Source organism: Geodermatophilus saharensis, from assembly GCF_900188205.1.
Lineage (GTDB): Bacteria > Actinomycetota > Actinomycetes > Mycobacteriales > Geodermatophilaceae > Geodermatophilus > Geodermatophilus saharensis.
The window spans coordinates 1-56,702 of record NZ_FZOH01000010.1 but is presented as its reverse complement, the minus strand read 5'-3'; the positions used below and the strand labels follow the sequence as shown (position 1 = coordinate 56,702).

54 protein-coding genes and 1 rRNA gene (1 of these 55 running past the window's edge) are annotated in these 56,702 nt (G+C 76.7%); 35 read left to right on the top strand and 20 right to left on the bottom strand.

Going from position 1 to position 56,702, the window contains the following annotated elements; all coding sequences use genetic code 11:
- A protein-coding gene (locus tag CHC04_RS20425) for an FAD-binding oxidoreductase (protein WP_089405799.1) crosses the window boundary here: on the bottom strand, positions 1-1,104 show its 5' portion. It extends 312 nt beyond the left edge of the window; only the first 1,104 of its 1,416 coding nucleotides appear in the window; the start codon lies at positions 1,102-1,104; its stop codon lies off the left edge, out of view.
- A 188-nt stretch (positions 1,105-1,292) separates the two neighbouring features.
- On the opposite strand from CHC04_RS20425, the gene CHC04_RS20420 reads away from it, so the two are divergent.
- A complete protein-coding gene (locus CHC04_RS20420) occupies positions 1,293-4,730 on the top strand; it encodes an ATP-binding protein (RefSeq protein WP_141233864.1) in 3,438 nt (1,145 codons plus the stop codon).
- Here CHC04_RS20420 and CHC04_RS20415 read toward each other — a convergent pair.
- The gene (locus CHC04_RS20415; RefSeq protein ID WP_089405797.1) at positions 4,727-5,494 is read right to left on the bottom strand and encodes a glucose 1-dehydrogenase; all 768 of its coding nucleotides are present in this window, start codon (positions 5,492-5,494) and stop codon (positions 4,727-4,729) included. The genes CHC04_RS20420 and CHC04_RS20415 overlap by 4 nt on opposite strands.
- Positions 5,495-5,574: 80 nt before the next feature.
- On the opposite strand from CHC04_RS20415, the gene CHC04_RS20410 reads away from it, so the two are divergent.
- From CHC04_RS20410 to CHC04_RS20400, 3 genes are all read left to right on the top strand, one after another.
- Positions 5,575-6,816 carry an arginine deiminase gene (locus CHC04_RS20410; RefSeq protein ID WP_245817550.1) on the top strand — a complete coding sequence of 414 codons (1,242 nt, stop codon included), beginning with the start codon at positions 5,575-5,577 and terminating at the stop codon, positions 6,814-6,816.
- Between the two features lie 67 nt (positions 6,817-6,883).
- Positions 6,884-8,371 carry an MFS transporter gene (locus tag CHC04_RS20405; protein WP_089405795.1) on the top strand — a complete coding sequence of 496 codons (1,488 nt, stop codon included), beginning with the start codon at positions 6,884-6,886 and terminating at the stop codon, positions 8,369-8,371.
- Complete coding sequence (locus tag CHC04_RS20400) at positions 8,368-9,804, top strand: M20/M25/M40 family metallo-hydrolase (protein ID WP_217897478.1); 1,437 nt, start codon at positions 8,368-8,370, stop codon at positions 9,802-9,804. The genes CHC04_RS20405 and CHC04_RS20400 overlap by 4 nt, the downstream gene beginning before the upstream one ends.
- Positions 9,805-9,810: 6 nt before the next feature.
- On the opposite strand, the gene CHC04_RS20395 is transcribed toward CHC04_RS20400, so the two are convergent.
- Together CHC04_RS20395 and CHC04_RS20390 are read right to left on the bottom strand one after the other, a co-directional pair.
- Positions 9,811-10,446: a hypothetical protein gene (locus tag CHC04_RS20395; RefSeq protein ID WP_089405794.1), complete on the bottom strand. Its 636-nt coding sequence runs from the start codon at positions 10,444-10,446 to the stop codon at positions 9,811-9,813.
- 123 nt (positions 10,447-10,569) lie between these two features.
- Positions 10,570-11,505 carry a DUF5926 family protein gene (locus tag CHC04_RS20390; protein ID WP_089405793.1) on the bottom strand — a complete coding sequence of 312 codons (936 nt, stop codon included), beginning with the start codon at positions 11,503-11,505 and terminating at the stop codon, positions 10,570-10,572.
- Between the two features lie 53 nt (positions 11,506-11,558).
- On the opposite strand from CHC04_RS20390, the gene CHC04_RS20385 reads away from it, so the two are divergent.
- The 6 genes from CHC04_RS20385 to CHC04_RS20360 all read left to right on the top strand — a co-directional run bounded on the left by CHC04_RS20385 (position 11,559) and on the right by CHC04_RS20360 (position 19,400).
- Complete coding sequence (locus CHC04_RS20385) at positions 11,559-12,755, top strand: cytochrome P450 (protein WP_089405792.1); 1,197 nt, start codon at positions 11,559-11,561, stop codon at positions 12,753-12,755.
- A complete protein-coding gene (locus CHC04_RS20380) occupies positions 12,755-13,405 on the top strand; it encodes a DNA alkylation repair protein (RefSeq protein WP_217897477.1) in 651 nt (216 codons plus the stop codon). Before CHC04_RS20385 ends, CHC04_RS20380 begins: the two co-directional genes overlap by 1 nt.
- Complete coding sequence (locus tag CHC04_RS20375) at positions 13,402-14,688, top strand: SigE family RNA polymerase sigma factor (protein ID WP_089405791.1); 1,287 nt, start codon at positions 13,402-13,404, stop codon at positions 14,686-14,688. Before CHC04_RS20380 ends, CHC04_RS20375 begins: the two co-directional genes overlap by 4 nt.
- Positions 14,689-14,737: 49 nt before the next feature.
- Positions 14,738-16,354, top strand: a complete 1,617-nt coding sequence (locus CHC04_RS20370; protein ID WP_089405790.1) for a long-chain fatty acid--CoA ligase — start codon at positions 14,738-14,740, stop codon at positions 16,352-16,354.
- A gap of 89 nt (positions 16,355-16,443) precedes the next feature.
- Positions 16,444-18,060 carry a long-chain fatty acid--CoA ligase gene (locus CHC04_RS20365; RefSeq protein WP_089405789.1) on the top strand — a complete coding sequence of 539 codons (1,617 nt, stop codon included), beginning with the start codon at positions 16,444-16,446 and terminating at the stop codon, positions 18,058-18,060.
- A gap of 113 nt (positions 18,061-18,173) precedes the next feature.
- On the top strand, positions 18,174-19,400 hold the full coding sequence (locus tag CHC04_RS20360) for a glycoside hydrolase family 6 protein (protein ID WP_217897476.1): 1,227 nt from the start codon (positions 18,174-18,176) through the stop codon (positions 19,398-19,400).
- A 3-nt stretch (positions 19,401-19,403) separates the two neighbouring features.
- On the opposite strand, the gene CHC04_RS20355 is transcribed toward CHC04_RS20360, so the two are convergent.
- Positions 19,404-19,733 carry a rhodanese-like domain-containing protein gene (locus tag CHC04_RS20355; RefSeq protein ID WP_089405926.1) on the bottom strand — a complete coding sequence of 110 codons (330 nt, stop codon included), beginning with the start codon at positions 19,731-19,733 and terminating at the stop codon, positions 19,404-19,406.
- A 69-nt stretch (positions 19,734-19,802) separates the two neighbouring features.
- On the opposite strand from CHC04_RS20355, the gene CHC04_RS20350 reads away from it, so the two are divergent.
- Both CHC04_RS20350 and CHC04_RS20345 read left to right on the top strand, forming a co-directional pair.
- Complete coding sequence (locus CHC04_RS20350; RefSeq protein WP_089405788.1) at positions 19,803-20,318, top strand: PH domain-containing protein; 516 nt, start codon at positions 19,803-19,805, stop codon at positions 20,316-20,318.
- Positions 20,315-21,850: a PH domain-containing protein gene (locus CHC04_RS20345; RefSeq protein WP_245817548.1), complete on the top strand. Its 1,536-nt coding sequence runs from the start codon at positions 20,315-20,317 to the stop codon at positions 21,848-21,850. The genes CHC04_RS20350 and CHC04_RS20345 overlap by 4 nt, the downstream gene beginning before the upstream one ends.
- A gap of 110 nt (positions 21,851-21,960) precedes the next feature.
- Here CHC04_RS20345 and CHC04_RS20340 read toward each other — a convergent pair whose 3' ends face one another.
- Positions 21,961-22,650 carry a response regulator gene (locus tag CHC04_RS20340; RefSeq protein WP_245817545.1) on the bottom strand — a complete coding sequence of 230 codons (690 nt, stop codon included), beginning with the start codon at positions 22,648-22,650 and terminating at the stop codon, positions 21,961-21,963.
- A 59-nt stretch (positions 22,651-22,709) separates the two neighbouring features.
- Here CHC04_RS20340 and CHC04_RS20335 point away from each other — a divergent pair, with 59 nt between their 5' ends.
- From CHC04_RS20335 to CHC04_RS20325, 3 genes are all read left to right on the top strand, one after another.
- Positions 22,710-23,450: a sensor histidine kinase gene (locus tag CHC04_RS20335; protein WP_089405787.1), complete on the top strand. Its 741-nt coding sequence runs from the start codon at positions 22,710-22,712 to the stop codon at positions 23,448-23,450.
- Positions 23,451-23,725: 275 nt separating this feature from the next.
- Positions 23,726-24,586, top strand: a complete 861-nt coding sequence (locus CHC04_RS20330; RefSeq protein WP_089405786.1) for a manganese catalase — start codon at positions 23,726-23,728, stop codon at positions 24,584-24,586.
- Positions 24,587-24,696: 110 nt separating this feature from the next.
- Positions 24,697-24,954, top strand: coding sequence for a hypothetical protein (locus CHC04_RS20325; RefSeq protein ID WP_089405785.1), 258 nt, complete (start codon positions 24,697-24,699; stop codon positions 24,952-24,954).
- Between the two features lie 286 nt (positions 24,955-25,240).
- Here the strand turns inward: CHC04_RS20325 and CHC04_RS20320 are convergent, their stop codons facing one another.
- Positions 25,241-26,887, bottom strand: coding sequence for a solute symporter family protein (locus CHC04_RS20320; RefSeq protein ID WP_176450115.1), 1,647 nt, complete (start codon positions 26,885-26,887; stop codon positions 25,241-25,243).
- Positions 26,880-27,266, bottom strand: a complete 387-nt coding sequence (locus CHC04_RS20315) for a DUF485 domain-containing protein (RefSeq protein ID WP_089405784.1) — start codon at positions 27,264-27,266, stop codon at positions 26,880-26,882. Before CHC04_RS20315 ends, CHC04_RS20320 begins: the two co-directional genes overlap by 8 nt.
- 153 nt (positions 27,267-27,419) lie before the next feature.
- On the opposite strand from CHC04_RS20315, the gene CHC04_RS20310 reads away from it, so the two are divergent.
- Positions 27,420-28,073 carry a hypothetical protein gene (locus CHC04_RS20310; RefSeq protein ID WP_089405783.1) on the top strand — a complete coding sequence of 218 codons (654 nt, stop codon included), beginning with the start codon at positions 27,420-27,422 and terminating at the stop codon, positions 28,071-28,073.
- Positions 28,074-28,140: 67 nt separating this feature from the next.
- Here CHC04_RS20310 and CHC04_RS20305 read toward each other — a convergent pair whose 3' ends face one another.
- Positions 28,141-28,701 carry a MarR family winged helix-turn-helix transcriptional regulator gene (locus CHC04_RS20305; protein ID WP_176450114.1) on the bottom strand — a complete coding sequence of 187 codons (561 nt, stop codon included), beginning with the start codon at positions 28,699-28,701 and terminating at the stop codon, positions 28,141-28,143.
- Between the two features lie 98 nt (positions 28,702-28,799).
- Here CHC04_RS20305 and CHC04_RS20300 point away from each other — a divergent pair, with 98 nt between their 5' ends.
- Both CHC04_RS20300 and CHC04_RS20295 read left to right on the top strand, forming a co-directional pair.
- Positions 28,800-29,342, top strand: a complete 543-nt coding sequence (locus CHC04_RS20300; protein ID WP_089405781.1) for a copper chaperone PCu(A)C domain-containing protein — start codon at positions 28,800-28,802, stop codon at positions 29,340-29,342.
- Between the two features lie 58 nt (positions 29,343-29,400).
- On the top strand, positions 29,401-30,621 hold the full coding sequence (locus CHC04_RS20295) for an MBL fold metallo-hydrolase (RefSeq protein ID WP_245817543.1): 1,221 nt from the start codon (positions 29,401-29,403) through the stop codon (positions 30,619-30,621).
- A gap of 6 nt (positions 30,622-30,627) precedes the next feature.
- Here the strand turns inward: CHC04_RS20295 and CHC04_RS20290 are convergent, their stop codons facing one another.
- Both CHC04_RS20290 and CHC04_RS20285 read right to left on the bottom strand, forming a co-directional pair.
- Complete coding sequence (locus CHC04_RS20290; RefSeq protein WP_089405779.1) at positions 30,628-31,482, bottom strand: Fpg/Nei family DNA glycosylase; 855 nt, start codon at positions 31,480-31,482, stop codon at positions 30,628-30,630.
- A gap of 75 nt (positions 31,483-31,557) precedes the next feature.
- A complete protein-coding gene (locus CHC04_RS20285) occupies positions 31,558-33,069 on the bottom strand; it encodes an NAD-dependent malic enzyme (RefSeq protein ID WP_089405778.1) in 1,512 nt (503 codons plus the stop codon).
- Between the two features lie 92 nt (positions 33,070-33,161).
- Between CHC04_RS20285 and CHC04_RS20280 the strand changes: the two genes are divergently transcribed.
- Both CHC04_RS20280 and CHC04_RS20275 read left to right on the top strand, forming a co-directional pair.
- Positions 33,162-33,506: a PadR family transcriptional regulator gene (locus CHC04_RS20280; RefSeq protein ID WP_089405777.1), complete on the top strand. Its 345-nt coding sequence runs from the start codon at positions 33,162-33,164 to the stop codon at positions 33,504-33,506.
- Complete coding sequence (locus CHC04_RS20275; protein ID WP_089405776.1) at positions 33,503-34,006, top strand: HAAS signaling domain-containing protein; 504 nt, start codon at positions 33,503-33,505, stop codon at positions 34,004-34,006. The genes CHC04_RS20280 and CHC04_RS20275 overlap by 4 nt, the downstream gene beginning before the upstream one ends.
- Here the strand turns inward: CHC04_RS20275 and CHC04_RS20270 are convergent.
- The gene (locus CHC04_RS20270) at positions 33,905-34,417 is read right to left on the bottom strand and encodes a hypothetical protein (RefSeq protein ID WP_089405775.1); all 513 of its coding nucleotides are present in this window, start codon (positions 34,415-34,417) and stop codon (positions 33,905-33,907) included. The two genes, CHC04_RS20275 and CHC04_RS20270, sit on opposite strands and share 102 nt — an antisense overlap.
- A 132-nt stretch (positions 34,418-34,549) precedes the next feature.
- On the opposite strand from CHC04_RS20270, the gene CHC04_RS20265 reads away from it, so the two are divergent.
- Positions 34,550-35,440: a CPBP family intramembrane glutamic endopeptidase gene (locus CHC04_RS20265; RefSeq protein ID WP_089405774.1), complete on the top strand. Its 891-nt coding sequence runs from the start codon at positions 34,550-34,552 to the stop codon at positions 35,438-35,440.
- A 38-nt stretch (positions 35,441-35,478) separates the two neighbouring features.
- Complete coding sequence (locus CHC04_RS20260; protein ID WP_176450113.1) at positions 35,479-38,676, top strand: ATP-binding protein; 3,198 nt, start codon at positions 35,479-35,481, stop codon at positions 38,674-38,676.
- Between the two features lie 40 nt (positions 38,677-38,716).
- Here the strand turns inward: CHC04_RS20260 and CHC04_RS20255 are convergent, their stop codons facing one another.
- Positions 38,717-39,142 carry an SRPBCC domain-containing protein gene (locus CHC04_RS20255; protein WP_089405772.1) on the bottom strand — a complete coding sequence of 142 codons (426 nt, stop codon included), beginning with the start codon at positions 39,140-39,142 and terminating at the stop codon, positions 38,717-38,719.
- A 34-nt stretch (positions 39,143-39,176) separates the two neighbouring features.
- On the bottom strand, positions 39,177-39,638 hold the full coding sequence (locus tag CHC04_RS20250; protein WP_089405771.1) for a DUF309 domain-containing protein: 462 nt from the start codon (positions 39,636-39,638) through the stop codon (positions 39,177-39,179).
- A 246-nt stretch (positions 39,639-39,884) separates the two neighbouring features.
- Between CHC04_RS20250 and CHC04_RS20245 the strand changes: the two genes are divergently transcribed.
- The 5 genes from CHC04_RS20245 (at position 39,885) to egtE (ending at position 43,981) form a co-directional block, all read left to right on the top strand.
- On the top strand, positions 39,885-40,700 hold the full coding sequence (locus CHC04_RS20245; protein ID WP_089405770.1) for a DUF4397 domain-containing protein: 816 nt from the start codon (positions 39,885-39,887) through the stop codon (positions 40,698-40,700).
- A gap of 13 nt (positions 40,701-40,713) precedes the next feature.
- On the top strand, positions 40,714-41,373 hold the full coding sequence (locus CHC04_RS20240) for a class F sortase (RefSeq protein ID WP_089405922.1): 660 nt from the start codon (positions 40,714-40,716) through the stop codon (positions 41,371-41,373).
- A 101-nt stretch (positions 41,374-41,474) separates the two neighbouring features.
- Entirely contained in the window at positions 41,475-42,071 is a 597-nt protein-coding gene (locus CHC04_RS20235) for an RNA polymerase sigma factor (RefSeq protein ID WP_089405769.1), read from the top strand.
- Positions 42,052-42,840: an anti-sigma factor gene (locus CHC04_RS20230; RefSeq protein ID WP_089405768.1), complete on the top strand. Its 789-nt coding sequence runs from the start codon at positions 42,052-42,054 to the stop codon at positions 42,838-42,840. The genes CHC04_RS20235 and CHC04_RS20230 overlap by 20 nt, the downstream gene beginning before the upstream one ends.
- 10 nt (positions 42,841-42,850) lie before the next feature.
- Complete coding sequence (egtE, locus tag CHC04_RS20225; protein WP_217897473.1) at positions 42,851-43,981, top strand: ergothioneine biosynthesis PLP-dependent enzyme EgtE; 1,131 nt, start codon at positions 42,851-42,853, stop codon at positions 43,979-43,981.
- Positions 43,982-44,054: 73 nt separating this feature from the next.
- On the opposite strand, the gene CHC04_RS20220 is transcribed toward egtE, so the two are convergent.
- On the bottom strand, positions 44,055-44,405 hold the full coding sequence (locus tag CHC04_RS20220) for a darcynin family protein (protein ID WP_089405767.1): 351 nt from the start codon (positions 44,403-44,405) through the stop codon (positions 44,055-44,057).
- A 69-nt stretch (positions 44,406-44,474) separates the two neighbouring features.
- Here CHC04_RS20220 and CHC04_RS20215 point away from each other — a divergent pair, with 69 nt between their 5' ends.
- Positions 44,475-45,110 (top strand): TetR/AcrR family transcriptional regulator, encoded by a 636-nt coding sequence (locus CHC04_RS20215; protein ID WP_089405766.1) that lies wholly within the window; start codon positions 44,475-44,477, stop codon positions 45,108-45,110.
- A gap of 40 nt (positions 45,111-45,150) precedes the next feature.
- Here CHC04_RS20215 and CHC04_RS20210 read toward each other — a convergent pair whose 3' ends face one another.
- Positions 45,151-46,524 carry an 8-oxoguanine deaminase gene (locus tag CHC04_RS20210; protein WP_217897472.1) on the bottom strand — a complete coding sequence of 458 codons (1,374 nt, stop codon included), beginning with the start codon at positions 46,522-46,524 and terminating at the stop codon, positions 45,151-45,153.
- 88 nt (positions 46,525-46,612) lie between these two features.
- Here CHC04_RS20210 and CHC04_RS20205 point away from each other — a divergent pair, with 88 nt between their 5' ends.
- Genes CHC04_RS20205 through pucD form a run of 3 tightly spaced genes read left to right on the top strand, consistent with a single transcriptional unit; the run spans position 46,613 to position 50,333 of the window.
- Positions 46,613-47,488 carry an FAD binding domain-containing protein gene (locus CHC04_RS20205; protein WP_089405764.1) on the top strand — a complete coding sequence of 292 codons (876 nt, stop codon included), beginning with the start codon at positions 46,613-46,615 and terminating at the stop codon, positions 47,486-47,488.
- Positions 47,479-47,967 carry a (2Fe-2S)-binding protein gene (locus tag CHC04_RS20200; RefSeq protein ID WP_089405763.1) on the top strand — a complete coding sequence of 163 codons (489 nt, stop codon included), beginning with the start codon at positions 47,479-47,481 and terminating at the stop codon, positions 47,965-47,967. The genes CHC04_RS20205 and CHC04_RS20200 overlap by 10 nt, the downstream gene beginning before the upstream one ends.
- The gene (pucD, locus tag CHC04_RS20195) at positions 47,964-50,333 is read left to right on the top strand and encodes a xanthine dehydrogenase subunit D (RefSeq protein ID WP_089405762.1); all 2,370 of its coding nucleotides are present in this window, start codon (positions 47,964-47,966) and stop codon (positions 50,331-50,333) included. The genes CHC04_RS20200 and pucD overlap by 4 nt, the downstream gene beginning before the upstream one ends.
- A gap of 55 nt (positions 50,334-50,388) precedes the next feature.
- Here pucD and alc read toward each other — a convergent pair whose 3' ends face one another.
- Positions 50,389-51,384 carry an allantoicase gene (gene alc / locus CHC04_RS20190; protein ID WP_089405761.1) on the bottom strand — a complete coding sequence of 332 codons (996 nt, stop codon included), beginning with the start codon at positions 51,382-51,384 and terminating at the stop codon, positions 50,389-50,391.
- A gap of 85 nt (positions 51,385-51,469) precedes the next feature.
- On the opposite strand from alc, the gene CHC04_RS24635 reads away from it, so the two are divergent.
- Positions 51,470-51,628 (top strand): hypothetical protein, encoded by a 159-nt coding sequence (locus CHC04_RS24635; protein WP_217897471.1) that lies wholly within the window; start codon positions 51,470-51,472, stop codon positions 51,626-51,628.
- An 80-nt stretch (positions 51,629-51,708) separates the two neighbouring features.
- Here CHC04_RS24635 and allB read toward each other — a convergent pair whose 3' ends face one another.
- Together allB and CHC04_RS20180 are read right to left on the bottom strand one after the other, a co-directional pair.
- The gene (gene allB, locus CHC04_RS20185) at positions 51,709-53,016 is read right to left on the bottom strand and encodes an allantoinase AllB (protein WP_089405760.1); all 1,308 of its coding nucleotides are present in this window, start codon (positions 53,014-53,016) and stop codon (positions 51,709-51,711) included.
- On the bottom strand, positions 53,013-54,146 hold the full coding sequence (locus tag CHC04_RS20180; protein ID WP_089405759.1) for an epoxide hydrolase family protein: 1,134 nt from the start codon (positions 54,144-54,146) through the stop codon (positions 53,013-53,015). Before CHC04_RS20180 ends, allB begins: the two co-directional genes overlap by 4 nt.
- 91 nt (positions 54,147-54,237) lie before the next feature.
- On the opposite strand from CHC04_RS20180, the gene CHC04_RS20175 reads away from it, so the two are divergent.
- From CHC04_RS20175 to CHC04_RS20165, 3 genes are read left to right on the top strand one after another with little or no spacing between them, the layout of a single operon-like run.
- The gene (locus tag CHC04_RS20175) at positions 54,238-54,600 is read left to right on the top strand and encodes a GntR family transcriptional regulator (RefSeq protein ID WP_089405758.1); all 363 of its coding nucleotides are present in this window, start codon (positions 54,238-54,240) and stop codon (positions 54,598-54,600) included.
- Positions 54,597-55,523: an ABC transporter ATP-binding protein gene (locus CHC04_RS20170; RefSeq protein ID WP_245817541.1), complete on the top strand. Its 927-nt coding sequence runs from the start codon at positions 54,597-54,599 to the stop codon at positions 55,521-55,523. Before CHC04_RS20175 ends, CHC04_RS20170 begins: the two co-directional genes overlap by 4 nt.
- A complete protein-coding gene (locus CHC04_RS20165; RefSeq protein ID WP_089405757.1) occupies positions 55,520-56,218 on the top strand; it encodes a hypothetical protein in 699 nt (232 codons plus the stop codon). The genes CHC04_RS20170 and CHC04_RS20165 overlap by 4 nt, the downstream gene beginning before the upstream one ends.
- Before the next feature lie 210 nt (positions 56,219-56,428).
- Here the strand turns inward: CHC04_RS20165 and rrf are convergent.
- A 5S ribosomal RNA gene (gene rrf, locus CHC04_RS20160) occupies positions 56,429-56,545 on the bottom strand.
- Between the last annotated feature and the right edge of the window lie 157 nt (positions 56,546-56,702).

Sequence of the window (56,702 nt, the reverse complement as noted above, 5' to 3'; positions counted from 1 at the left end):
CGCCCCGCCGAGCTGGCGGACCTCCACCATCACCAGCGGCACCTGCACCTCCGGGCCGGCGACGGCGAGCAGCGCGTCGACGGTCTCCTCGGTCAGCTCGGCGAGCAGCGCCCCCTTCTCCCAGGCGGGCATCGGCTCGGTCGGGTCCATGTGGACGGCGTCGAGCGCGGTGGGCGGCATCGGCCCGACCCCGCCGAGCAGCACCTCACCGGCGCCCGTCATCGGCGCCAGCAGCGCGGCGGCGGCCTCGGGGTCGTCCCCCGCGTAGAGGAAGCGCAGGTGCACCACGGTCTGCCCGCGCAGCGGCGGGGGCAGCTCCTCCAGCGGCGGCATCCGCAGGACGGCGACCGACGAGCTGGCCTCCTCCGGCAGCGTCGGCGCCCACGCGCGGTAGGCGTGCAGCACCGCGGCCGCGTCGCGCCCGGCGAAGAAGTAGCCGCCGCCGACGAGCGCGGGCACGGAGAAGAGGCGGAACTCCAGGGCGGTGACCACGCCGAAGCTGCCCTTGCCGCCGCGGACGGCCCAGAACAGCTCGGGGTCGGACCCGGCGGTGACGGTGCGCAGCTCGCCGTCGGCGGTGACGATCTCGACGGCGAGCACGGAGTCGGCGGCGAAGCCGAACCGGCGGCCGAGCGGGCCGACGCCTCCGCCGAGGGTGTAGCCGACCACTCCGACGTCGGACGACGAGCCGCACAGCCCGACCAGCCCGTGCTCGGCGGCGGCCGCGAGCACCGTCGCCCACTTGACGCCGGCCTCGACGCGGGCGGTGCGGGCTCCCGGGTCGATCCGCACGCCCTGCATCCGGGACGTGGTCACCAGCACCGCGCCGTCGGCGTTGCGCACCGGGCCGTGGCCGGTGGCCTGCACGGCGACCGGCAGGCCGTGGGCGGTGGCGAAGCGGACGGCGGCGACGACGTCGGCGGCGCAGACCGCGCCGACCGCGACGGCGGGCGTGTGCGTGACCGCGGTGTTCCAGGTGGCGACCTCGGCGGCCAGGCCGGCGTCGCCCGCGGCGAGGACGGGGCCGCGGACCTCCAGGCGCAGGTCGTCGACGTCGAGGTCGGAGGGGACGGGGAGGGCGGGGGCGGCCTCGGTCAGGGTCATGGCGGGCTTCCTCGGGCTTCCTCGGGCGGTGGGGTGGACGGCGGTGGTCCGGATCGGCGACGACCCTCGCGACGCGGTCTTGCCTGCCACTTGGAGAGGACTTGCACGTCTCGCATCCGCGGCCGATCCCGGTGTCCCGCGCGCGACCCCCTCCCGTTTCCGCCCCGGACCTGCGAAGATCCCGCCTCGTGCGGTACCGCGTCCTCGGACCCCTCGAGGTCACGGGCCCCGACGGCCGGCCGGTCGACGTCGGCGGCGCCAAGCCCCGCGCCCTGCTGGCCCTGCTGCTCGCCGAGGCCGGCCGCGTGGTCGCCGTCGACCGCATCGTCGAGACGCTGTGGGGCGACGAGCCGCCGCCCACCGTCACCGGCACCCTGCAGGCCTACGTCTCCCACCTGCGGCGGGTGCTCGAGCCCCAGCGCGGGCCGCGCGAGCCGGCGACGGTGCTGCTCACCCGGGCACCGGGGTACCGCATCGCCGTCGACGCCGACGACCTCGACAGCCTGCGCTTCGCCCGGCTGGTGGAGGAGGGCGACCGCGCCGCCGACACCGACCCCGACGCCGCTGTCGCCGCACTCGACCGGGCACTGGAGCTGTGGCGGGGCGAGCCGCTGCCCGAGCTCGGCGACGGTCCGGGCGCCGCCGACCGGCACCGGCTGACCGAGCTGCACGTGCGGGCCCGCGAGCGCCGCTGCGACGCGCTGCTGGCCGCCGGGCGGGCCGACGCCGCGGTGAGCGACCTGCAGCGCCTGGTCGCCGAGCACCCGCTGCGCGAGCGGCTGTGGGCCCGGCTGGTGACCGCCCTGTACTCCGCCGACCGGCAGGCCGACGCCCTCGACGCGCTGCGCCGCTGCACCGAGCTGCTGCGCGAGGAGCTGGGCATCGACCCCGGTCCCGAGCTGCGCGAGCTGGAGCGGCGGGTCCTCCGCCAGGACCCGGCGCTGGCCCGCCGCCCGCCACGCCCGGCGCTGACGGTCGTGCCGCCCCCGCCGGCGGCACCGGCGCCCCTGGCCGCGCCCGCCGACGACACGCTGGTCGGCCGGCGCGACGAGCTGGCCCGCCTGCAGGCGGTCGCCGAGGGGGTGGCCGCCGGCAGGCCGGCCGTCGTCGTGCTCGGCGGGGAGGCCGGCATCGGCAAGACCCGGCTGGCCGAGGCGGTCGCCGCGATGAGCCGGGCCGCCGGGTGGGCGGTGGCCGAGAGCCGCTGCGCCGACGACGCCGGCGCTCCGCCGCTGTGGCCGTGGACGCAGGTGTTCGAGCAGCTGGGCCAGGAGCCGCCGGCCCCGGTCGCCGAGGACGGCGAGACCGACGCCGACGCCGCGCGCTTCCGGCTGTTCCAGGACGTGCGCTCGCGGCTGGTGGCCGCCGCCGGGTCCCGGCCGGTGCTGGTCGTGCTCGACGACCTGCAGGGCGCCGACGAGACCTCCGTGCAGCTGCTCGGCCTGCTGGCCCGCCACCTGCCGCGGGTGCCGCTGCTGGTGGTGGTCACCGTCCGCAGCGTCGGGGAGGACCTGCCCGAGGCCGTGGGCGACTGCCTGGCGCGGCTGACCCGCGAGCCGGCCGCCGTCACCCTCGCCCTGGACGGCCTGACGCCCGACGACGTCGGCTCGCTGCTGGCCGCGCAGCTCGGACGGGGCGGGGACCCGGCGCTGGCCGCCACGGTGCACGACCGCACGGCGGGCAACCCGTTCTTCGTCGTCGAGCTGACCCGCTGGATGCGCGGTGCCCGCCACCTGCGGCTGGACCGGGTGCCGGTGCCGCCGTCGGTGGTCGAGGTGCTGCGCACCCGCCTGGCCCGGCTGCCCGAGGGCGCCCGCCCGGTGCTGGAGCTGGCCGCCGTCGCCGGCCGGGAGGTCACCCTCGACCTGCTGCGCAGCGCCGGGGAGCCGGCCGAGGCCGTGCTGGCGGCGCTGGACGCCGCGGCCGCGGCCGGCCTGGTGGGCGAGGGCTCGGCGCCGTGGAGCTGGCGGTTCACCCACGCCCTGGTGCAGGAGGTGCTCGCCGAGGACCTGCCGGCGCTGCGCCGCGCGCAGCTGCACGCCCGGCTCGGCGCCGCGCTGGAGCAGCGGGTGACCGGCGGCCGCGCCGACGACGCGCTCGTCGAGCGGCTGGCGCACCACTTCGTCGAGGCGGCCCCGATCTCCGGGCCCGGACCCGGGCTGCGGTGGTCGACCGCGGCCGCGGAGGTGGCCCGCGCCCGGCTGGCCGACGGCGAGGCGGCCCTGCACACCCGGCGCGCGCTGCGGCTGCTCGACCCGACCGCGCCCGACGCCACCCGCACCCGGCACGACCTGCTCACCGCGCTCGGCAACGACCTGCTGCGCAGCGGGCAGCGCACCGAGGCGCACGAGGTGGTCGGCGAGGCGCTCGCGCTGGCCCGCGAGCTCGGCGACCGGCGCTGCATGCTCGAGTCGGCCGCGGTCTGGGGGTCGGTGACCCTGTGGAACTGGCGGCCGCACGGCGTCGTCGACACCGAGATGGTGGCGCTGCTGGAGGACCTGCTCGAGCACCGCGACGACATCGCACCGGACGCCACGGAGGCCGAGCGCGACCGGCTGACTGCGCGGCTGCTCGGCACCCTCGGCGTCGAGCTGGCCTTCAGCGAGGACCTGCAGCGCGGCGTCCGGTACGCCGAGCGGGCGGTGGCGCTGGCCCGCGGCGCCGGCGACCCCGAGCTGCTGGGCCGGGTGCTCAACAACTACTCGCTGGCGGTGTGGGGGCGGCCGGGCGCGGCGGAGCTGCGGCTGGCCGCCACCGACGAGGCGCTGGCGCTGGCCGGCCGCGGGCTGCCGCGGCGCACCGAGTTCTACGCGCGGCTGCACCGCGCCGCGATCCGGCTGCACCTCACCGACCGGGCCGGCTTCGAGGCCGACCTGGAGGCCGGGCGGCGGCTGGCGTTCTCGCTGTCGGGCCCCGAGGTGCGCCCGCACGTGCTGTGGCAGCAGGCCGGCGCCGCCTGGCTCGCCGGTGACGCCGCCCGCGCCGAGGAGCTGACCACCGAGGCCCACGAGCTGTACCGCCGGGTGACGCCGCACTCGCGGCACGCCTACGCCGCCCACCAGTTCGCGCTGCGCCGCGGCGACGGCCGGCTGCCCGCGGCGATCGACCTGCTCGTCGAGACCGGCGACGAGGGCAACCCGCTGCTGCAGCTGATGGCGGTGCTGGCCGCCGCGGAGTCCGGCGACCTGGCCGAGGCCCGGCGGCTGCGCGCCCGCTGGGGGCGCACCCAGATCCGCGACTGGGCCAGCGACGTCGCGGTGCTGTTGCAGGCCGAGACCGCGCTGCACCTCGGTGACGAGCCCGAGATCACCATGGCCACCGTCGCGCTGCTGCCCTTCCGCGGCCGCCAGGCGGTGCTGGGGACGCCGGCGTTCAGCCTGGGCGCCTATGACGAGCTGCTGGGCCGCATCGCCGAGCAGACCGGGGACACCGTGGCCGCCCGCGACTGGTGGGCCGGCGCCCGCGAGCAGGGCCGCAAGGTCGGCTCCCCGCACCAGGTGGCGCTGGCCGAGTCGCACCTGGCCCGCGTCCCGGCCGAGGAGGCCCGCCGGCCCCGCCGTCGCCGGTCCGCGCCGCCCGCGCCGCGGCCGGCCGCGCAGCCCCCGGTCCAGGAACGCCCTGCCTAGAGCGTGGTGGCGCGGCCGCCGTCCACGGGGATGACCGCGCCGGTGACGTAGGCACCGGCGCGGCTGGACAGGTAGACGACGACGCCGGCCATGTCGTCGGGGCGGCCGATGCGGCCCAGCGGCGAGCTGGCGGCGATCTCGTCGCCGCGGGCGGCGAGCGTGGCGGCCATCATCTTCGACTCGAAGGGCCCCGGCGCGACGGCGTTCACCGTGATCCGGCGCGGCCCGAGCTCCTTGGCCAGGTGGCGGGTGAGCTGGTGCAGCGCGGCCTTGCTCGACGAGTAGGAGTAGGTCGGCAGCTGCGGCACGTGCAGGCCGTCGATGCTGCCGACGTTGACCACCCGCGCCGGGTCGTCGTCGGTGGCGGCGGCCGCCAGCAGCGGGACCATCGCGCGGGTCAGGAAGAACGGCGCCTTCACGTTGAGGTCGAGGACCTTGTCCCAGGCCGAGGCGGGGAAGGTCTCGAACGGCTCGCCCCAGGTGGCGCCGGCGTTGTTCACCAGCACGTGCACCCGCTCCTCGCGCCGGGCGACCTCCTCGGCCAGCCGGAGGCACTCGGCCTCGGTGCTCACGTCGGCGGGGATCGACTCGACCCGGCCGTGCGGCGACAGCTCCGCCACCGCCTGCTCACCGGCCTCGGGCTTGCGGGACGAGACGTACACCGACGCCCCGGCCTGCAGCAGGCCGCGGGCCATCATCAGGCCGATGCCGCGGCTGCCGCCGGTGACGACGGCGACCTTCCCGGTCAGGTCGAACAGGTCCACGGGAGCCTCCGGGTGTCGTCCGCCCCGATCGGAGGACCCCGTCCGGCGGCGGCCGGGCCACTGTGCCAGCCTCTGTCCCCGTGAACGTCACGGCCCCCACGTCCCTGGGCGTGACCAGCGAGGTCGGCCCGCTGAGGACGGTGGTCCTGCACCGTCCCGGCGCCGAGCTGCGCCGGCTCACCCCGCGCAACAACGACCAGCTGCTGTTCGACGGCGTGCCGTGGGTGTCCCGCGCGCAGGAGGAGCACGACGCCTTCGCCGCGGCGCTGACCGGCCGCGGCGTCGAGGTGCTGTACCTCGGCCGGCTGCTGACCGACGTGCTCGACGACCCCGCCGCGCGCAGCGAGCTCATCGCGGCCGCCGTCGACGACCCCCGGCTGGGGGCCACGCTCAAGCACGCCGCGACCGACCACCTCGCCGGCCTCGCGGCCGACGACCTGGCCGGCACGCTCATGGGCGGGCTCGCCCACGACGAGCTGCGCGGCGGCCGCGGGCTGGCCTACCAGATCATGGACCGCTCGGACTTCGTGGTCCCGCCGCTGCCCAACCTGCTGTTCACCCGCGACTCGTCGGTGTGGGTCGGCGACCAGGTGGCGATCACCTCGCTGGCGATGCCGGCGCGGCACCGGGAGAGCACCATCCTCCGCGCGATCGCCACCCACCACCCGCGCTTCGCCGGCAGCGGGCAGCTTTACGACGCCTCGCTGGAGCACCTCGAGGGCGGGGACGTGCTGCTGCTGGCACCGGGCGTGCTGGCCGTCGGCGTCGGGGAGCGCACCACGCCGGGCGGGGCGGAGCGGCTGGCGCGCCGCGCGTTCGCCCGCGGCCTGGCGCACACGGTGCTCGTCGTCCCGATCGCGCAGGAGCGGGCGACGATGCACCTGGACACGATCGCCACGATGGTCGACGTCGACGCGATGGTCATGTACCCCGCCGTCGCCGACTCGCTGGTCGCCTGGACGGTCACCGCCGGGGACGAGCCGCCCGACGACGCCGACACCGCCGAGCTGTCGGTGACCGGGCCGCGGCCCTTCGTCGTGGCGGCCGCCGAGGCGATGGGCATCGAGCGGCTGCGGGTGATCGACACCGGGCTGGACCCGGTCACCGCCGAGCGCGAGCAGTGGGACGACGGCAACAACACCCTCGCCCTGGCGCCGCGGCTGGCCGTGGCCTACGAGCGCAACACGGTGACCAACGCCGCGCTGGAGGCGGCCGGCATCGAGGTGGTGCGGATCGCGGGCTCGGAGCTGGGCAGCGGCCGGGGCGGCCCGCGGTGCATGTCCTGCCCCGTGTGGCGCGACCCGGTGACGCCTCTCCCGTAGCGGCCGCGCGGGACCGTACGGTGCCGTACCGGACCTCCTCCCGGGGGTCCGGACGGGAGGACCCGACGTGACGGGTGGAACGGGCACCGCGCCGCGGGCCGGGCGCATCGCCGGGCTCGGCGGGGGGCTGGTCGGCTGGCTGGTCTTCGTCGAGTTCACCAGCGGCGTGCTGCAGGGCTACTACGTCCCGCTGCTCACCGACGTCGCCCGCCACCTCGGCATCCACGACGCCGACGTCAACTGGCTCGAGGCCGCCCAGCTGATGCTCTCGGCGATCGCGGTGCCGGTGCTGGCCAAGCTCGGGGACCTCCACGGCCACCGCCGGATGCTGCTGGTCTCGGCGGCCGTCACCGCGGCGGCGACGGTCGTGCTGGCGTTCGCGCAGGACTTCGGCGTCTTTCTCGTCGCCTGGGCGGTGCAGGGCGTCTACTCCGCGTGGCTGCCGCTGCAGGTGGCGCTCATCCACTCGCGCTCGCGCGGCCGGCCCGACGCCGCGGCGAGCACCCGGCGGGCCACCGGGATGATCGTCGCCGCGCTGCAGGCCGGCGCGATCGTGGGCGCGCTCGGCGGCGGGCAGGTCGGCGCCGCGCTCGCCGGGCGGTTCTGGCTGGTGCTGCTGCTCCCGGGCCTGCTGGTCGTCGGTGTCTGCGTCGTCGTGCTCACCCGCGTGCCGGAGAGCACCGACCGCACGGGCGGGCAGGTCGACGTCACCGGCGTCGCCCTGCTCAGCGTCGTCCTGCTGGTGATCACCGGCGGGCTGACGTTCGTCCGGGTCAACGGGGCCGCCGAGCCGTGGCCCTGGCTGGTGACCGCGCTCGGCGTGCTGCTGGTCGTGCCGTTCGTCCGCTACGAGCTGCGCCGCCCGGACCCGCTGGTCGACTTCCGGGTGCTGCGCTCCCCCAGCATGTGGCCGGTGCAGCTCACCGCCGGGCTCTTCGGCGTCAGCGTGCTCGGCGCCCAGGGGCCGCTGTCGACGTACGCCCGCACCGACCCGGAGGTCTACGGCTACGGGCTGGGCCTGTCGACCAGCGAGGTGTCGATCGTCATCGGCGGCTACGTGGTGTCGATGCTGGTGGGCGCCGGCCAGTTCTCCCGGGTGTCGCAGGCCACCACCCCGCGGGTCACGCTCATCGGCGCGGCCGGGCTCACCGGCCTCGGGTACCTGCTGCTGGTGCCGCTGCACGACACGCTGCCGCAGGTCCTCGGGGCCATGGTGGTCGCCGGCCTCGGCTCGGGTGCGCTGGTCGCGGCGCTGCCCGCCGCGGCGGCCGCGGCGGCCCCGCCCGGGCGCACCGGCGTGGCCACCGGGCTGACCAACACCACCAAGGTGCTCGGCGGCAGCTTCGCCTCGGCGGTGTTCGCCGTCGCCCTGGCCGCCGGGGCCCCGGCCGCCGCCGACGGGTCCGAGGGCACCGCGGGGTCGCTGGCCGGCTACGTCACGGTGTGGGCCGTCTGCGGGGCGACGGCGTGGCTGGCCGCGCTGTCGCTGGTGTTCGTGCCGCGGCTGGCGTTCTCCGACCGGCCGGAGGCCGTGGGCGTGCGGGAGGCGGCGTGAGGGTCGCCCCGCTCGCCCTGGGCTGCACCGCCGCCGTCGCCGCCGCGGCCGCCCGCCGGGTGGCCCGCTTCCGGCCGCTGCACACCCCCGTCCCGCCCGCGGACGCCGCGGGCCTGGACGCCGACGCCGCCGCGGCGCGCCTCGCCGAGCTCATCCGCATCCCCACCGTGTCCTCCCGCGACCCCGGCCAGGTCGACGCCGCGGCGTTCCGGCGGTTCCGGGAGCGGCTGGCCGAGCTCTACCCGCACACCCACCGGGTGCTCGAGCGGGAGGTCCTGGGCGACGGGGCGCTGCTCTACCGCTGGCGCAGCGGCACCGACCGGCCGCCGCTGGTGCTCATGGCCCACCACGACGTCGTCCCGGTCACCGGCCAGGCGTGGACGCGCGACCCGTTCTCCGGCGCGGTCGAGGACGGCGTCGTGCACGGCCGCGGCGCCGTCGACGACAAGGGCTCGCTGGTCGCCGTGCTCGAGGCGGTCGAGTCGCTGGCCGCGACCGGCCACGTCCCCGCCCGCGACCTGTACGTCTTCTCGGGCAACGACGAGGAGGTCCTCGGCGTCGGCGCCGAGCTGGCGGTGCAGGCCCTCCGCGACCGCGGCATCCGGCCGTGGGCGGTGGTCGACGAGGGCGGCGCCGTGGTGACCGGCGTCTTCCCGGGGGTGCCGGGGCAGATCGCCGTCGTCGGGCTGGCCGAGAAGGGGCTGCTCGACGTCGAGCTGGTCACCACCGACCCCGGCGGGCACGCCTCCTCGCCGACGCCGGACGGCGCCCCGGCCCGCCTGGCGCGCGCGATCGTGCGGCTGGACGCCGCGCCCTTCCCGGCCCGGCTGCACGACGTCGTCCTGCGCATGGTCGACGCCGCCGGCCGGCACGCCTCGGGCGCGTACCGCGCGCTGTTCGCCCACGCCCCCGTGCTGCGGCCGGTGCTGGCGACGGCGCTGGCGCGGGCCAGCCGCGAGGCCAACGCGCTGGTGCGGACCACGGTCGCGGTCACCGAGCTGGAGGGCAGCGGCGCGCGCAACGTGCTGGCCACCCGGGCGCGGGCGCACCTGAACGTCCGCATCGCACTGGGCGAGACGGTGCAGTCGACCGTCGCGCGGCTGCGCTGGGTGGTCGCCGACCCCTCGGTCGAGGTCACCGTGCTGTCGGGGACCGACCCGTCACCGGTCTCGCGCACCGATACCGAGGCCTACGCGGCGCTGCAGGCCGCCGTCCGGGCGGTGTACCCGGAGGCGGCGGTGGCGCCGTACCTCATGGTGCAGGCCAGCGACGCCCGGCACTTCGCGCAGATCAGCGACAGCGTCTACCGGTTCATGCCCTTCGACCTCTCGCGCGGCGAGCTCGACGCGCTGCACGCCGCCGACGAGCGGATCAGCGTCGCGGCGCTGCACCGCGGCGCGGTCTTCTTCCGGCACCTGATCCGTTCGCTCTGAGCGGGGTCACCGCAGCAGCAGCCACACGAATCCGGCGACCACGGCGCCGACGACGGCCGACCGCAGCAGCCAGCGAGCGGCGGTCAGCGGGCCGCCGGGCAGCGGCGGGCGCACCTGCAGCCCGGGCGGGGGCGGCCCGAGCACCGGGCCGAGCCAGCGCAGCGTCGCCTGCACGGTCTCGCGCTGGGACGCCAGCTTGTCGGTGTAGTCCCCCAGGGCGCCGACCAGCAGGACGGGCAGGAGGACCAGGGCGATCAGCCCGCTGATCGGGTCGTCCCCGCCGCCGAGGTCGACCGTGCCGGAGGACGGCGCGGTCGACACCCCGGTCAGCCGGAACAGCCGGTCCCCGTGCCACAGGTGCAGTCCCCGGCCGCCCCGGGAGGGTGCGGCGCTGTGGAACTCCGCCAGCGGGGCGTCGACCACCGGCCGCCGGCCGCGCCACGTCGCGGTGCGGGTGATCGACAGCCGGCCGCCGGAGACCTGCAGGCGGACCGCGCGGCGGCCGATGCCCAGCGGGGTGAGGCGGCGGGCCCAGCGCAGCGGCGGCCCGACCGCCTCGGGACCGTCGAGGGGCGGCAGCGGCTCCCCGCTGCGCCATCCGCGCCGCTCCCGCGGCGTCTTGTCCGTCTGCACCGTCGACACGGCGCGGGAAGGTACGGCGCCGGACGCCGTCGTGGGGAGATCCGGCGCGCTCGTGCTCTGCCCCCGATCGGGGCAGAGCACGAGCGACCCGGAGTGGACAGCCCGGGTCGGCGGCTCAGGGCGTCAGCGCAGCGTGACCTGGCGCGAGAGCAGGCCGGCGCGGGCGCGGCGCTCGTCGGCGGTGAGCGGGCCGGTCGCGGCCAGCGCCTCCTCCAGCCGGGTGCCGAACTCCGCGGCGGGGCCGTTCCACTCCTGCGCCGGGGTGTCGGCGGGCAGGTCCCACACCGGCACGACCAGCCCGTGCGCGCGGAAGGCGCCGGCGTAGCGGGTCCCCTCGCCCAGCAGCAGCTGCTCGGCCGCCGAGAGCCGGGCCAGCGCGTCGAGCAGCGGCTCCTCGGCCTCGGGCCGCACCCACCGCAGGTGCGCCCGCTCGTTGCCCGGGCGCACCCAGTAGGCCGCGCCCAGCCCCTCGAGCCGCTCGGTGGGCAGCACCGCCTCGTTGGCCTGCTGCAACCCGGCCCGGGCGGCGGGGCCGGCGTCGGTGCCCTCCAGCCAGAAGCCGAAGTCCTCGTGCACGGTCACCTCGAGCGGCGCGGACAGGTCGAGCAGCTCCTGCAGCCGCGGCCCGGCCGAGCCGGCGGCACCGATCGGGCCCGGGTCGACCGGCGCGCCGGCCGGGGCCTCCAGCGCGGCGGCGAGGGCGGTGCCGATGTCGCGGCTGACGTCGTCGGAGGAGGCCGGCAGCTGCACGCCGAGCAGGATCTCCCCGCTGGTGCGCACCAGCGCGGGCGCGCCGCCGGGCAGCACGCTGGCCAGGGTGACCTCGCGGCCGTCGGTCGTCGTCAGCGGCGCGGTGGCGGCGGGCACCAGCTCGCGCAGCGCCACCCAGTCCGGCTCGCCGGGCAGGCCCTCGAACGGGCGGGTCACCGGCGGTGCGTAACCCGAGCCGTGGCAGTGCTTGTACCGGCGACCGGACCCGCAGGGGCAGGGGGCCTTGGGGTTGACCCCCTCCTCGGTGCGGGCGGGCGCGGGACGGCGGCGGGTCGCGGATCGAGCCATGCGGCCAGGGTATGTGGGGCCGGGCGGCGCCCTGCGCCGCCTAGGGTGCCGCCGTGACCCCGCTCGACCTCACCGACCCGGCCGTCGTCGCCGACCCCTACCCCGCCTTCGCCGCCGCCCGGGCGGTCGCGCCGGTGCAGTGGCACGAGGGGCTGGGGCTGTGGCTGGCGTTCACCCACGCCGAGAGCAACGCCGTCCTGCGCGACCGCCGGCTGGGCCGGATCTGGCGCGACCGCACGCCGGGGGAGCGCTTCGGCTCGTTCAACCTGATCCACCGCAACGCCCTGCTGGAGATGGAGCCGCCCGAGCACACCCGGCTGCGGCGGCTGGTCAGCGCCGCCTTCGCGCGGGGGCACGTCGAGCGGCTGCGGCCGTGGGTGCAGGAGCTGGCCGACTCCCTGGTCGACGGGCTGGTCGAGCGCTCCGGCGGCGCGGCGGAGGTCGACGTCCTGTCGGGGATGGCCGAGGAGCTCCCCGTCGCGGTCATCGCCGAGCTGCTCGGCGTCCCGGAGGCCGACCGGCCGCTGCTGCGGCCGTGGTCCAACGCGATCGTGAAGATGTACGAGTACGGCCGCACCGAGGCCGTCGAGGACGCCGCCGAGCGGGCCGCGGCGGAGTTCGTCGGCTACCTGCGCGGGCTGGCCGCCGAGCGGCGCCGGAGCCCGGGCGAGGACCTGCTCACCCACCTGGTCACCGTCCGCGACTCCGACGGCGACCGGCTGACCGAGGACGAGCTGGTCACCACCTGCATCCTGCTGCTCAACGCCGGCCACGAGGCGACGGTCAACGTCAGCGGCAACGGGCTGCTCGCCCTCCTCGAGCACCGCGACCAGCTCGACCGGCTGCGCGCCGACCCGGCCCTGCTGCCGACGGCGATCGAGGAGCTCATGCGCTTCGACTCGCCGCTGCAGCTGTTCGAGCGCACCGCCACCGAGGACGTCGAGGTCGGCGGCGTGACCGTGCGCCGGGGCCAGAAGGTCGCCGCACTGCTCGGCGCGGCCAACCGCGACCCCGCCGTCTTCGCCGCACCCGACACCCTCGACGTCGGCCGCGCCGACAACCCGCACATCTCCTTCGGCGCGGGCGTGCACTTCTGCATCGGGGCACCGCTGGCCCGGGTGGAGCTGCAGGCCTCCTTCGGCGCGCTGCTGGCCCGCACCACCGACCTGCAGCTCGCCCGCCCGGCGCGGCGGCGGCCGGAGTTCGTCATCCGCGGCCTGGCCGAGCTGCCGGTCGTCCTGACGCGGTAGTGGCCGGCGTCGCCGAGGTGCTCGGCCGGCTGCGGGCGCTGGCCGACCCGGCGCGGCTGCCGGGGATGGCCCGCTCCGGCATCGGCGGCGCCGACGTCCTCGGCGTCACCGTCGCGGAGCTGCGCGCGCTGGCCCGGGACCTCGGCCGCGACCACACGCTGGCCGGGGGGCTGTGGGACTCCGGCGTCCACGAGGCGCGGATCCTCGCCAGCATGGTGGAGGAGCCGGCGGCGGTCGACGGGCGGCAGCTCGACGCGTGGGCGGCCGGCTTCGACTCGTGGGACCTGTGCGACCAGGTCTGCCAGAACCTCGTCCGGCGCACCCCGCTCGCCTGGGCGAAGGCGCTGGAGTGGAGCGCGCGGCCCGAGCCGTTCGTCAAGCGCGCCGGCTTCGCCGTCATGGCCGGGCTCGCGGTGGCCGACGAGCGGGCCGACGACGCCCGGTTCGAGCCGTTCCTGCGCGCGGTCGCCGAGCGGGCCGACGACGACCGGCCGCTGGTCCGGAAGGGAGCGAGCTGGGCACTGCGGCAGATGGGCAAGCGCAGCCCGGGCCTGCACGCCCGCGCCGTCGAGACCGCCTCCGGACTGCGGTCGGCGGGCCCGGGCGCCCGCTGGGTCGCCGCCGACGTGCTGCGGGAGCTCCAGCGGTGACGGCGCGGCGGGACGCGGAGCTGGCCGCGCTCGTGCGCGACGCCGGGCCCGCGCTGATGCGCACCGCCGTCCTGCTCACCGGCAGCCGGCAGGCCGGCGAGGACCTCGCGTCCGCGGCCCTGGTCCGCGCCGTGGGCGGGTGGCGGGCCGCGGCGGACCCGGCCACTGCGGCCCGGCAGGCGCTCGTCGACCTCGCCCTCGGCCGGCGGCGCGGCCCGGCGGACGGGCAGGTGGTGGCCGACGTCCCCGGCCCGCTCGCCGACCCCCGCGCCGAGGAGCTGCGGACGGCGCTGCTGCGGCTCGAGCCGGCGGTGCGCGCGGCCCTGGTGCTGCGGCACGCCGACGGCCTCGGGGAGGCGGAGGTCGCGCGGCTCGTGCGGAGCCCGGCGGACGCGGTGCGCGACGACCTCGCCGGGGGCAGGGCCGCCCTCGGCGCGTCCGGGGAGGACGGCGGCTCCGGCCTGAGCGCCCGGCTCCACGACCTGGCCGACGAGCTGACCTGGCCGGAGTCCGCCGTCTCCCCCGACGCGGTCGCCGACGGGTACCGGCGGCGTCGGCGCGCCCGCGCGGCGGCCGTCGCCGTCGGGGCGCTGCTGGCCGCGGTCCTGGCGGCCGGGGTGCCCGCCGCCGTCCGGTCGGTGACCGCCGCCCCCGGCGAGCGCGAGGGCCCGGTCGCGGACCGGGCGGTCCCGCCGGAGGACGAGCCGGTCGTCCAGCCCCGCCTGGAGGCCGCCGTCCTCACGCTGGCCGCGCCGCTCACCCTCACCTCCCCGGCCGAGTGGGACCGGTGGCTGCCCGGAGGCCGGCCGGCCCGGGACGACGAGGGCTCCTGCCCGCCGCTGGCCGACCCGCTGACGGCGCGGCTCGGGGTGCCGATGGGCTACGGCGGCGGCGCGCTGCCGCGGGGCCCGGTGGGCTGCACGTGGGTGCCGGAGCCCCGGTCGCTGTCCGAGGGCGGTCCCTACGACGACGCCCAGCTGGTCGGGGTCGGCTTCCTCGCGGACGAGGACGGGACGGCGATCGAGCGGCTGCGGACCGAGGTCCTGCCCGCAGCCGCGCACCGCGACAGCCCCTGCCTGGCGGCCGACGTGCCCGGCGGTGGGGCGCTGATCGGCTGCACCGGCCCCGGCGGGAGCACGGCGACGCCGCTCGTCCTCGCCGTCCCCGACGCCCGCGGAGCCGGGGTGTGGGTCCTGTCCGCGGCCGCCCAGCACGAGGCCCCGCGGTCGTCGGCGGAGGTGCTGGCCGTGCTGGTGGAGACGCTCCTCCCGGTGTACGGCTGACTGTCCACGGCTCCTGGAGCGTGACCGGCGTCACTGGCACGATGCGCTCATGCGCGGCCTCATGCAGGACACCCCGCTGACCATCGACGCGGTCTTCCGCCACGCCGAGCGGCACTTCGGCGACCGGACGCTGGCCACCAACGGCCCGGCCGGCGTCCGGCGCACCACCTACGCCGAGTGGGCCGAGCGCACCCGCCGGCTGGGCGGGGTCCTCGACACCCTGGGGATCACCGCCGACGGGCGGGTGGGCACCTTCGCCTGGAACTCCAGCCGCCACATGGAGCTCTACTTCGCCGCTCCGTGCACGGGCCGCGTGCTGCACACGCTCAACATCCGGCTGTTCCCCGAGCAGCTGACCTACATCGCCGACCACGCCGAGGACGAGGTCGTCTTCGTCGACCGCACGCTGCTGCCGCTGCTGTGGCCGCTGGTCGACACCATGAAGACCGTGCACCACGTCGTCGTCATGGACGACGGCGGCGACGCCGAGATCCCCGACGACCCCCGCGTGCACGACTACGAGACGCTGCTCGCCGGGGCCTCCCCCGTCGAGTTCGCCGTCCGCGACGAGTGGCAGGCGGCCTCCATGTGCTACACGAGCGGCACGACCGGCAACCCCAAGGGCGTCGTGTACTCCCACCGGTCGACGTACCTGCACACGATGGCCGTGCTCAGCGGCAACGCGCTGGGGCTCTCCGAGCACGACGTCGCGATGGCGATCGTCCCGATGTTCCACGCCAACGCCTGGGGCCTGCCCTACGCCGCACCGGCCGCGGGGGCGGGCCTGGTCTTCCCCGGGCCGCTGATGCAGCCCGAGGCGCTGGTCGACCTCCTGGTGGCCGAGGGCGTCACCGTCACCGCCGGGGTGCCGACCATCTGGCAGGGCGCGCTGCCGCACCTGGCCGGCCGCGACCACCGGCTGCGACTGATCACCTGCGGCGGCTCCGCGGTGCCCCGGGCGCTGTCGGAGGCCTACCGCGAGCAGGTGGGCCTGCCGCTGCTGCAGGGCTGGGGCATGACCGAGACCTCCCCGGTCGCCTCCCTGGCCGTGCTGCCGCGCCGCTTCGCCGACGCCGACGAGGACACGAAGGCGGCGCAGCGGGCCCGGGCCGGCGTCCCGGTGTTCGGCGTCGAGGCGCGCATCGTCGAGCCCGGCACCGCTGAGGAGCTGCCGTGGGACGACACGGCGACCGGCGAGCTGCAGGTCCGCGGCCCCTGGTGCGCCGCGGAGTACCACGACCCCGACCCCGGCGTGGTCCTGTCGACCCCCGACGGCTGGATGCGCACCGGCGACGTCGCGGCGATCGACGGGTACGGCTCGATCCGGATCGCCGACCGCACCAAGGACCTCATCAAGTCCGGCGGGGAGTGGATCAGCTCGGTCGACCTGGAGAACGCGATCATGAGCCACCCGGCGGTCGCGGAGGCCGCCGTCGTCGGGGTCCCGCACCCGAAGTGGGACGAGCGGCCGCTGGCCTGCGTCGTGCTGCGCCCCGGCGCCACGCTGACCGCCGAGGAGCTCGTCGACCACCTCCGCCCGCTCGTCGCGAGGTGGTGGCTGCCCGACGCCGTCGAGTTCATCGACGAGGTCCCCAAGACCAGCGTCGGCAAGTTCAGCAAGAAGGACCTGCGGTCCCGCTTCGCCGACTACCGGCTCCCGTCCTGACCCGCTGACGGCCGACCGGCCGGACGGCGCCGTCCGCCCCGGGGCGGTCGCGTGTGGAACGTGAGCGGCGTCACTGGCACGATGCGGCCATGCGCGGGCTCATGCAGCACTTCCCCCTCACCGTCGACGCCATCTTCCGGCACGTCGAGCAGCACTACGGCGACGGGACGATCGCGACCAACAGCCCCACCGGGGTCACCAGGGTGACCTACGCGGAGTGGGCCGAGCGCACCCGCCGGCTCGGTGGCGTCCTCGACACCCTGGGGATCAGCGCCGACGGCAGGGTGGGCACCTTCGGCTGGAACAGCCAGCGACACCTGGAGCTGTACTTCGCCGCGCCGTCCACCGGCCGCGTGCTGCACACGCTCAACATCCGGCTGTTCCCCGAGCAGCTGACCTACATCGCCAACCACGCCGAGGACGAGGTCGTCTTCGTCGACCGCACCGTGCTGCCGCTGCTGTGGCCGCTGATCGACACCATGAAGACAGTCCGGCACGTGGTGGTCATGGACGACGGCGGGGACAACGAGATCCCCGACGACCCCCGCGTCGCCGACTACGAGACCCTGCTGGCCGAGGCCTCCCCGGTCGAGTTCCACGTCACCGACGAGGACAGCGCGGCCTCGATGTGCTACACGTCCGGCACCACCGGCAACCCCAAGGGCGTCGTCTACTCCCACCGCTCGACGTTCCTGCACACCATGGGCGTGCTGATGCCCAACGCCTTCGGGCTGGGCATCCGCGATGTCGCCATGCCGGTCGTGCCGATGTTCCACGCCAACGCCTGGGGCATCGCGCAGGCCGCCCCGGCCGCCGGCGCCTCGCTGGTCATGCCCGGCCCGATGATGCAGCCCGAGGCGCTGGCGAAGCTGATCGTCGACGAGGGCGTCACCTTCACCGCCGGCGTCCCGACCATCTGGCAGGGCGTGCTGCCCCACCTCGCCGGCAAGCCGCACAAGCTGCGCGACATCGGCTGCGGCGGCTCGGCGGTGCCCAAGGCGCTGTCGGAGGCCTACCGCGAGCAGGTGGGCCTGCCGATCCTGCAGGCGTGGGGCATGACCGAGACCCACCCGGTCGCCTCCTCGGGGATCCTGCCGCCCCGCTTCGACGACCTCGACGACGAGGGCAAGGCCGCCCAGCGCGCCCGCGCCGGCATCCCGTTCCTCGGCGTCGAGGCGCGCATCGTCGACGCCGACACCCTCGAGCCGCAGCCCTGGGACGACGAGGCCACCGGTGAGCTGCAGGTCCGCGGCCCCTGGTGCGCGCAGGACTACTACAACCCCGACGCCGGCGTCGTGCTGACCACCGAGGACGGCTGGATGCGCACCGGCGACGTCGCGGCGATGGACTCCTTCGGCTCGATCCGGATCGCCGACCGCACCAAGGACCTCATCAAGTCCGGCGGGGAGTGGATCAGCTCGGTCGACCTGGAGAACGCGATCATGAGCCACCCGAAGGTGAAGGAGGCCGCCGTCGTCGGCATCCCGCACCCGAAGTGGGACGAGCGGCCGCTGGCCTGCGTCGTCCTCCGGGAGGGTGAGGAGGCGACCGAGGAGGAGATCCTCGAGCACCTGAAGCCGCTGGTGGCCAAGTGGTGGATGCCCGACGCCGTCGAGTTCATCGACGAGGTGCCCAAGACCAGCGTCGGCAAGTTCTCCAAGAAGGACCTCCGCAACCGGTTCGCCGAGTACCCCGTCAAGAGCTGACCGTCAGGGGCCCGCCCGCGCGGGCGGGCCCCGTTCGGCACACCCGTGGGGCGGGTGTGACGCGCGTTCCGATCGCCGGTGACCTGTAGCGATCGGCTGACTACGGTGCGCACGTGACCCCCGCGCCTGCGCCGTCCTCCTCCCCCGGCCGGCACCGGGCGGGCCGGGTCCGCCGCCGGTCCTGGGCCGGCGGCCTGGCGGCCGCCGGCCTCGCCGCCGGGCTGGTCGTGCCGTGGCTGACGACCGCCGGGTCCCCACCGGCCGCCGAGGTGGCCGCCCAGCCGGCCCTCGAGCAGGCACGCGACGTCCGGCGCGCACCGTCGGCACCTCCCGCGCCGCGGTCGCCGGTGCCCACCAGCGCCGCTCCGGCGACCACCGCCGCCCCCACCGCGTCCCGGGTCCCGCCCACCACCGCACCGCCGACCACCGCGCAGCCCACTGCCACCAGCGCGGCGGACCCGGCCGGCGCCGCCGGCGGGCCGGCGCAACCGGGCAACCCGCTGACCGGGATGGCCTTCCACGGCCCCAACACCGGCGCGGCGCTCGCCGCGGCCCGGCCCGGCCGCAGCGCCGCGGACACCGCCGCCCTCACCGAGCTGGCGAGCGTGCCGGTGGCGACCTGGCTGGGCGCGTGGAGCGGGGACGTCACCGCCACCGTCCGGCAGGAGGTCGCCGCCGCCCGCGCCGCCGGCGCCGTGCCCGTCCTCGTCACCTACAACGTCCCCGGCCGCGACTGCGGCGGGTACTCCGCCGGTGGCGCCGGCTCGTCCGCGGCCTACCTCGACTGGGTGCGCGCGGTCGTCGCCGGCATCGGGACGGCGCAGGCGGTGGTCGTCGTCGAGCCCGACGCCCTCGCGCAGCGGTGCGGCGACACCGCGGAGCGGACGCAGCTGCTGCGGACCGCCGTCGGCCTGCTGGAGGCCAACCCCGGCACGCACACCTACCTCGACGCCGGCAACCCGACCTGGGTCGACGCCGCCACCATGGCCGGGCGGCTGCGCGCCGCCGGGGCCACCGACGCCGACGGGTTCGCCCTCAACGTCTCCAACTTCGAGACCACCGCGAGCAACCTGGCCTACGGCCGGCAGGTGTCCTCGCTGCTCGGCGGCGCCCACTTCGTGGTGGACACCAGCCGCAACGGCAACGGCCCGGGCACCGACTGGTGCAACCCCCCGGGCCGGGCGCTGGGCGAGCGCCCCACCGCGGCCACCGGGGAGGACCGGGTCGACGCCTACCTGTGGGTCAAGCGGGCCGGCGAGTCCGACGGCACGTGCAACGGCGGGCCGCCCGCGGGGACGTTCTGGGACTCGTACGCGATCGGGCTGGTGCGCGGCGCGTAGCGCTCAGCGCACGAACGGCGGCTGCCCGGTCTCGCTCACCATGGGCCGCCCGGCCGCCTCCCAGCCGCCCATGCCGTCGCCGACGTTCACCGCGTCGTAGCCGTTGTGGTTGAGCCAGGCGGCCACCCGCGCCGACCGGCCCCCGCTGCGGCAGACGACGTAGAGCGGGTCGCCCTCGGGGACCTCGCCGAGCCGGGCCGGGACGTCGCCCATCGGGATGTGCGTCGCACCCTCGACGTGGCCGGTCACCCACTCGCCGTCCTCGCGGACGTCGAGCACCACGGCGTCCTCGGGCACCTCGGCGGCGGGCACGGTCGGGACCTGCTGCGGCATCACGCCGCCCACTGTCCCAGGTCCGGCGGGTGCGGGCCCCGCCGCGTCCCGGCTGCGAGGATGGACGTGATGACCGCTCCCCCCGCGCCCCCGGTCCACGAGCCGGCCTGGCAGCTGTCGCGCTCGGCGATCTGGCTCTGGGTGACCGAGGGCGTGATCGGGACCCTCGTCTACGGCGTGCTCGTCGGCGTCGGCGTGCTGCTGGTGCCGGCGTCGGTGGGTGGTCCGGTGCCCGTGCTGCGGTGGCTGCTGCCGGTGCTGGTCGCCGTGTACGCGGTGGTGGCGATCGGCGTCCGGCCGTGGATCCGGTACCGGGTGCACCGGTGGGAGGTCACCGCGGAGACGGTGCACACCCTGACCGGCTGGCTGACCCGCACCTGGACGCTGGTGCCGGTCGCCCGGATCCAGACCGTCGACGTCACCCGCGGCGTGCTGCAGCAGCTCTACGGCCTGGCCAGCGTCGCCGTGCTCACCGCCTCCTCGCAGGGCACCGTGCGGGTGCCGCACCTGGAGGTCGCCGTCGCCGAGCGGGTCGCCGAGGACCTCGCCCGCCGCGCCGAGCAGGTGCGGGACGAGGCGACGTGACCGAGCCCGCGCCACCTCCCCCGGCCGTCGCGGTCGTGCCGCCCGGCGACGGCGGACCGGCCGGGGCCCGCCGCACCTCGCCGCTGGTCGTCCTGGTGCACACGGTGACGTTCAAGCAGGCCCGGCAGGTCGTGCCCGCGGCGATCCCCCTGGTGGCCGCCATCGGGATCGACGGCCCGGGCGTCGTCGTCGCGCTGGTGGCGGCGGTGACGGCGCTGTCGCTGCTGTTCGCCGGCCTGACCTGGTGGCGCACGACCTACGCCGACACCCCGTCGGCGGTGGTGGTCACCCGCGGGCTGCTGGCGCGGTCGGTGCGCACCGTGCCCAACGACCGCATCCGCGGCGTCGAGGTCGAGGCGCCGGCGCTGCACCGGCTCTTCGGACTGGTGCGGGTCCGCATCGACGCCGCGGCGGGGACGGTGGCCGGCAGCGACGAGGAGGTCGTCGTCGACGGCGTCCCGCGGGCCGAGGGCGACCGGTTGCGCGTCTCGGTGCTCACCCACCGCCGGGCGGCGCGGCCGGTCCCTGCCGGGGCCGACCCGTCGGCGGCACCGGAGGAGCCGGCCGAGGTGGAGCTGGCCCGCTTCGACCCGCGGTGGCTGCTCTACGCGCCGCTGGTCGCCAGCTACCTCGCGGTGCCGCTGGCCGCGGTCGGCGCGCTGTCCCGGCTGCTGCAGGAGCTGCCCCGCGACCTGCGGCCCGACCTCTCCGGCCCCGACCTCAGCGACGTCCGCGTCCTCGTCGTCGCCGCGGTGGCCGCTCTGGTGCTGCTCGCCATCGGGGCGGTGCTCGGGGCGGCGGTGGTCAACTGGGGATTCCGGCTGGTCCGCCGCGGCGGGTCGCTGAGCGCCGTCCGCGGCCTGGTGACCCGGCGGCACACCGAGCTGGAGGTCGACCGGATCCGCGGCGGCACGCTCGCCGAGGGGCTGGGCATGCGGCTGGTGCGGGCCGCCCGGGTCAACGCCCTGGTCACCGGGCTCGGCGCGGCCAGCCGGCGCGGGCAGCTGTTCCCCCTCGGGCCGCGCGGGGAGGCGGTCCGGCTGCTGGGCCTGCTCGTCGACGACCCCGGCCCGCTGCGCGCGCACCCGCCGGCCGCCCGGCGCCGGGCGGTGGTGCGAGCGCTGCTGGCCGGGCTCGCCGTCGCGGCGGCCGGCGCGGCGCTGCAGGCGACCACCGGCTTCTGGGGGCTGCTCGCCCTCGGCGTCGTCCTGACCGTGCTCAGCGTGCCGCTGGGCCTGGGCCGCTACGCCGCGCTCGGCCACGCGGCCGGCCCGCGCTCGTTCAGCGTGCGCAGCGGGCTGCTGGTGCGCGAGCAGGCGGTGCTGCAGCGGCGGGCCGTCGTCGGCTGGCAGGTGCGCCAGACGTTCTTCCAGCGCCGCGCGGGCCTGGCCACGGTGGTGGCGTGCGTGGGGGCGGGCACCGGGGGCTACGCCGCGGTGGACATGGCCGCCGCCGACGTCGCCGCCTTCACCGCCGCCGCCTCCGGCCCCTGGGCCACCGCGTCCGGTCCCGGGGACCGCCCCGCCGGCTGACCCGCCCCGTCGCTGGCCCGTCGGGGCCAGTTCACCGAGACGGCCGCGTGTCGATCACGCCCCCGGGTAGCCCGGGCGTGATGACGACCGCGCTGCGGCACGTCCGCCGCTCAGCCCGCTCCGCCGGTCCCCGTGCCGAGACCGACGCGGCCGGCGAGTGCGGCCGCCTCCACCCGGGTGGCCACCCCGAGGCGGCGCAGCAGCGCGGCGACCAGCCGCTTGGCGGTGCGCTCGGAGACGTGCAGCGTCGTGGCGATGTCGACGGTGCTCGTGCCGTCGGCCACCAGCCGCCACAGCCGGCGCTCGTCGCTGGTCAGCCGGTCGGCGACGGTCTGCTCGCCGGTCGGGGCGGCGTCGTCGAGCAGCTGGCGCAGCAGCGCCTCGGGCACCACCGACCAGCCGTCGAGCACCGCCAGCAGCGGGCGCACCAGGTGCTCGGGGTCGGCGGTCTTGGGCAGGAAGCCGGCCGCGCCGGCGCGCAGCGCCTCCAGCGCGGCGTCGGCCTCGGCCAGCCCGGACAGCGCCACGACGCGCACCACCGGGTCGGCCCGGCGGATGGCGGCGATCGCCCGCACCCCGCCCGGTGGCGGCATGTGCAGGTCGACGACGGCGACGTCGGCGTGGTGCCGGCGGACCAGCGCGGCGGCCGCGGAGGCGTCGTCGGTGGTGGCCACGACCCGCACCCGCCCCTCGCTGACCCCGGGCAGGAGCAGCGACAGGCCCCGGCTGAACAGCGGGTGGTCGTCGACGACCACCACGTCCACGTGCTCGGGACGCCCAGACCCGGCGTCGGTCCCCACGACCCTCCTCACCGGCCCGTCGCCCGGCGGACCCGGCCGACCGCACCCCGGAGGTGCCCGTGACCCTCGCCCCCGACACACCCCGTACCGCCCGGTCCGGTTCCGGCCGGCTGCTGGCCGACCTGGCCCGGGTGGTGCGCGAGCACGTCGCCCGCGCCACCCGGGGTCCCGAGCCGGAGCCGCCGGCCACGCCCGAGGGTGCGCTGCTGGCGGCCATGTGCCACGACATGCGCAGCCCCCTGGCCTCGCTGGAGGCGCTGCTGGGCAGCCTCGACCGCACGGCGGCCGACCGCCGGGAGGTGCTGGAGCTGGCCCGCGAGCAGACCGCGCACCTGTCGTCGATGCTGCGCACCGCCGATGCCAGCGGCGGGGCGACGCGGCGGGCGGCGGGCGGGCGGCTGCTCGGCGACGTCGTGCGCGCGTCGCTCGCCGCCTCCGGGCTGCCCGCGGGAAAGCTGACGCTGGCCCTGCAGGAGTGCGCGGGCGACGTCGGGGTGGCCGACGCCCGGGTGCAGCGGATCCTCACCAACCTGCTGGAGAACGCCCACCGGCACGGCGACGGCGCGCCGGCGCTGCTCTGCGTCACCTGCCGCAGCGGGTGGGTGCGCCTGGCCCTCACCCAGGACGTCGCCTCGCCCGACCGGGTGGTGCAGTACCTGCGCGGGGACACCCCGCCGGTCGACCTCACCGGGCTGGGCCTGTGGTCGGTGCAGCGGCACGCCCACGACCTCGGCGGCCGGGTGACCTGGGCGGTGACCGAGGCGGGGCTGACCCTGCGCGTGGAGCTCCCCGACCGCTGACGTCCGTCGTGGTGCCTGTGCAGGGCTGATGCCCACCCGATGCCGAGGGGTGGTGCCTTTGTAACGCTATTGGCTGCGACGGGGATCCGGCGCCCGCCGCCCGGCCTCGAGGAGGGGTGCCTTCGTAGCGCAATTGGCCGCGGTGTCGGCCGGGAGGCCGACGATCGGAATGGCACCGGGGGGCCACGGGACGGCACCGGTGGGCCAGCGGGCGCGGGCAGATCCCCGGTGTCACCGCAGGAGCGGTGACGCGACGACGCAGTGAGGGGAAGCCCGTGTTCACGCACACCCACGCCCTGCAGTACGAGGCCAAGCCCGACGGTCCCGACCCGGACTTCGCCCGCAAGATGCAGGAGATCCTCGGCGGTCAGTGGGGCGAGATGACCGTCGCCACCCAGTACCTGCTGCAGGGCTGGAACTGCCGACTGCCCGGCAAGTACAAGGACATGCTCCTCTCGATCGGCACGGAGGAACTGGCCCACGTCGAGATGATCGTCACGATGATCGACCGGCTGCTCGACCACGTGCCGCTCAAGCCCGACTCGGCCGACCGCACCAAGGAGGCCGCCGCCGGCTACGGCCAGCACAACCCGCAGCACCTCATCCAGAACGGGCAGGGCGCCTCGTACATGGACTCCATGGGCAACCCCTGGTCCGGCGCCTACGTGACCGCCAGCGGCAACCTGATGGCGGACTTCTACTACAACGCCACCGCCGAGATGCAGGGCCGGCTGCAGGTCGCCCGGCTCTACAACATGACCGACGACCCGGGCGTCAAGGACATGCTCCGGTTCCTCATCACCCGCGACCACATGCACCAGCAGCAGTGGCTGGCCGCCGTCGAGCAGCTCAAGGAGGACGGCCTGGAGGGGCTGCCGGTGCCCGAGGCGTTCCCGCTGGACGAGGAGGTCGGCGACCTGGGCTACACCTTCATCCAGGCCTCCGACGGCCCCGAGGCCGCCAACGGCCGCTGGGCCTCCGGCCCCTCGATCGACGGCAAGGGCACCTTCCGCGCCGCGGCCATCGAGGCCACCGCCGACGCCCCGACGCTGGTCCCCGGTGACCCGCGGCTCTACGACACCCCGCAGACCGAGGCCCACACGATGCTGCAGAAGGCCAAGGACCTGCTCAAGTGAGGGGCTGACCTCGCCCCACCGCGCCGTCGCCGCGCCGGTGGCCGGACCCCGCGGTCCGGGCACCGGCCCGGCGGGCGCCTCCCGCTCGCCCGGCAGTCCCGGAGGTCCCCGTGCACCTGCCCACCCCGGCCGTCCTGCTGACGGTCGTCCACGCCGCGGCGCTCGCCGTCGCGGTGGCCGGCGCCGCCGCCGGCTCCGCCCGCGAGGCGCTCGCCGGCCTCGTCGTCCTCACCGCCCTCGCCGCCCGCTGGGCGGTGCGCCGCTCGCGCCGGACCGCCCCCTCGACCGGGGCCGCCGTCGCCACCGTCGACGCCGCCCTCCCCGTCGCTCCGCTGGCCGACCCGGCTCCCGCCGTCCGCGCCGCCTGACCCGCGCCGGCGGGCGGTGATCAGAGGGAGGACCTCTCCCCTGCCCCCCCACGGCTCGCAGGCTCGCCGCGGGCCCCTGCGGGCAGGCCACCCCGGTCGTGGCGCGTCCTCCCTCACCGCCCACCGTGGGGGAGGACGCACTGCGGTGAGGGAGGACGCAGCGCCGGGGACGGGAACGCGCGAGGCGCGCGCCCCCGCAGGGACGCGCGCCAGGCGAGTGGCTGGAACGGCCCCCGTGCAGGGCCCCGCCGCGAGCGTGCGAGCGGCGGGGGGCACGGGGGTTCTCTCAGTGCTGGACGGCCTTCTCCGCCCCGATGCCGGTGAGCGAGCGGACCTCGAGCTCGGCGTTCTTGTCGAGGTCGGGCCGCTCCTTGGACAGCACGGTGCCGAGCCAGCCGAGGAAGAACGACAGCGGGATCGACACGATGCCGGGGTTGTTCAGCGGGAACCAGTGGAAGTCCACGTCCTGGAACAGGGACGGGGACAGGCCGGTGGCCGGGTTGACCGGCGCTCCCGAGACGACCGGCGAGAAGACGATCAGCACGATGCAGGCGATGAGCCCGCCGTACATCGACCACAGCGCGCCCTGGGTGGTGAACCGCTTCCAGAACAGCGTGTAGAGGATCGTCGGGAGGTTCGCCGAGGCGGCCACCGCGAACGCCAGCGCCACGAGGAAGGCGATGTTCAGCCCGGCCTGCAGCGCCAGGATGCCCAGGCCGATCGAGATCGCCCCGATGACGACGGCGGTGATGCGGGCGATGCGCACCTCCCCGTTGGGCGGCACGTTGCCCTTCTTGATCACCGACGCGTAGACGTCGTGGGCGAAGGACGCCGACGCGGTGATGGTGAGGCCCGCGACCACCGCGAGGATCGTCGCGAAGGCGACGCCGGCGATGATGCCCAGCAGGATCGTGCCGCCGAGCTCGAAGGCCAGCAGCGGCGCGGCGGAGTTGACCGCACCGGGCGCGCCGAGGATCCGCTCCGGCCCGACGAGGGCGCCGGCGCCGTACCCGATCACCAGGCTGAACAGGTAGAAGACGCCGATCAGCCAGATCGCCCAGACCACCGAGCGGCGGGCGTCCTTCGCCGTGGGCACGGTGTAGAAGCGCATGAGCACGTGCGGCAGGCCCGCCGTCCCGAGGACCAGGGCCAGGCCGAGGGAGACGAAGTCCAGCTTGGAGGTGCTCGTGGCGCCGTACTGGGCGCCGGGGGCGAGCACGTCACGGCCCTCGACGGCGTTGTCGACCGCGCCGCCGAGCAGCGAGGACAGGTTGAACCCGAACTCGGCCAGCACCCACAGGGTCATGACCAGCGCGCCGGCGATCAGCAGCGAGGCCTTGATGATCTGCACCCACGTGGTGCCCCGCATGCCGCCGACCAGCACGTAGATGATCATCAGCGCGCCGACCAGGACGACGACGAGCGCCTGCGCCGCCTCGCCGGTGACCCCGAGCAGCAGGGTCACCAGGCCGCCGGCGCCGGCCATCTGCGCCAGCAGGTAGAACAGCGACACCGCCAGCGTCGAGATGGCCGCCGCGGTGCGCACCGGGCCCTGCCGCATCCGGAAGGCCAGGACGTCGGCCATCGTGTACCGGGCGGTGTTGCGCATGAGCTCGGCGACCAGCAGCAGCGCGACCAGCCAGGCGACGAGGAAGCCGATCGAGTACAGGAAGCCGTCGTAGCCGTAGACGGCGATGGCCCCGGCGATGCCCAGGAACGACGCCGCCGACAGGTAGTCCCCGGCGATGGCCAGGCCGTTCTGGGTCCCGCTGATGTTGCGGCCGGCCGCGTAGTAGTCGGCGGCGCTCTTGTTGTTGCGGCTGGCGCGGAAGGTGATGACCAGCGTGATCAGCACGAACGCGCCGAAGATGGAGATGTTGACGGCCGGGCTGCCGATCGTGGCCTCGGCCGCGAGGACCTGGGCCTCAGGCACGGGTCGCTCCCTTCCCGAGGTCGGTCCGGTCGCCGCCGGCGTACTGGTGGGACTCCAGCCGCTCGCGCATCTCGTCGGCGATGGGGTCGGTCTGACGGTTCGCGTGCGCCACGTAGAGGTGGGTGATGAGGAACGTCGAGACGAACTGCCCGAGCCCCAGCAGCAGGCCGAGGTTGACGTTGCCGAAGACCCGGGTGGCCATGAAGTCCGGCGCGTAGGTCGACAGCAGGACGTAGAGCAGGTACCAGGCCAGGAAGGCCACCGTCATCGGGAACGCGAAGCGGCGGAAGCGACGGCGCAGCTCGGTGAACTCCGGCGAGTCCTGCGCCTGCCGGTACTCCTCAGGCGTCAGCAACCGCCGGTCGGCGGGATCGGTCACGGGTGGGCCCCCTCGTCAGCGGAACGTCGTCGGTCTGTGACGGCGCTCACCCTAAGTCGTGGGCGGTCGGGTCGCGAACGACCGGGACTCAGCCGTGACCTGACCTTCTGCCGTCCGTAACGCCGCCGGAACCGCTGCGCGCTGCGATGGGTCATGGCCGCGACGGCGCCCACGGCGACCACCTCGACGACGGGCCGCTCCGTGCACGCCCCGACCCCGCACCCCGGCCGCGCGCCGGAGCACGCCTGGCACGCGGTCGCGCTCTCCCGGGACTTGCGGCCCGGTGGCTGGCTGCAGGTGTGCCTGCTCGGCCGGACGTGGCGGTTGCGCCGTGACGACGGGGGGCTCGTGGCCGATCCACCGGCGTGGGCCGTGCGAGAGCGGTTCGGCGTCGTCTGGCTGGCGCCGGCGTGCCCCCGCGACGTCCCCCTGGAGCTGCCCGAGCACGAGGACCGGCGGTTCGTGCGCCGCTGGCTGGCGCCCACCCGGGCGGCGGGGCCGGCCGGTCCGCTGGCCGACGCCCTCCTCGCCGTCGCGCAGCACCGGCGCCCCGCCGTCCTCCGCGAGCCGTTCCGGGTGCGCCTGGACCTCCGCGACGCCGGCGCGGCGACGACGGTCCTGCACCTGCTGCACCCCGAGGACGGCGACTCCACCCGCGTCTACACCGGCGTGTACCTCGCCGCCGGTCCCGGCCGGCCGCTCCCGGGGCCGGACGCCGTCGCCGCGGAGGTCGCGCGCCAGCAGCGACTGCTGGCCGAGGCCGTCTCGCGGTGCGCGCGGTGGGCCGCGCACGATCAGGTCACCTGATCGTGCGGTGTCCTGACCCGCGGTGGGCGGTGAGCCAGGACGCGTCGGGGTGAGCCAGGACGGCGCCTCAGTCGGCGGTCAGCTCCTCCCCGCACGCGGCGCAGACGGTCGGCGGGTCCTCGTCGGCCACCCGCCCGCACGCCGGGCACACCCGGTGCAGGAAGCACGCGGGATCCCCGCCCTCGTCGACGCGGGCGGGCACGGGAGCGGGCCGTTCACCGCCCAGCGCCGCGGCGAACCGGCCCAGGACGGCGAGCACGTCGTCGCGCCGCTGCCCGCCGACCGCGGCCAGCGCCGCCCGCAGCTCGGTCAGCCGCAGCGCGTCGTAGCGGTCGAGCAGGTCCTCGCCGGCCGGGGACAGCCGCAGGCTCACCGCGCGCCGGCTGGCCGGTGAGGGCCGGCGGTCGGCGAGGCCGGCGACGACCAGCCGGTCGACGAGCCGGCTGGTGGTGGAGACCCCGCCGCCGACCCCGCGGGCCAGCTCGGCGAGCGACGCGTCGGGGCTGCGCCGCAACACGGTCAGCGCCCGCAGCTGCACCACCGAGACCGGGCCCAGCCCCGACGCCGCGCGGGTGGACACGCCCACGACCGCGCGAGCCAGGTCCAGCAGCACCTCGTCGGCGTCCACGACCCCTCCCGGGATGTTGCAGTACGGCAACAGTTGGCCTCGGGCAGCACCAGGTGGGTAACCGTACGGCACCGGACCCCGAGACGAGGAGGACGAGCATGCCCCGCACCGCCCTGGCCGCCCCTGTCGCAGCCGCCGCCCTGGTCCTGGCCTGCGGCTGCAGCGCCGAGCAGCCCCTGTCGGTGCCCGGACCCGAGGTCTCCGGCGGCGCGATCGGCCCGGACGAGGCCGTGACCGGCGACCTCTCGGTCCTGCAGGTCCAGCTGGAGTACCCGCTCGACGGCGTGTACGAGGAGGGCGAGGACGCCCGGCTCTTCCTCGGCATCGCCAACAGCGGCGGCACCGACGACGAGCTGGTCGACGTCACCGGCCCCGGCTTCGCCGACGCGGTGGACGACGACGGCGGCGACGTCGACGTCCCGGTCCCGGCGAACGACAACGTCTACGTCGGCGCCGAGGGCGCGCCGACGATCACGCTGGTCGACCTCGAGCGCCCGCTGCGCTCCTCGCAGTCGCTGCCGGTGACCCTGGTCTTCCGGGAGGCCGGGGAGGTCACCGTCGAGGCGATGGTCTCCGCCGAGCGCCAGACGCCGGCGCCGCCGTTCGACTTCCCCGACCCGGCCGAGGACGTCAGCCCGTGACGACCGCCTCGCCGCCGGGACCGGTCGCCGCCCGGCGGCGGCTGGGATGCTGGAGGGCGTGCCGTCACTCTCCGGGAACCGCGGCCGAACCCGTCGCCGCCTCACCCTGACCGCCGCCGCCCTCGCCGTGCCCGCCGGCTTCCTCGGCCGCGCCCTGTGGGGCCTGCCGACGGCGATCGGCGCCGGCCGGCGCGAGATCCGCCCGACCGTCGCCGGGTCCCCGCAGTGGTCGCAGGGCCGGTTCCACAACACCCTGCCGACGCCGGCGCTGCCCCCGCCCAACGCCCGCCGCGGGCTGCTGCGGCAGTGGCACGACGACCGGCACGTGGGCCTGCCCGCCGGGCCGGTGCCGCTGGCGCAGTCCGAGCTCCCCGCCGCGGCCGGCGACCTCGCCGTCACCTGGTTCGGGCACTCCAGCGCGCTGCTGGAGGTCGACGGCGCCCGGGTGCTCGTCGACCCGGTGTGGGGTTTCCGCGTCTCGCCGTCGCCGGTGTTCGGCCCGACCCGGCTGCACGAGCCCCCGGTGCCGCTGGAGTCGCTGCCGCGGCTCGACGCGATCCTGGTCTCCCACGACCACTACGACCACCTCGACCTGCCCACCGTGCGGGCGCTGGTCGAGCAGCAGGACGCGCCGTTCGTCGTGCCGCTGGGCGTGGGCGTGCACCTGCGGCACTGGGGCGTGCCCGCCGAGCGCGTCGTCGAGCTGGACTGGGACGGCACCACCACCGTCGGTGACCTGACCATCACCTGCACCGAGGCGCGGCACTTCTCCGGCCGCTACCTCACCCGCGACACCACGCTGTGGTCGTCGTGGGTGGTGGCCGGGCCGCGGCACCGGGTGTTCTTCGGCGGGGACACCGGCTACACGCCCGCGTTCGCCGGCATCGGCGCCCGGCTGGGCCCCTTCGACCTGACGCTGCTGCCGATCGGGGCCTACAACGAGGCCTGGGCGCACGTCCACATGGACCCCGAGGAGGCGGTGCGCGCGCACGGCGACCTCGGCGGCGGAGCGCTGCTGCCGGTCCACTGGGCCACGTTCAACCTGGCCTTCCACCGGTGGGCCGAGCCGGTGCAGCGGCTGCTGGCCGCGGCCGCCCGCTCGGACGTGCAGGTCCTCGTGCCGCGGCCGGGGCAGCGGGTCGACGTCCTGGCCCCGCCGCCGCTGGAGGACTGGTGGACGGCGGTCGGCTCCGCGGAGCCCGGCTCGGTGGACGACGGCGGCGCGGGCAGCGCGACGATCGCCCGGCTGGCGGCCTGGCGGGCCTCGCGCGCGTCCTGACCGCGCTCAGCGCAGCAGCTTCGACATCCGCCGGTCGGCCAGCGGCTTGCCGCCGGTCTGGCAGGTCGGGCAGTACTGCAGCGAGGTGTCGGCGAAGCTGACCTCGCGCACGGTGTCGCCGCAGACCGGGCAGGGCAGGCCGGTGCGGGCGTGCACCTGCAGCCCCGAGCGCTTCTCGCCCTTGAGCGTGGCCGCCTTCTGCCCGACCTGGCGGCCGAGCGCGTCGGTGAGCGTGGCGCGGACGGCGTCGTGCAGGCGGACGACCTCGTCGTCGGTCAGCCGGTCGGCCATCTTGAACGGCGACAGGCGGGCGGCGTGCAGGATCTCGTCGGAGTAGGCGTTGCCGATCCCGGACAGCAGCGTCTGGTCGGTCAGCGCCCCCTTGACCTGGCCGGAGCGGCCGGCCAGCAGCCGGGCGAAGGTGTCGCGGTCGACCTCGAGCGCGTCCGGGCCGAGCCGGGCGACGCCGGGGACCTCGGCCGGTGAGCGGACGACGTACACCGCCAGGCCCTTGCGGGTGCCCTGCTCGGTGAGGTCGAAGCCGTCACCGGTGTCGAGGTGGACGCGCAGGGCGAGCGGCCCCCTGCCCGGCTTGGGCGGCGCGTCGGGCAGCCCGGTGCGCCAGTGCAGCCACCCGGCGCGGGCCAGGTGCACGACCAGGTGCAGGCCGGAGACGTCGAGGTCGAGGAACTTGCCGTGCCGCGCGGCGCCGGTGACCTCCAGCCCGGCCAGCGCCGACAGCGGCGGGTCGAAGGTCTTGAGCGCCTGCAGGGCGGTCAGGTCGGCGCGCGCGACCACCCGGCCGACGGCGTTCTCGCGGAGGAACGCCGCCAGCGCCTCCACCTCGGGCAACTCGGGCACCCGGCCATGATCCCCGCCGCGCCCGCCCGGCGTCGTCCCCCATCGTGTGCACTTCCGCGGAAGTGCACGGTCCGGTCAGCCGGTGAGGCTGGTCCGGTCGGTGACGGGGGCGGTGGCGCCGGGCTCGGTGCGGGCCTGGTCGGCGACGGCGGCGGCGACCGCGGGGGTGACCGCCGGGTCGAACACGCTCGGGATGACGTAGTTGGCGTTGAGCTGGTCGTCGCGCACGAGCGCCGACAGCGCCTCGGCCGCGGCCAGCAGCATGCCGGTGCTGATCTCGGTGGCGCGGGCGTCGAGCAGGCCGCGGAACACGCCGGGGAAGGCGAGCACGTTGTTGATCTGGTTGGGCAGGTCCGAGCGGCCGGAGGCGACCACCGCCGCGTACTGCCGGGCCCGCACCGGGTCGACCTCCGGCGTCGGGTTGGCCATGGGGAACACCACCGCCCGCTCGGCCATCCCCGCCAGCGCCTCGACGGGGAGCACGTTGCCCGCGCTGACCCCGATGAAGACGTCGGCGCCGGCCAGCGCGTCGGGCAGCTCGCCGCGGACCCGGCCGGGGTTGGTCCGCGCCGCGAGCGCCTGCTTGGCGGGGCCGAGCCGCTCGTCGTCGGGCGAGAGGATGCCCTCGCGGTCCCACACCAGCACCTGCCGGGCGCCGGCCTCCAGCAGCAGGTGCACGATCGCCGTCCCCGCCGCGCCGGCACCGGCGACGACGATCCGCACGTCCGGCAGCTCCTTGTCCACCACGCGCAGGGCGTTGCGCAGCGCGGCCAGGGCGACGATCGCCGTCCCGTGCTGGTCGTCGTGGAAGACCGGGATGTCGAGCTTCTCCCGCAACCGCGCCTCGACCTCGAAGCAGCGCGGCGCGGCGATGTCCTCGAGGTTGATGCCGCCGAAGCCGGGGGCGATGAGCTCGACGGCGCGCACGATCTCGTCGACGTCGTTGGTGTCCAGGCAGATCGGCCAGGCGTCGATGTCGGCGAACCGCTTGAACAGGACGGCCTTGCCCTCCATCACCGGCAGGGCCGCGCCCGGCCCGAGGTCGCCCAGGCCGAGGACGGCCGACCCGTCGGTGACGACGGCGACCGTGTTGCCCTTGATGGTCAGCCGGCGCACGTCCTCGGGGTGCTCGGCCAGCGCCAGGCAGACCCGCGCCACGCCGGGGGTGTAGGCCATCGACAGGTCGTCGCGGGTCCGGAGCGGGACCTTCGAGGCGACCTCGAGCTTGCCGCCCAGGTGCAGCAGGAAGGTGCGGTCACTGACCTTGCGCACGGCGACGCCGGGGACGGCGCGCAGCGCGTCGACCATCTCCTCGGAGTGGGCGGCGTCGGCGGCCGAGCAGGTGACGTCGACGGTCAGCCCGTCGGAGCGGGAGTCGACGACGTCGATGGCGGTCACCGCCCCGCCGGCGGTGCCCACCGCGGTGGCGATCCGGCCGATCGACGCCGGGTCGCCGTCGGCGGTCAGCCGGACGGTGATCGAGTAGGACGCCGAGGTCACCGGCCCGCGGGGGGCGGCGGCGGGGTCGCCCGGCGAGCTGTCGCCGGTGGCGGTCGTGGGAGCGGTGTCGGTGCTCACGGCCCCCATCGTGACACCGGCCCGACAGCGCCGGGACTTGCGGTCACAGTGGTCACCACCAATAGGTTGCCTCACTGACTAGTCAGCGATACCGTCTAGTCGTGCCCACCGAGACCTGGCCCGCCGAGTGGATGCGGGCGGCGCTGCCGCTGGCGGTGCTGGCCGTCGTCGCCGAGGAGGAGACCTACGGCTACGCGATCGCCCAGCGCCTGCAGGCGGCCGGCCTGGGAGCGGTCAAGGGCGGGACGCTCTACCCGGTGCTCAACCGGCTCGAGCAGGACGGGCTGGTCACGTCGTCCTGGCGCGAGGGCGCGGGCGGCCCCGGCCGGAAGTTCTTCACCGTCACCCCGCACGGCCGCGCCCACCTGACCGGGCGCGTCGCCGCCTGGCACACCTTCACCGAGCGGGCCGCCGGCCTGCTCCCGTCCGTGGGGAGTCCCCGATGACCACCGGCACCGACACCTACCGGCGTGACCTCGTCCAGGCCCTGCGGGCGGGGAACGTGCCACCGGAGCGGATCGGCGAGATCGTCGCCGAGGTGGAGAGCCACGTCGCCGACACCGGGGAGGACCCGCGTGAGGCGTTCGGCCCGGCCCGCGAGTACGCGGCGGGCTTCGCGGTGCCGCCGTCGGCCCGCTCGCGGGTCTCGCTGTGGGCGCTCGTCGCGCTGGGCGCCGTCTGCGGCTGGCTCATCGCCGAGGGGGTCCTCGGCGTGTTCCGCAACGAGCCGGTGCTCGGCCTGCCAGAGGGCTACGCGCTCGTCGCCGGGTGGCTGCTGTGGGTGCCCGCGGTGGTGGTCCAGGCGCGGCGCCACGCCCCGGTGCGCGACCCGCGGACCGGCCGGTCACTCAGCCCGGGCCGCGGGCGGGTGGTCCTCGCGATGACCGTGGTCCTCCTCCTGCTGATGGTGGTCACCGCCCTGGCGGCCGCGCTGACCAGCGCCTGACCGGACGCCGGCCCTGCCGGGCCGGTCGACGGGTGGGGGCAGCGGCTCCAGCACGACCTCCAGCCCGCCGTCGGCCGCGGCGGCCACCAGGGCCGCGCCGTCGAGCGGCGGTGGTCCCACCAGCGCGGTGAGCGTCCGCTCGGGCCCGGAGGGGAATCCGACGGCCACCACGCGCGCCGGCTCCTCGCCGCCGCCCACCGACCACGGCACCCCGCGCGGGCAGACGACGGCCGAGCCCGCCGGCCGCCGCCGCGGTGACGCGGTGCCGACACCCACGCACGGGTCGCCGGCGAGGACGACGAGCACCAGGTCGGCGCCGCGGGCCACGTAGCGGTGCGGCGGCGTGCCGGCCGGCAGGCACAGCTCCTCCGCGCCGGGGAGGACGGGGAGGACGGCGTCGAGCGGTTCCATGCGGCGCACGGTCCACCCGGGCGCTGGTGGGCGGCTGGTCGGACGCCGACCAGCCGCCCACCAGCGCCCCACCAGGCACGGGCCCGACGGTGCTGCCGACACACTCCCGACCCCGACCCCGGAGCCGCCCGCATGACCGCCACCCCGTCCCTGTCCACCCCCGCGCCGGCCGCCGCCGTCCGCCCCTCCCCGTGGCGGGAGGTGGGCGTCTACCTCGGCACGGTCGCCGGACTGCTCACGCTGACCACCTCGGTGGCCGCGGCCGCCGGCGCCGACGTCACGCGCGTCGAGCAGGCCCCGCCACTGGTGCAGGCGCTGCTCTACGGCCAGGCGCTGATCCCGCTGCTCGCGGCCGTCCTCGCCCGCCTGGCGACCACCGGGACGCTGCGGCGGCCGGGCTGGGGCTTCCGCCGCACGTCGTGGCGCAGCCTGGGCACCGCCTGGCTGTGGGCGCTGCTGCCCACGCTGGCTGCCGGTGTGCTCCTCTGGGTCACCGGGCTCGCCGGCTTCGCTGCCGGCGGCCTCACGCCCGTGGTCCCGCTCGGGTTGACCGTGCTGGTGCTGCCCTACGTCGTGCTGGCGCTGGCCGAGGACGTCGGCTGGCGCGGCCTGCTCGTGCAGCGGCTGGCCGAGGTCGCCGGTCCGCTCACCGTCGTCCTGGTCAGCGGCCTGGCGTGGTCGCTGTTCCACTGGCCGCTGGTGCTCTTCCTCGGCGGCGCGCCCGCGGGCGTCCCGGTCTGGTTCGCGCTGGCGTGCCTGACGGTGGGCACCACCTCGTTGGGCGCGGTGCTCGCCTCGATGCAGCTGCGATGGGGGATCTGGCCGGGCGTTCTGGCCCACGCGGTGCTCAACGCGCTGCTCTACCACGTGCTCGCACCGCTGACCGCCGACAGCGGGCCCACCGAGTGGCTGTCCACCGAGACCGGCGCCATGGGAGCGGTGACCCTGCTGCTCGCGGCCCTGGCGTGGTGGCGGGTCGCCCCGCTGGTCCGGGCGGCCGGCGGCGGCACGATCGCGCGCTGACCCCGCCGCACGCACCCGAGCGCCTACCCTCCGTCGCCGTGGAGCTGCGGCTGGACGTCCTCGGGCCGACGCGGCTGCACCGCGACGGCACCGAGCTGGACCTCGGCGGGCGCCGACCCGCCGAGGTCCTGGCGCTCCTGGCCGCGGCCGAGGGCCGGACCGTGCCGACCGCCGCGCTCGCCGACCGGCTGTGGCGCGGCACCCCACCCGCGACCGCGACCACGACGCTGCAGGGACACATCAGCCGCCTGCGCCGGCTGGTCGACCCGGGCCGCACCGCGCGCGACGCCGCGGTGCTGGTGACCCGCGGGGACGGGTACGCCCTCGTCCTGCCCCGCGCCGCCGTCGACGCGCACGCGTTCGTCGACCTGGTGACCGCCGGCAGCGCCGGGGACGACCGGGAGGCCGCCCGGCTGCTGCCCGGGGCGCTGGCCCGCTGGCAGGACCGCCCCTACGCCGACGTCGCGGACGTCGGCGACGTCGTCCCGGTGGTCGCCCGCCTGGAGGAGATGCGGCGGGCGGCGGTCGAGCGGCTGACCGAGGCCCGGCTGGCCCTGGGGGCCGGCGCGGAACTGGTCCCGGACCTGACCGAGGCAGTGGCGGTCGCGCCGCTGCGCGAGCGCACGGCCGGCCTGCTCGCCCGGGCGCTGGTCCGGGCTGGCCGCCAGGGCGACGCGCTGGACGTGCTGCGCCGCACCCGGGAGCAGGTCGCCGACGAGCTGGGCCTGGACCTCTCCGCCGAGCTGCGCGACCTCGAGGCGGCGGTGCTGCGCCAGGACCCGTCGCTCGGGGCGCCGGCACCGGCCGCGGGAGCCGCGCCGGGCCCTCCCGCGGCACCGGTGGGCGACGGCTTCGTCGGGCGCCCGGCCGAGCTGGCCACCCTGGCCGGCGCGTGGTCGGCGGCGAGGGGAGGGCGCGGGACCGCGGTCGTGGTGACCGGCGAGCCGGGCATCGGGAAGACACGGCTGGTCGAGGCGTTCGCCGCGCGCGCCGGTGCCGCGGTCCGCTGGGGGCGGTGCGCCGAGATCGGCGGCGCACCGCCGTACTGGCCGTGGCAGCAGGTCCTCGGCGGCCTGCCCGAGACCGCGCCCGGTACCGACACCGGAGCCCGCTTCGCGCTCGGCCTCGACACCGCCCGCCGGCTGCACGCCCTGGCCGGCGACGCGCCCCTGCTCGTGGTGCTCGACGACCTGCAGTGGGCCGACGGGGACTCACTGCACGTCCTGGAGGTCGTCCTCTCCCAGCTGCACGCCAGCCGCGTGCTGCTCGCCGTCACCTGCCGGGAGGAGGCCACCGCGGAGCCGGCCGTGACCCGCGTCCTCGGCCTGGCCGCCCGGCTGCCGGGCGCCCGCCGGATCCGGCTCGGCGGCCTGAGTCCCGGCGAGGTCGCCGACCTGGTCACCGGCCTGCGCGGCGTCCCCGCCGGGGACGCAGCGGCGCTGGCCGAGCGCACCGGCGGCAACCCGTTCTTCGTGACGGAGCTGGCCGCGCTGCCCGGGGCGGCCGGGGAGACGGTGCCGGAGGGCGTGCGCGACGTCGTCCGCCTGCGGGTCGGCCGGCTGCCCGCCGACGCCCGGGAGGTGCTGGCGACGGCGGCCGTGGCCGGCCGGGAGGTGTCGCTGGCGCTGCTCGGCGCGGCGCTCGACGGCGGGAGCGGGGACGCGGTGACCGGGGCGCTGCGGACCGGCCTGCTGGTGGAGCCCTCGCCGGGGCGGGTGCGGGTCGCCCACGACCTGGTGCGCGAGGTGCTGCTGGCCGACCTCGGCCCGGTCGCCCGCGCCCGCGTGCACGGCCGGCTCGCCGACTCCCTGGAGGCCGGCGCGGCCGCGGCCACCTCGGCCGGCGCGATCGCCGTCCACCGGAGCGAGGCCGCCGCCGGCGGACCCGACGTGGCCGCGGCGCGGGCGTGCCTGCGTGCCGCCGCCGAGGCACTGGCCCGTGCCGGTGTCGACGAGGCGGTCGCCCTGGCCGCGCGCGGCCTGGTCCACGTCCCCGCGGGAGCCGACGTCCTCGCCGCCGACCTGCACCTGGTCCGCGGCGAGGGGCTGCGCCGGCTCGGGCTGCTGGAGGACAGCGGCGGCGCCCTGCGCACCGCCGCGGACCTCGCCCGCGTCCTCGACGACCCCGCCCGCCTGGCCCGCGCGGCCGTCGCCTCCGCCGGCGGCGGGCTCGGCGGCTACTGGGCGTCGGTGGGCGCCCCCGCGGCCACCGACGTCGCGCTGCTGGAGGAGGCCGCCGCCCGGGCCGGCGAGCTGCCGCCGGGCCTCGCCTCTGCGGTGCTGGCCGCGCTGGCCGTGCAGCGCTCCTCCTCGGGCGAGCCGGGCGGCCGGGAACTGGCCGACCGGGCGCTGGCCGCCGCCGGCGCCTCCCCCGCCGCCCGCCCGCGCGCCCGGGTGGCCCGCTTCGTGGCCGACTGGACGCCCGCGCACGCGCACGGGCGGGTGGCGCTGGCCCGGACGATGCTGCGCGAGTCGACGGGCGACCCGGCCGCCGAGGCGACCGCCCTGCACCTGCTGCGCTGCGCGCTCACCGAGACCGTGCAGGTGGAGGAGGCGGCCGCGGCGAGCCGGCGGTTCACCGAGCTGGCCACCCGCCGCGGCGACGGCGACCTGCTGCAGCTGGACGCGTGGTGGGCGGCCGGGCTGGCGCTGGCGCGCGGGGAGGCCGACGAGGCCCGGCGGCTCGCCGACGCCGCCGTCGCCGACGCCCCGACCAGCTCCCCCGCCGCGGCCGACGTCACCCGGATGTCCCGTCAGACGATCGAGGGCATCGCCGCCTGGCACGAGCACCGGATGCCCGACCTGCTGCCGGAGGTGGTCGACCTGGCCGCCACCGTCGACCCGGGCTGGCTGGCCGTCCTCGCCCAGGCGCACGCGCAGGCCGGCCGTCGCGAGCAGGCCCGCGCCGTCGTCGAGCGGTGGCTCACCTTCCCCGCGCACGGCGCCCGCGAGCCGGTGCGCGCGGTGCTGCTGGCCGACGTCGCCCTGGAGCTGCGCGACCGCGACCTGGCCGCCACCGTGCTGCCCGCACTGCGCACGTACGGCGACACGGTGGTGGTCCTCTGGGCCGGGACGACGGTGCTCGGTCCCACGGCGCTCTACCGCGGGGGCCTGCTGGGTCTGCTGGGCCTGCCCGGCGCCGAGGCGGAGCTGCGGCGCGGGCTGGAGGTCTGCGGGCTGTTCGGCTTCGCGCCGTTCGCTGCCCGCACCCGGGCCCTGCTCGGCGAGTTCTGCTGATCCCCGCCCGTGGGCTCCCGCGGACGGGCACGGGTGGGGGTCAGCCCGCCTGCTCGGCGCGGGCCTTGATCCCGGCGCAGAACCGGCGGAACGACGGGTTGAGGTCCGGCGTCGAGCGCTCGGTCACCCACGCCAGCGGGCCGGTCTGGTCCTCGCGGACGGTGAGCACGGTGCCGCCGTCGTCCTGCCGGTCGAGTGAGTAGGTGCGCTCGATGACCGCCAGCCCGAACGGCAGCCCGCCGCGCCAGCGCATCGCCTCCCCCGGCCGCAGCTCGGTGACGACGACGGAGAACGGCCGGCTGCGCAGCATCGTCGCGTACAGCGTCAGCCGCTCCCCCAGCGCGACCCGGCCCTCGACCCGGTCGACGCCGGAGTCCCAGTCCCGCCAGGTGCCGACGTCGACCAGGTGCGGCCACACCTGGTCCGGGCCGGCGTCGATGCGCGTGGCCGCCTCGTAGCTCCTCATGGGTCCCCTCCCGCCGCCCGCAGTCTGCCCGCGGTCACGAGGCCGGACCAGGGCCGCGCAGCCGGAACGGCCGGTCGGCGCGCAGCGGCCCGCGCGCCCAGGCGAGCAGCCCGCCGACGTCGAGGCCGTGCGGGGGCGCCTGCGCGTAGGGCGCGACGTTGCCCGCCCCCCGCTCGACGAGCGTCGCCGCGCCGCGGGCGTTGCCTCGGGCGGCGTGGGTCAGCCCGACGGCGAGCTGCGCCAGCCCGCGCCACAGCTGCCGCTCGTCCTCGGGTGCGGCCTTCCACGCGTCCTCGAGCACCTCGTGGGCGTGGAAGGGACGGCCGGCGTCGAGCAGCCGCTGGGCCTCGGCGACCGCCTCGTCCGGCGTCCGGGGCACCCCCTCCGGCGCGCGCTCGACCCCCTCGGCGCCGCGCGGCAGCGGCCGGCCCAGCGCGTCGCGCGGACGGGCGTTGCGCGCCCGCCCCTGGGTGTCCCGGTCGCGCGGCGAGGTCACCCCCGCATCCTCCCGCGGACACGCCCGGTCCCACCCCGGAGCGGGAGGTCCGGAACGCCTCCGCGCGATCGGGCCTCGCCGCTGCCGGGTGGCTGAGCCGGGAGCCCGCCGCCGCCTGACCTGCCCTCCCCCGCCCCGTGGTGCACCCGATCGCGTGAACCCCACGACCGCGCGCGGTGGCTGCATCCGGACCTGCGGGGACGCCGGAAGGAGGGGTGTCAGCAACCCCCGACCCCGGAGGACCTCGTGACCCGGACCCGCACCCTCGGCCTCGCCACCGTCGCCGGAGCCGGCGCGCTGCTCGCGCTCGGCGTCGCACCCGCCTCGGCGGCGGACACCGCCACCGTCTCCGTGCTGCACGGCGTCCCGGACACCCCGGTCGACGTCTACGCGAACGGCGAGCGGCTGATCGACGACTTCGCGCCGGGCACGCTCGCCGGCCCGCTGGAGCTGCCCGCCGGCTCCTACGACCTGGCGCTGTTCCCCGCCGACGCCGCCGACGGCTCGGGCACGCCGCTGCTGTCGGCCGACGGCGTGGCGGTGCCCGCCGGCGCCAACGCCACCGTGGTCGCCCACCTGACCGCCGAGGGCCAGCCCGCGCTCACCCCGTTCGTCAACGACACCTCCGCGGTGCCCGCCGGCCAGGGCCGGGTCGTCGTGCGGCACGTCGCCGCCGCGCCGGCGGTCGACGTCCGCGCCGGCGGCCAGGTGGTCGCCCCGAACCTGACCAACCCGAACGAGGCCTCCCTCGAGGTGCCGGCCGGCACGGTCAGCGCCGACGTCGTCCTCGCCGGCACCGACACCGTCGCGATCGGCCCGGCCGACCTCGACGTGGCCGAGGGCGCCACCACGATCGTCTACGCGTGGGGCTCGCAGGAGGCCGGCTACGAGCTCGCCGTCCAGACGATCTCGGGCAGCTCCTCCTCGCCGTCCGGCGTCCCCGGCGGCAGCGCCGGGCTGGCCGACGACGGGGGCGTGCCGCTGCCGGTGGTCGGCCTGTCCGCGCTGGGTCTGGCCGGTGCGGCGGTGGCCGCGCGCCGGCTGGCCGGCAGCCGCGCCTGACGGGAGGACCGACGTGCGACCCGCTGCCGCCGGGGTGGTCCTGGGCCTGGCCCTCGCCGTGGGCACGCCCGCGGTGTGGGTGCTGTCCCGCCCCCCGGCGGCGGCGGGCGCCCCGGTCGAGCAGGTGCTCGGCGCGCCCGCGCCGCAGCCCGCCGGACCGCCCGCCGCACCGAGCCCCGCCCCCGCCGTGGCCGTCCGCGACGCCGCGCCGAGCCCCGCCCCCGCCGTCGTGCCGCCGGCGCGGGTCGCCGTCCCGGCCCGCGGGCTCGACGCCCCCGTCGACCCGGTGGGCACCGCTCCCGACGGGCAGATGGCCCTCCCCGACGACGTCGGGCGGGCCGGCTGGTACCGCTTCGGCCCGGCGCCCGGCGCGCCGGGCTCGGCGGTGGTCGCCGGGCACGTCGACGACGCCGAGCAGGGGCTCGGGGCGATGGCGGCGCTGCGCGGTGTCGAGCCCGGCGACGAGGTGGTCGTCACCGACGCCGCCGGCGCCGTCACCCGCTGGCGGGTCGTCTCCCGCGAGCTGCTGGACAAGCAGGCGCTGCCGGTCGACGTCCTGTTCCGCCGCGACGGGCCGCCGCGGCTGACCCTGGTCACCTGTGGCGGACCGTTCCTCCCCGAGGTCGGCGGTTACCGCGACAACGTCGTCGTCGTGGCGGAGCCGGCGCCGTGACGGTCGAAGGACCTCCCTGCCCCCCGCTGCTCGCACGCTCGCAGCGGGACCCTGCAGGGAGGCCATCCCGGGCGGGGCGCCGGTCGCCTAGGGTCGGCCGGGTGGACACCGTGGCGGAGCCGGCGCCGTACGGCGCGGCCGAGCCCGACGACGACGAGGTCGCCCGCCGCTTCGCGGCCGGCGACGAGCAGGCGCTGGCCTGGGCCTACGAGCGGTACGCGGCCCGGGTGCACGGCATGGCGGTGCGCGCCTTCGGTCCCGGCCCCGACGCCGAGGACGTCACGCAGCAGGTCTTCGTCTCCGCCTGGACCGGCCGCGCCGGCTACCGGCCCGAGCAGGGCCCGCTGCCGGCCTGGCTGACCGGCGTCTGCCGCCACAAGATCGCCGACACGTGGGCGCGGCGGGACCGGCAGCGCCGCGCCGCGGAGGCCGCGCTCGCCGAGGCGCAGTCACCCGTCGCCGGTCCCGCCCCGGTCGACGCCACCGTCGCCGACCGCGTCCTCTTGCTCGGCGAGCTGGACCGCCTCGGTCAGCCGCAGCGCGGCATCATCGAGCTGGCGTTCTTCGCCGACCTCACCCACACGCAGATCGCCGAGCGCACCGGCCTGCCGCTGGGGACGGTCAAGAGCCACATCCGGCGCACCCTGGAGCGCCTGCGAGACCGGTTGGAGGTGGACGGTGCCGCACTGCACGCCTGAGGAGCTCGCGCTGGCCGCCCTCCGCGAGCCGCTGCCCGACGACGCCGCCGCGCACTTGGCCGGCTGCGCGTCCTGCACCGGCGAGGTGTCCCGGCTGCGCCGCGCCGTCGACGTGCTGGCCGTGCCCGAGCTGGCCGACCCCGGCCCGCCGGTCGCGCCCCCGCCGGCGCTGTGGGCCGGCATCGCCGCCGCGACCGGCGTCGCGACGGCCCCACGCCCCGGCGTCGTGGCGGCGTCGGCCCCGCCCGCGGACCCGGTGCCCGACGTCCCACCCGCGCCCCTGGTCCCCGCCGCCCGCCCGGAGCCCGGGCCGGTCGCGCCGGTGGTGCCGCTGCGGCCGCGCCGGTCCCGCCTGCTGCTCGCCGCCGCGGCGGCGCTGGTCGTGGGGCTCGGGATCGGGGCGGGTGCGGTGGCGCTGTCCGGCCGGGACGACGACGGCGTCGCTGTGGCCGAGGCGGTGCTCGACCCGCTGGAGGACAGTGGCGCCTCCGGCAGCGCGGCCGTCGTCGAGCGGGAGGACGGCACCCGCGTGCTGCGGGTCGAGCTCGCCGCCGACGCCCCGCCCGAGGGCTACTACGAGGCGTGGCTGCTCACCGAGTCGGTGACCGGGCTGGTGCCGCTGGGTGTCGTCCGCCCGGGCACCGAGGACTTCCAGCTCCCCGCCGGTCTCGACCTGGGTGAGTACCCGGTGGTCGACGTCTCGGTCGAGCCGCTCGACGGCGACCCCGCGCACTCCGGCCTCTCCGTCGCCCGGGGGCAGCTGTCCTAGCGTGGGAGGGGTGACCGCGCTCGACCTCCGCCTGCCGCACGCCGACCTCGCCGGCTCCTGGCGTGCCGCCCGCCCGCGGCCGGCCGGCACGCACCTGGACTCGGCCGCGTGCAGCCGGCAGAGCAACCGGGTGCTCGAGGCGGTCGCGCACCACGCGCGGCACGAGGCCGAGCTCGGCGGCTACGTGGCCGAGGCGACCGCCGGCGACCTGCTGCAGCAGGGGCGCAGCGTCATCGGCGGGCTGGTCGGCATGGCCGCCGCCGACGTCGTCTTCGTCGAGTCGGCGCAGGCCGCGCTCGCGGCGCTGCTGGCGGCCTGGCCGCTGGGGCCCGCCGCCCGGGTGGCCTGCCTGCCCGGCGAGTACGCGCCGAACGCGGCGATGCTGCGCGCGGCCGGCCTGGCGCTCGAGCCGCTGGCCGTCGACGGCGACGGCCGGGCCGACCTGGCGGCGCTGGAGCGGTCGCTGGCCGCCGACCCGCCGCGGTTCGTGCACCTGACCCAGCTGGCCAGCCACCGCGGCGTCGTGCAGCCGGCCGCGGAGGTCGCGGCGCTGTGCCGGGCGCACGGCGTGCCGCTGGTGCTCGACGCGGCGCAGTCGCTGGGCCACGTCGACGTCGACCTCGGCGCCGACGTCGTCTACTCGACCTCCCGCAAGTGGCTGGCCGGGCCGCGCGGGGTCGGTCTGCTCTGCGTGCGCCCGGCGGTGGCCGCGCAGCTGGTGCCGGCGCTGCCCGCGCCGGCCGATCTCCCGCCGCTGCGGGCGCTGGAGAGCGGCGAGGCGCACGTCGCCGGCCGGATCGGGCTGGTGCTGGCGGTCGGGGAGCACCTGGCCGCCGGGCCGCAGCGGGTCCGCGAGCGGCTGGCCGCGCTGGGCCGGGCCGGGCGGCAGGTGCTCGACGGCGCCGGCGGCTGGCGGGTGGTGGAGCCGGTCGACGAGCCGACGGCCACCACCACGCTGCGCCCGCCCGACGGCGTCGACGTCGTCGCCACCCGCGCCCGGCTGCTCACCGAGCACGGCATCGTGACCACCGCGGCCGGCCCCGAGCGGGCGCCCGGGGAGATGACCGGCCCGGTGCTGCGGGTGTCGCCGCACGTCGACGGCACCGTGGAGGAGCTCGAGGCCCTCGCCGCCGCCCTCTGACCGTGCACTTCCGCGGAAGTGCACGGTCAGAGGAGGCTCACACTCGCCCGGGCGGGGGGCTCGCGGACACCGGTCAGACCCCCGCCGCGAGGGGCGCCGGATCCGGCCGGCGGACCCACTCCGCGTCCAGGCCGACGAGCACGTCGACGACCTCGAGCAGCGGCCGGGCGAACAGCGGGGTGTCCCGCAGGTCGTCCCACAGCGACGCGAACGCCGCCAGGTCGTCCGTGGTGAAGATCAGGACGTCGGAGCAGGTGCCGGTGAAGGCCTCGACGTCCACGTGGCGCATGCCGACGCGCCCGGCGTGCCGGGCGAGGACCGGCGCCACGTGCTCGTCGTTGAACTCCTCGCGCTCCGTGCGGGTCATCCGCAACCACGCGGGAGCCAGGGTCACCAGGGCCACGACGGTGAAGGTCCGGGACATGGCGTGTTCTCCTATCGGTCGTTAGGTTAACGCTCGATAAGTTATCGGGGCCGTCCTAGGATCCGTCAAGTGACTTCGACAGGACCCGACGGACAGCGGCGACGGCGAGCGCGGCGGGGCCAGGGCGGAGAGCTGCGGGAGCGCATCGTCGACACCGCTGCGACGCTGCTGGCCGAGTCGGGCGACGAGCAGGCCGTCTCCATCCGCTCGGTCGCCGACGCCGTCGGTGTCACGCCGCCCTCGCTGTACCTGCACTTCCCGGACAAGAGCGCGCTCCTGCGCGCCGTCGTCGAGCGGCTGTTCTCCGACCTCGAGCGGGACGTCGCCCGCAGCCAGGCCGGCAGCGGCGGCCCGGTGGAGCGCGTGCTGGCCCTCGCCCGCGCCTACCTGGCCTTCGGCCTGGGCTCACCCGGCCGGTACAAGGTCCTCTACGAGGGCCGGGTGCTGCCCGCACTCGACCTGCCCGACGGCGGCGTCCCGGGCCGGGCACTGATCGAGGCCGCAGCCGGTGACCTCCAGGAGGCCGTGCAGGGCGGTCAGCACCTCCCCGCCGGGGACGCCCGGGCGACCACGATCCTGCTCTGGCAGCTCCTCCACGGCGCGGTCTCGCTGCGGATCAACAAGCCGGGCTTCCCGTGGCGGGACGCCTGGGCCGACGTCGGGCCCGCCGTCAGGACCCTCGTCGGCGTCCCGGGTCAGGGCTGAGCCACTCCCTCTAGCCGAGCACTTCCGCGGAAGTGCACGCTCAGAAGGGAGCCTGGATGCGCTGCGACACCCGGCGGTGGACGGCGAGCTGCTCGTCGAGCGCCGGGTGCACGGGCACGCCGTCCTCCACCACGAACCGCCCGCCGACGACGGTGTGCCGCGCGGCCACCGGCCCGCAGCGCAGCCACGCCTCCACCGGGTCCGACAGCGCCCCCGCGAAGGCCGGCCCGGTCAGCGGCCAGACGGCGAGGTCGCCGCACGCGCCCACCGACAGCTGCCCGATCTCGCCGGTGCGCCCGAGGCACGCCGCGCCGCCGCGGGTGGCGATCTCCAGTGCGTCGCGGGCGGTGAACGACCCCGCGCCGTGCCGCAGCTTGCCCTGCAGCATCGCCGTGCGGGCCTCCAGCCACAGCGACGCCGCGTCCGCCGACGACGACCCGTCCACGCCCAGCCCGACCGGCGCCCCGGCCGCCCGCAGCTCGGCCACCGGCGCCAGCCCGCTGCCGAGCACCATGTTCGACGACGGGCAGTGCGCCGCCCCGACCCCCGCGGCGCCCAGCCGGGTCACCTCGTCGGCCGAGGGCCACACCACGTGCGCCAGCCACACCCGGTCGGACATCCACCCGACGTCGGCCAGGTACTCGACCGGACGGCGGCCGAAGCGCTCGAGGCAGAACGCGTCCTCGTCGCGGGTCTCGGCGAGGTGGGTGTGCAGCCGGACGTCGAGCCGCTCGGCCAGCTCGGCGGTGCGCGTCATGAGCGACGTCGACACGCTGAACGGCGAGCAGGGCGCCAGCGCCAGCCGGGTGAGCGCGTGCGGCGAGCGGTCGTGGTGGGCCTCCACCAGCCGCTGCGACTCGGCCAGGACCTCGTCGTCGTCCTGCACGACGGAGTCCGGCGGCAGCCCGCCGTCCTTGACCGACAGCGACATCGAGCCGCGGGTGAACTGCGACCGCACCCCCAGGTCCCGCGCCGCCCGCACCTCGGCGCCGATCAGGTCCCCGGCGCCGCGCGGGTGCACGTAGAGGTGGTCGGTGGAGGTGGTGCAGCCGGCCAGCGCCAGCTCGGTGAGCCCGACGTAGGCCGACGTGTACGCGGCCTCCTCGTCCAGCCGCGCCCACAGCGGGTAGAGGGTGACCAGCCAGTCGAACAGCCCGCCGGTCAGCGCCGGGGCGAAGGAGCGGGTGAGGTTCTGGTACAGGTGGTGGTGGGTGTTGACCAGCCCCGGCGTCACCAGGCAGCCGCGCGCGTCCACCGCGCGGACGGCGCCGGGCCGCGGGTCCCCGGGGCCGCCCACCCCGCTCACCACCCCTCCGGTGACGGCGACCCACCCGCCGGCGATCTCGCGCCGGTCGTCGTCGACGGTGGCCAGCAGCTCGGCCGAGTGCACCAGCAGGTCGGCAGTGGTCTCCACGGACGCATCCTGCCCGCCGCGAGGTGCGACCTCCCCGGAACGCGACGGCGTTACCGTGACCGTCCCCACACCGCACGAGGGAGTGCCCATGGAGTTCCTGCAACCCGCGACGTGGGAGGAGGCGCTGGAGGCCAGGGCCGCCTCCCGCGACGCCGTCCCCATCGCCGGGGGCACCGACGTCATGGTCGGCATCAACTTCGGCCGGCTGCGCCCGGCGCTGCTGCTCGACCTCACCCGGGTCCCCGAGCTGCAGCAGTGGGGCACCGACGACGGCGCGGTGCGGCTCGGCGCCGGCGTCCCCTACGCCCGGGTGATCACCGAGCTCGGCGACCGGCTGCCCGGGCTGGCGATGGCCGCGCGCACCATCGGGTCGCCGCAGATCCGCAACCGGGGCACCGTCGGCGGCAACCTGGCCACCGCCTCCCCGGCCGGTGACGCCCACCCCGCGCTGCTGGCCGCCGGCGCCGAGGTCGAGGTGGCCTCGGTCCGCGGCACCCGCCGCATCCCGGTCGCCGACTTCTACCGCGGCGTCAAGCGCTCGGCGCTGGCCGACGACGAGCTGGTCGCCGCCGTCCGGATCCCCCCGCGCACGGGCCCGCAGCAGTACAGCAAGATCGGCACCCGCAACGCGATGGTCATCGCCGTCGCGGCGTTCGGGCTGGCGCTGCACCCCGACCGCCGCGCGGTCGGCACCGGCATCGGGTCGGCCGCGCCGACGCCGCGCCGCGCTCCCGCCGCCGAGGAGTTCCTCGCCGGCGAGCTCGACGGGCTGTGGGAGTCCCGCGCCGAGCTGCCGCCCGCGACCGCCGCCCGCTTCGGCGAGCTGGTGGCCGGGGCCGCCGCCCCCATCGACGACGTGCGCGGCACCGCCCGCTACCGCGTCCACGCGCTCTCGGTCATGGCCCGCCGGACGCTGACCTGGGCCTGGGCCGACTACCGGAAGGGAGACCCGGCGTGCGCCTGACCTGCACCGTCAACGGCGACCGGCACGAGGTGGACGACGTCTGGGAGGGCGAGAGCCTGCTCTACGTGCTGCGCGAGCGGATGGGCCTGCCCGGCTCGAAGAACGCCTGCGAGCAGGGCGAGTGCGGCTCGTGCACCGTCTACCTCGACGGGGTGCCGGTGTGCGCCTGCCTGGTCGCCGCCGGGCAGGCGCAGGGCCGCGAGGTCGGCACCGTGGAGGGGCTGGCCGGACCCGGTGAGCTGCACCCGGTCCAGGAGGCCTTCCTCGAGGCCGGCGCGGTCCAGTGCGGCTTCTGCACACCCGGGCTGCTGGTGGCCACCGACGACCTGGTCCGCCGCTCGCGGGCCGAGGGCAGGAGGCCCGCCGACGCCGAGATCCGCGAGGCGCTGGCCGGCAACCTCTGCCGCTGCACCGGCTACGAGAAGATCCTGGACGCCGTCCGGCTGGCCGCCGACCGCATGGCAGGGGAGGCCCGGTGAGCACCCCCACCCGCACGCCCGCCGGTGCGCCGTCCTCCGTGGGCGGCCCCGGCGGCCGCATCGGTGACGACGCGCAGCGCCCCGACGGCGTCCTCAAGGTCCGCGGCGAGTTCGCCTACGCCAGCGACCTGTGGATGGACGACATGCTGTGGGGCGTCACGCTGCGCAGCCCGCACCCCTACGCCCGGATCCGCTCGGTCGACGTGGGTCCGGCGCTGGCCGTCCCGGGCGTGCACGCCGTCCTCACCTCCGACGACGTCCCCGGCGAGAAGGTCTACGGCCTCGAGCTCGCCGACCAGCCGGTGCTCGCCCTCGACGTCGTCCGCTACCAGGGCGAGCCGGTGGCGCTGGTCGCCGCCGACCACCCCGACACCGCCCGCCGGGCCGCGGCCCGGATCGTCGTCGACTACGACGTCTGGGAGCCGGTCACCGACGCCCGCGCGGCCCTGGGCCACCCCACCTGGAACCAGGTGCACGACGCCCCCGCCGCGGTCACCGAGCTCAGCCGGGAGAGCGCCCACCTGCACCCGCACGGCAACCTGGTGCGCCACCTGAAGGTCCGCAAGGGCGACCCCGAGCCCACCGCGGACGTCGTCGTGGTCGGCGAGTACGAGGTCGGCATGCAGGACCAGGCCTTCCTGGGCCCGGAGTCCGGCCTGGCGGTGCCGGGCGAGGACGGCGGCGTCGACCTGTACGTGGCCACCCAGTGGCTGCACGTCGACCAGCGGCAGATCTGCTCGGCGCTGGCCATGCCGCCCGAGAAGGTGCGGCTGACGCTGGCCGGTGTCGGCGGCGCGTTCGGCGGCCGCGAGGACCTCTCGATGCACGTGCACGCCTGCCTGCTCGCGCTGCACACGGGCAAGCCGGTGAAGATGTCCTACAACCGCGAGGAGTCGTTCTTCGGCCACGTGCACCGGCACCCGGCGACGATGCGCTACGAGCACGGCGCCACCCGCGACGGCGACCTGGTCTACGTCAAGGCCGAGATCTTCCTCGACGGCGGCGCCTACGCCTCCAGCACGCCGGCGGTCGTCGGCAACGCCGGCACGATGGGCCTGGGCCCCTACGTCGTCCCGAACGTGCACGTCGACTGCTACGGCGCCTACACCAACAACCCCCCGTGCGGCGCCATGCGCGGGTTCGGGTCGGTGCAGACCGCCTTCGCCTACGAGGCACAGATGGACGCGCTGGCCGCCGAGCTGGGCATGGACCCGGTGGAGCTGCGCTGCCGCAACGCGATGGAGCTGGGCTCGGAGACGCCCACCGGCCAGGTCGTCGACAGCCCGGCGCCGGTGGCGGAGCTGCTGCGCCGGCTGGTGGCCATGCCGCTGCCGCCGGAGCCGGCGACCGGTGACGACGTCGACCTGCGGCACATGCCCGGCGGGGTCTCCAACACCACGCACGGCGAGGGCGTCCGGCGCGGCGTCGGGTACGCCGTGGCCTACAAGAACGTCGCCTTCTCCGAGGGCTTCGACGACTACTCGACGGCGCGGGTGCGGCTGGAGGTCGTCGGCGGCGAGGCGGTGGCCACCGTGCACACCGCCGCGGCCGAGGTGGGCCAGGGCCTGGTCACCGTCGAGCAGCAGATCGCCCGCACCGAGCTCGGCGTCGACGCCGTCGTGGTGCACCCGAAGGACACCGCCGTCGGGTCGGCGGGCTCGAGCTCGGCGTCGCGGCAGACGTACGTCACCGGCGGGGCGGTCAAGGCGGCGTGCGAGGCGGTCCGCGGGCGGGTGCTGGAGCGGGCGCGGGGCCTGGTCGGCCGGCCTGCCGGCGACCTGCGGCTCGACGGCGGGAAGGTGGTGTCCGACCTCGAGGGGGTCGCGCTGCCGCTGGCCGACGTGCTCGGCGACGACGCGGTCGAGGAGACCGTGGAGTGGCGGCACCGGCCCACCCAGGCGCTCGACCCGGACACCGGCCAGGGCTTCGCGCACGTGCAGTACGCCTTCTCCGCGCACCGGGCGGTGGTCGACGTCGACACCGAGCTCGGGCTGGTCAAGGTGGTGGAGATGGCCTGCACCCAGGACGTCGGCAAGGCGATCAACCCGCAGGCCGTCGTCGGGCAGATCCAGGGCGGCACCGCGCAGGGGCTCGGGCTGGCGGTGATGGAGGAGATCCTGGTGCGCGACGGGCGGGTGCAGAACCCGTCGTTCACCGACTACCTCATCCCCACCGTGCTCGACATGCCGCCGATGCGGATCGAGGTGCTGGAGTACGCCGACCCGCACGCCCCCTACGGCCTGCGGGGCGTGGGCGAGGCGCCCAACATCTCCTCCGGGCCGGCGGTGCTGGCCGCGATCCGGCAGGCGACCGGCCTGCCGCTGCGGCGCGTCCCGGTGCGACCGGAGCACCTCACGGGCACCTGAGCGTGTGCGCCGGCGCCGGGTTCCTGGCGGAGGAGTGCGGCGCCGGCGCACACGCTCACCCGGCCGAGGTCTCCTCCCACCGGCGGTGCAGCGCGGCGCGGCCGGCCTCGGTGGGGCGGCCCCACAGCCGCAGCCGGGCCATGCCGCCGTCGGGGAAGACGTCCATCCGCACCCGGGTGACGCCGGCGTCGCCGGGCAGCAGGAAGCGGTGCCGGGTGTCGGGCTGCAGCGGCGCGCGAGGCAGCAGCTCCACCGCACGCCCGTCGGCGGTGGTGCCGGTCAGCGACGCCGCAGCGGGCGCGTTGCCGAGGAACCAGGAGGTGTCGAGCTCGGCCAGGGTCACCGTGCCCTCGCAGGTCAGCGCCACCTCGACCCAGTCGTTGCCGTCGTCGCGGCGGCGGGCGTTCTCCCAACCCTCGCCCATCGAGCGGGCGTCGCCGCGGCCGATGAGCTGGTGCGGGCTGCCGTAGAAGGCGTTGCTCACCCCGGTGACCCGCCCGCCGTTCTCCAGCGCCGCCAGGTCGCACGGGCCGGCGTCGAGCAGCTGCGGGTCGGGCACCACCTCGCCGTGCACCCGCAGCCGCGCGACGCCGCCGTCAGGGTGGATGGACAGCCGCACGTGCGTCACCCGCGGCCCCGGCTCGACGGCGAAGCGGTTGGCCGTGCCGCCGGCGAGGTCCGACAGCGGCAGCAGCGGCACCCAGTCGGCGCCGGCCAGCGCGGACGCCGGCGGATGGACCCCGACCGCGGCGCCCTCCAGCGAGGCGCGTGGCGGGTAGTTGCCGAGGAAGAACGCGGTGTCGACGACGACGGCGCGCACCACGCCCGGCATGCCGAGCCGCACGACCGCCCAGTCGTGCCCCGGCTCGCGGCGGCGGCGGGTCTCCCAGCCGTCGTACTCCTTGCCGCGCGCGCCGAAGTCGTCGCGGGCCCGCGCCGGCTCGGGGCGGACCAGGTTCTCCTTGCCGGCGAAGAACTCGTCGTTGGCGGCCACCACGGCGCCGCCCTGCGTGCGGACGGCGAGGTCGGGCAGGTCGAACGGGTCGGACATCGGGCTCCTCGTCGCGGGCGGTCGCGGGTCACTCTCGCACGGGCGGGGTAGGGGCACCGCGTCCCGCGAGACCCGAGGAGGACCCGTGTCCGAACCCACCGACGACCTGCGCGAGCGCGCCCGCGAGCACGTCCGGCAGCTGCCCGCCGAGACCGCGCTGGGCAACCCCGACCCCGCGGGCGGCTCCATGGACGACCCGAAGATCCTCGACGAGGCCGCCCGCGAGGAGGGGGAGCAGCAGTAGCGGCAGGACCTCTCCCCACGCCTCGGCCCCCTCCAGGGGCACCGCCCCGAGCGGAGCGAGGGGTGGGGAGGAGGGCCCTCCTACCCTCGGCGCAGCAGCCGGCCGAGGGGGCTGCCGTCGACCTCCCGCCCGCGCAGCCAGGTCCGCCGCACCACGCCGGTGAGCTCCCGGCCCGCGTAGGGGGTCACCGGGTTGCGGTGCTCGAGCCGGCCGACGGTGGAGCGCTCCTCCGGCGCGAAGGCCACCAGGTCGGCGTCCCGGCCGACGGCGATCGCGCCCTTGCCGGGCAACCCGGCCAGCCGCGCCGGCGCCGCCGACATCCAGCCGGCCACCTCCGCCAGCGGCACCCCGCGCGCCCGCGCGCCGGTCCACACCGCCGGCAGCGCCACCTGCAGCCCGGCGATCCCGCCCCACGCCAGCCCGAAGTCGCCGACGTCGAGCCGCTTGAGCTCGGGCGTGCACGGCGAGTGGTCGCTGACGACCAGGTCGACGTCGCCGGCCCGCAACGCGCCCCACAGCGCCTCGCGGTGCGCCGACTCCCGGATCGGCGGGCAGCACTTGAACGCGGTGTCGCCGTCGGGCACGTCCTCGGCGGCGAAGGTCAGGTAGTGCGGGCAGGTCTCCACCGTGATGCGCACACCCCCGGCCCGCGCCGCCCGCAGCAGTGGCAGCGCGTCGCCGTCGGCGAGGTGGACGACGTGGCTGCGCGCGCCGGTGTCCCGCGTCGCCGCCACCAGCCGGCCGATCGCCGTCTCCTCTGCCGCGGGGGGCCGGGAGGCGAGGAACGCCGCGTAGCTGGCGCCGGCCGGCTCCGGCGCGGCGGCGATGACCTGCTCGTCCTCGGCGTGCGCGATCAGCAGCGCGTCGAACGTCGCCAGCTCGGTCAGCGCCGCGCGCAGCCCGGCGTCGTCCAGCGGCGGGAACTCCGGGATGCCGGAGTCGAGCAGGAAGCACTTGAACCCGACGACGCCGGCCTCGTGCATGCCCCGCAGCTCGGCGACGTTGCCGGGCACCGCACCGCCCCAGAACGCGACGTCGACGGCGACCTGCCCGGCCGCCGCCTCCTGCTTCACGCGCAGCGCGTCGAGGGTGGTGGTGGCGGGCACGGAGTTCAGCGGCATGTCCACGACGGTGGTGACGCCCCCGGCGGCCGCGGCGCGCGTGGCGGTGGCGAAGCCCTCCCACTCGGTGCGGCCGGGCTCGTTGACGTGCACGTGGCTGTCGACCAGCCCGGGCAGCAGCACCTCGTCGTCGGCGAGGGTGACCGCGCCGGCCGGGGCGTCGTCGAAGGCGGTGACCGCGGTGACGACGCCGTCTGCGGTGTGCACCGTCGCGGCGCGCTCACCCCCGGGCAGCACCACCCGCCGGGCGCGGACCACGAGGCTCACGCGCGGCCCCGCAGCGGCCGGAAGAACTCCCGGACGTCGGCGACCAGGGCGTCGGGCCGCTCCAGCGCCGCGAAGTGCCCGCCGCGGTCGTGCTCGCGCCAGGCCCGCAGGTCGGTCAGCTGCCGCTGCACCCACTCGCGCGGCGGCTGGAAGATCTCGTGGGCGAACAGCGAGACGCCGGTGGGCACGTCCACCCGCGGTGCCCGCTCCCCCGGCGCCCGGGCCATCTCCCAGTACATCCGCGCCGACGACGTCGCCGTCGCGGTGAACCAGTACACCGAGACGTCGTCGAGCAGCCGGTCCAGCCCGATGGTCGCCACCGGGTCGCCGTCGGTCCAGGCGGCGAACTTCTCGAGGATCCACGCGGCCTGCCCGGCGGGGGAGTCGGTGAGGCCGTAGCCGAGGGTCTGCGGGCGGGTGCGCTGCTGCTGGCTGTAGGCCGCCGCCTCGGCCCGGAAGGCGCGCTCGCGCTCCAGCGCCCGCTGCTCGCGCTCGCTGAACTCCGTCTGCCCCTCCGGCGGGCCGGTCACCACCATGTTGAGGTGCACCCCGACCACCCGGTCGGGATGGCGGGCGCCGAGGTTCGCCGAGACGAACGAGCCGATGTCCCCGCCCTGCGCCCCGAAGCGCTCGTAGCCGAGCCGGCGCATCACCTCGGCCCACGCGTCGGCGGTCCGCGCCGGCCCCCAGCCGGGGGCGTCCGGCCTGCCGCTCCAGCCGAAGCCCGGCAGCGACGGCACGACGAGCGAGAAGGCGTCCTGCGGGTCCTCGGGCTCGGTGAGCGGTCCGACGACGTCGAGGAACTCCACGACCGACCCGGGCCAGCCGTGGGTGAGGACCAGGGGCAGCGCGCCCGGGTGCGGTGAGGGGACGTGCAGCAGGTGCACCGGCAACCCGTCGACCACGGTGCGCACCTGCGGGTGGGCGTTGAGCAGGGCCTGCCGGGCCGGCCAGTCGTGCTCCCCGGCCCAGTACCGGCAGACCTCGCGCAGCCACTCCAGCGGGACGCCCTGCGACCAGTCGCCGACCGTCTCCTGCTCCGGCCAGCGGGTGGCCCGCAGCCGGCGCCGCAGGTCGTCGACCTCCCCGGCCGGCACGTCGACGGCGAAGGGCTCGACGGCGTCGTCCACGAGGGGACCGTATCGGCGCTTGACGGCCGCGGACAGCCACCTCTACGGTTCATTACATGAGTAATGAACCCGAGGACCAGGGCGGTCCGGGGTGAACGAGGACGCCGGCCCGATCTTCCGGCAGGTCGCCGCGCAGATCGAGAGCGCGATCGTCGACGGCTCCCTCCCCGAGGAGAGCCAGGCGCCCTCGTCCAACGAGCTCAGCGCCTTCCACCGCATCAACCCCGCGACCGCGGCCAAGGGACTCAACCAGCTGGTCGCCGACGGGGTCCTCTACAAGAGACGAGGAGTCGGGATGTTCGTCGCCACGGGCGCCCGCGAGCAGCTGCTCAAGCGCCGCCGCAGCGAGTTCGCCGACCAGTACGTCCGCCCCCTCATGGCCGAGGCGCACAAGCTCGGCATCTCCACCCGGGAGCTGAGCAGCATGATCGACCGCTGGGAGCACGAGCGGTGAGCGCCGTCGCCACCCTCACCGACGTCACCATGCGCTACCGGGACCACACGGCCCTCGACGGCGTCACGGCGGCCTTCGCCACCGACGGCATCACCGGCCTGCTCGGCCGCAACGGCGCCGGCAAGACGACGCTCATGCAGCTGCTCACCGGCCACCGGGTCCCCACCCGCGGGCGCGTGGCGGTCCTCGGCGCCGACCCGTACGAGAACGACGCCGTCCTGCAGCAGGTCTGCTTCGTGAAGGAGAGCCAGCGCTACCCCGACCACTTCCGGGTCCGCGACGCCCTCTCGGCCGCGGCCACCCTGTTCCCGGGGTGGGACGACGACCTGGCCCGCTCGCTCGTCGCCGACTTCGACCTGCCCGCCCGGCGCCCGGTCAACAAGCTCTCCCGCGGCATGGTCTCGGCGGTGGGCATCACCATCGGCCTGGCCTCCCGCGCGCCGGTGACGCTGTTCGACGAGCCGTACCTGGGCCTCGACGCGGTGGCCCGGCAGCTGTTCTACGACCGGCTGATCGCCGACTACGCCGAGGTCCCGCGCACGGTCATCCTCTCCACCCACCTCATCGAGGAGATCAGCGGCCTGCTCGAGCACGTCCTGCTCCTCGACGCCGGCCGGGTGCTGCTCGACGCCGACGCCGAGGACCTGCGCGCCGCGGCGCTCACGGTCACCGGTCCCGCTGACCGGGTCGCCGCCTTCGGCCGGCGGCACTCGGTGCTGACCTCCGACACCCTCGGCGGCGCCGGCCGCGCGGTCGTCCGCCTCTCCGGGCCCGTGGACGCCGCCGACCTGCTCGCCTGGGGACTCACGGCCGAACCCACGCCCCTGCAGCAGCTCGTCGTCGCTCTGAGCAGGCGCCCGGCGGGAGTGCCGGCGCAGGCCGGGGAGCGCGGCCGCACCGCCTTCGAGGAGGTCACCCCGTGAACCGCGTCCTGGCCGCCGCCCGGCTGCACCTGATGAACCCGGTGCTGACCGTCGGGATCCCCTGGGGCATCGCCCTGCTCAGCTTCTGCGTCAACCTGGCGCTGTGGGCGACCGTCGGCGTCGGGGAGGAGTCCCCCGGTGCCACGACCGGGGGTGTCGCCTCGCTGTACATCACCGTCCTGGTGGTCTTCGTCCAGTCGGTCACCCAGATCATGCCGTTCGCGATGGGGATGAGCCTGAGCCGGCGCACGTTCTACCTGGGCACTGCCCTGGCCGCCGTCGGGGTGGCCCTGGCCTACGGGGCCGTCCTCGCCGTCCTCGCGGCCGTCGAGGGCGCGACCGGCGGGTGGGGGGTCGGGCTGTCCTTCTGGGCGCCCGGGCGTCTCGACGTCGACAACGCCGCGCTGCAGGTCCTCGTCTCCGGCGCCCCGTTGCTGGCCGCTGCCTTCCTGGGGGTCGCCATCGGCGTGGTCGTGAAGCGGTGGGGCCCGACCGGACTGTGGTCCCTGGTCGTCGGCGCCATCCTGTTCTTCGGCGGCCTGGCGATCCTGGTGTCCTGGCAGCGGGCGTGGGGCGACGTCGGCTCCTGGCTCGTCGCGCAGTCGGTGGTCACGCTGGCAGTGGCCATCCCGCTGGTGGTGGTCCTCGTCACGGCCGCCCTGGCGTTCGCCGGCCTCCGCCGAGTCGTCCCCTGACGCCCGACCGGCACGAGCGGCCCCGTTCCCGTCCTGACGGGAGCGGGGCCGTTCCGTGTACCCGCCACGGTCGCGGCCGGTCACGACGGAGTCCCGTCGCCGGTGACTGGTCGCGGGAGAACGCTCGCGGGGAATACGCTCGAAGGGCCGGAAATGCGCGAGGACGGGGGCCGGAGCCATCGGCTCCGACTCCCGTCCTCGTGAATGGTTGTCCGGCGGTGTCCTACTCTCCCACCCCGTCTCCAGGGCAGTACCATCGGCGCTGAGAGGCTTAGCTTCCGGGTTCGGAATGGGACCGGGCGTTTCCCTCTCGCCATGACCGCCGTAACACTGTGAACAAACCAACCGCTGGCCCCTCGGGCGGGTTGGTGCGTTCAGAACCGCACAGTGGACGCATGTGTGTGAGTCACCCCTGACGCAGAACTCGACTGCGCGCAGGTAGGGGTGTGGTCAAGCCCTCGGCCTGTTAGTACCGGTCAGCTCC

Coding starts and splice junctions, on each gene's coding strand:
- CHC04_RS20270 (WP_089405775.1), bottom strand. CDS start 34,417: ATGGAACCGCTCGACGCCGTCCTCCCCGTCCTCCCCGGCGCGGAGGAG.
- CHC04_RS20365 (WP_089405789.1), top strand. CDS start 16,444: ATGCGCGGGCTCATGCAGCACTTCCCCCTCACCGTCGACGCCATCTTC.
- CHC04_RS20285 (WP_089405778.1), bottom strand. CDS start 33,069: ATGGGGGCCGTGAGCACCGACACCGCTCCCACGACCGCCACCGGCGAC.
- CHC04_RS20265 (WP_089405774.1), top strand. CDS start 34,550: ATGACCGCCACCCCGTCCCTGTCCACCCCCGCGCCGGCCGCCGCCGTC.
- CHC04_RS20275 (WP_089405776.1), top strand. CDS start 33,503: ATGACCACCGGCACCGACACCTACCGGCGTGACCTCGTCCAGGCCCTG.
- CHC04_RS20205 (WP_089405764.1), top strand. CDS start 46,613: ATGGAGTTCCTGCAACCCGCGACGTGGGAGGAGGCGCTGGAGGCCAGG.
- alc (WP_089405761.1), bottom strand. CDS start 51,384: ATGTCCGACCCGTTCGACCTGCCCGACCTCGCCGTCCGCACGCAGGGC.
- CHC04_RS20355 (WP_089405926.1), bottom strand. CDS start 19,733: ATGCCGCAGCAGGTCCCGACCGTGCCCGCCGCCGAGGTGCCCGAGGAC.
- CHC04_RS20255 (WP_089405772.1), bottom strand. CDS start 39,142: ATGAGGAGCTACGAGGCGGCCACGCGCATCGACGCCGGCCCGGACCAG.
- CHC04_RS20220 (WP_089405767.1), bottom strand. CDS start 44,405: ATGTCCCGGACCTTCACCGTCGTGGCCCTGGTGACCCTGGCTCCCGCG.
- CHC04_RS20300 (WP_089405781.1), top strand. CDS start 28,800: ATGCCCCGCACCGCCCTGGCCGCCCCTGTCGCAGCCGCCGCCCTGGTC.
- CHC04_RS20310 (WP_089405783.1), top strand. CDS start 27,420: ATGGCCGCGACGGCGCCCACGGCGACCACCTCGACGACGGGCCGCTCC.
- CHC04_RS20370 (WP_089405790.1), top strand. CDS start 14,738: ATGCGCGGCCTCATGCAGGACACCCCGCTGACCATCGACGCGGTCTTC.
- CHC04_RS20390 (WP_089405793.1), bottom strand. CDS start 11,505: ATGGCTCGATCCGCGACCCGCCGCCGTCCCGCGCCCGCCCGCACCGAG.
- CHC04_RS20350 (WP_089405788.1), top strand. CDS start 19,803: ATGACCGCTCCCCCCGCGCCCCCGGTCCACGAGCCGGCCTGGCAGCTG.